Origin of the sequence: Paenibacillus sp. SC116 (genome assembly GCF_024733555.1) — a bacterium.
Taxonomy (GTDB): domain Bacteria; phylum Bacillota; class Bacilli; order Paenibacillales; family Paenibacillaceae; genus Paenibacillus_B.
The window spans coordinates 403,699-461,369 of record NZ_JANIOF010000002.1 but is presented as its reverse complement, the minus strand read 5'-3'; the positions used below and the strand labels follow the sequence as shown (position 1 = coordinate 461,369).

Annotated in this window: 55 protein-coding genes and 1 riboswitch (1 of these 56 running past the window's edge); of the genes, 3 read left to right on the top strand and 52 right to left on the bottom strand. The window is 45.2% G+C overall.

Going from position 1 to position 57,671, the window contains the following annotated elements; translation table 11 throughout:
• Positions 1-15 precede the first annotated feature (15 nt).
• From NQ117_RS13800 to NQ117_RS13665, 28 genes are all read right to left on the bottom strand, one after another.
• The gene (locus NQ117_RS13800) at positions 16-4,062 is read right to left on the bottom strand and encodes an S-layer homology domain-containing protein (RefSeq protein ID WP_258278604.1); all 4,047 of its coding nucleotides are present in this window, start codon (positions 4,060-4,062) and stop codon (positions 16-18) included.
• 157 nt (positions 4,063-4,219) lie between these two features.
• On the bottom strand, positions 4,220-5,347 hold the full coding sequence (locus NQ117_RS13795) for an MraY family glycosyltransferase (RefSeq protein ID WP_258278603.1): 1,128 nt from the start codon (positions 5,345-5,347) through the stop codon (positions 4,220-4,222).
• 117 nt (positions 5,348-5,464) lie between these two features.
• Positions 5,465-6,220 (bottom strand): WecB/TagA/CpsF family glycosyltransferase, encoded by a 756-nt coding sequence (locus tag NQ117_RS13790; RefSeq protein WP_258278602.1) that lies wholly within the window; start codon positions 6,218-6,220, stop codon positions 5,465-5,467.
• 8 nt (positions 6,221-6,228) lie between these two features.
• A complete protein-coding gene (gene csaB, locus NQ117_RS13785; protein WP_258278601.1) occupies positions 6,229-7,356 on the bottom strand; it encodes a polysaccharide pyruvyl transferase CsaB in 1,128 nt (375 codons plus the stop codon).
• The gene (locus NQ117_RS13780) at positions 7,332-9,341 is read right to left on the bottom strand and encodes a DUF5693 family protein (RefSeq protein WP_258278600.1); all 2,010 of its coding nucleotides are present in this window, start codon (positions 9,339-9,341) and stop codon (positions 7,332-7,334) included. The genes csaB and NQ117_RS13780 overlap by 25 nt, the downstream gene beginning before the upstream one ends.
• A gap of 144 nt (positions 9,342-9,485) precedes the next feature.
• The gene (fabZ, locus tag NQ117_RS13775) at positions 9,486-9,923 is read right to left on the bottom strand and encodes a 3-hydroxyacyl-ACP dehydratase FabZ (RefSeq protein ID WP_258278599.1); all 438 of its coding nucleotides are present in this window, start codon (positions 9,921-9,923) and stop codon (positions 9,486-9,488) included.
• Positions 9,924-10,119: 196 nt separating this feature from the next.
• Positions 10,120-10,644: a CDP-alcohol phosphatidyltransferase family protein gene (locus NQ117_RS13770; protein WP_258278598.1), complete on the bottom strand. Its 525-nt coding sequence runs from the start codon at positions 10,642-10,644 to the stop codon at positions 10,120-10,122.
• A gap of 153 nt (positions 10,645-10,797) precedes the next feature.
• Entirely contained in the window at positions 10,798-11,133 is a 336-nt protein-coding gene (locus tag NQ117_RS13765) for a DNA-directed RNA polymerase subunit beta (RefSeq protein WP_258278597.1), read from the bottom strand.
• A gap of 21 nt (positions 11,134-11,154) precedes the next feature.
• Positions 11,155-11,997 (bottom strand): flagellar hook-basal body protein, encoded by an 843-nt coding sequence (locus NQ117_RS13760; RefSeq protein ID WP_258278596.1) that lies wholly within the window; start codon positions 11,995-11,997, stop codon positions 11,155-11,157.
• A gap of 32 nt (positions 11,998-12,029) precedes the next feature.
• Positions 12,030-12,881, bottom strand: a complete 852-nt coding sequence (locus NQ117_RS13755) for a flagellar hook-basal body protein (protein WP_258278595.1) — start codon at positions 12,879-12,881, stop codon at positions 12,030-12,032.
• Between the two features lie 78 nt (positions 12,882-12,959).
• A complete protein-coding gene (gene mreB, locus NQ117_RS13750; protein WP_258278594.1) occupies positions 12,960-13,961 on the bottom strand; it encodes a rod shape-determining protein in 1,002 nt (333 codons plus the stop codon).
• Positions 13,962-14,146: 185 nt separating this feature from the next.
• A complete protein-coding gene (spoIIID, locus tag NQ117_RS13745) occupies positions 14,147-14,434 on the bottom strand; it encodes a sporulation transcriptional regulator SpoIIID (RefSeq protein WP_028593821.1) in 288 nt (95 codons plus the stop codon).
• 176 nt (positions 14,435-14,610) lie between these two features.
• Positions 14,611-15,312 carry a peptidoglycan DD-metalloendopeptidase family protein gene (locus tag NQ117_RS13740; protein ID WP_375163078.1) on the bottom strand — a complete coding sequence of 234 codons (702 nt, stop codon included), beginning with the start codon at positions 15,310-15,312 and terminating at the stop codon, positions 14,611-14,613.
• Between the two features lie 204 nt (positions 15,313-15,516).
• Positions 15,517-16,776 carry a stage II sporulation protein D gene (spoIID, locus tag NQ117_RS13735; protein ID WP_258278592.1) on the bottom strand — a complete coding sequence of 420 codons (1,260 nt, stop codon included), beginning with the start codon at positions 16,774-16,776 and terminating at the stop codon, positions 15,517-15,519.
• Between the two features lie 316 nt (positions 16,777-17,092).
• A complete protein-coding gene (gene murA / locus NQ117_RS13730; protein WP_258278591.1) occupies positions 17,093-18,424 on the bottom strand; it encodes a UDP-N-acetylglucosamine 1-carboxyvinyltransferase in 1,332 nt (443 codons plus the stop codon).
• Positions 18,425-18,634: 210 nt separating this feature from the next.
• The gene (locus NQ117_RS13725) at positions 18,635-18,889 is read right to left on the bottom strand and encodes a DUF1146 family protein (protein ID WP_258278590.1); all 255 of its coding nucleotides are present in this window, start codon (positions 18,887-18,889) and stop codon (positions 18,635-18,637) included.
• Between the two features lie 94 nt (positions 18,890-18,983).
• Complete coding sequence (locus tag NQ117_RS13720; RefSeq protein WP_258278589.1) at positions 18,984-21,533, bottom strand: S8 family peptidase; 2,550 nt, start codon at positions 21,531-21,533, stop codon at positions 18,984-18,986.
• A gap of 532 nt (positions 21,534-22,065) precedes the next feature.
• Complete coding sequence (locus NQ117_RS13715; RefSeq protein WP_258278588.1) at positions 22,066-23,742, bottom strand: NADH-quinone oxidoreductase subunit N; 1,677 nt, start codon at positions 23,740-23,742, stop codon at positions 22,066-22,068.
• Positions 23,743-23,746: 4 nt separating this feature from the next.
• Positions 23,747-25,360 carry a complex I subunit 4 family protein gene (locus NQ117_RS13710; protein WP_258278587.1) on the bottom strand — a complete coding sequence of 538 codons (1,614 nt, stop codon included), beginning with the start codon at positions 25,358-25,360 and terminating at the stop codon, positions 23,747-23,749.
• On the bottom strand, positions 25,361-27,337 hold the full coding sequence (gene nuoL, locus NQ117_RS13705; RefSeq protein WP_258278586.1) for an NADH-quinone oxidoreductase subunit L: 1,977 nt from the start codon (positions 27,335-27,337) through the stop codon (positions 25,361-25,363).
• A gap of 20 nt (positions 27,338-27,357) precedes the next feature.
• Complete coding sequence (gene nuoK / locus NQ117_RS13700) at positions 27,358-27,669, bottom strand: NADH-quinone oxidoreductase subunit NuoK (protein WP_258278585.1); 312 nt, start codon at positions 27,667-27,669, stop codon at positions 27,358-27,360.
• Positions 27,669-28,238 carry an NADH-quinone oxidoreductase subunit J gene (locus tag NQ117_RS13695; RefSeq protein ID WP_258278584.1) on the bottom strand — a complete coding sequence of 190 codons (570 nt, stop codon included), beginning with the start codon at positions 28,236-28,238 and terminating at the stop codon, positions 27,669-27,671. The genes nuoK and NQ117_RS13695 overlap by 1 nt, the downstream gene beginning before the upstream one ends.
• A complete protein-coding gene (nuoI, locus tag NQ117_RS13690; RefSeq protein WP_258278583.1) occupies positions 28,231-28,683 on the bottom strand; it encodes an NADH-quinone oxidoreductase subunit NuoI in 453 nt (150 codons plus the stop codon). The genes NQ117_RS13695 and nuoI overlap by 8 nt, the downstream gene beginning before the upstream one ends.
• A 70-nt stretch (positions 28,684-28,753) precedes the next feature.
• A complete protein-coding gene (gene nuoH / locus NQ117_RS13685) occupies positions 28,754-29,764 on the bottom strand; it encodes an NADH-quinone oxidoreductase subunit NuoH (RefSeq protein ID WP_258278582.1) in 1,011 nt (336 codons plus the stop codon).
• Positions 29,764-30,864, bottom strand: coding sequence for an NADH-quinone oxidoreductase subunit D (locus NQ117_RS13680; protein WP_258278581.1), 1,101 nt, complete (start codon positions 30,862-30,864; stop codon positions 29,764-29,766). The genes nuoH and NQ117_RS13680 overlap by 1 nt, the downstream gene beginning before the upstream one ends.
• Before the next feature lie 5 nt (positions 30,865-30,869).
• Positions 30,870-31,391 (bottom strand): NADH-quinone oxidoreductase subunit C, encoded by a 522-nt coding sequence (locus NQ117_RS13675; RefSeq protein WP_258278580.1) that lies wholly within the window; start codon positions 31,389-31,391, stop codon positions 30,870-30,872.
• Complete coding sequence (locus NQ117_RS13670; protein WP_258278579.1) at positions 31,388-31,906, bottom strand: NuoB/complex I 20 kDa subunit family protein; 519 nt, start codon at positions 31,904-31,906, stop codon at positions 31,388-31,390. Before NQ117_RS13670 ends, NQ117_RS13675 begins: the two co-directional genes overlap by 4 nt.
• Positions 31,891-32,259, bottom strand: coding sequence for an NADH-quinone oxidoreductase subunit A (locus NQ117_RS13665; protein ID WP_309137881.1), 369 nt, complete (start codon positions 32,257-32,259; stop codon positions 31,891-31,893). Before NQ117_RS13665 ends, NQ117_RS13670 begins: the two co-directional genes overlap by 16 nt.
• Positions 32,260-32,874: 615 nt before the next feature.
• Between NQ117_RS13665 and NQ117_RS13660 the strand changes: the two genes are divergently transcribed.
• A complete protein-coding gene (locus NQ117_RS13660) occupies positions 32,875-33,660 on the top strand; it encodes an alpha/beta fold hydrolase (protein ID WP_258278578.1) in 786 nt (261 codons plus the stop codon).
• 352 nt (positions 33,661-34,012) lie between these two features.
• Positions 34,013-35,353: an FAD-dependent oxidoreductase gene (locus NQ117_RS13655; RefSeq protein WP_258278577.1), complete on the top strand. Its 1,341-nt coding sequence runs from the start codon at positions 34,013-34,015 to the stop codon at positions 35,351-35,353.
• Between the two features lie 67 nt (positions 35,354-35,420).
• On the opposite strand, the gene NQ117_RS13650 is transcribed toward NQ117_RS13655, so the two are convergent.
• From NQ117_RS13650 to NQ117_RS13535, 24 genes are all read right to left on the bottom strand, one after another.
• A complete protein-coding gene (locus NQ117_RS13650; protein ID WP_258278576.1) occupies positions 35,421-35,834 on the bottom strand; it encodes a F0F1 ATP synthase subunit epsilon in 414 nt (137 codons plus the stop codon).
• A 68-nt stretch (positions 35,835-35,902) separates the two neighbouring features.
• On the bottom strand, positions 35,903-37,309 hold the full coding sequence (gene atpD, locus NQ117_RS13645; RefSeq protein ID WP_258278575.1) for a F0F1 ATP synthase subunit beta: 1,407 nt from the start codon (positions 37,307-37,309) through the stop codon (positions 35,903-35,905).
• Positions 37,310-37,343: 34 nt separating this feature from the next.
• Positions 37,344-38,219, bottom strand: coding sequence for an ATP synthase F1 subunit gamma (gene atpG / locus NQ117_RS13640; protein ID WP_309137878.1), 876 nt, complete (start codon positions 38,217-38,219; stop codon positions 37,344-37,346).
• Between the two features lie 109 nt (positions 38,220-38,328).
• Complete coding sequence (gene atpA, locus NQ117_RS13635; RefSeq protein ID WP_258278574.1) at positions 38,329-39,843, bottom strand: F0F1 ATP synthase subunit alpha; 1,515 nt, start codon at positions 39,841-39,843, stop codon at positions 38,329-38,331.
• A 32-nt stretch (positions 39,844-39,875) separates the two neighbouring features.
• A complete protein-coding gene (locus NQ117_RS13630) occupies positions 39,876-40,424 on the bottom strand; it encodes a F0F1 ATP synthase subunit delta (RefSeq protein WP_258278573.1) in 549 nt (182 codons plus the stop codon).
• Positions 40,421-40,906, bottom strand: coding sequence for a F0F1 ATP synthase subunit B (atpF, locus tag NQ117_RS13625; protein ID WP_258278572.1), 486 nt, complete (start codon positions 40,904-40,906; stop codon positions 40,421-40,423). Before atpF ends, NQ117_RS13630 begins: the two co-directional genes overlap by 4 nt.
• Before the next feature lie 96 nt (positions 40,907-41,002).
• A complete protein-coding gene (gene atpE, locus NQ117_RS13620) occupies positions 41,003-41,218 on the bottom strand; it encodes a F0F1 ATP synthase subunit C (protein ID WP_028593843.1) in 216 nt (71 codons plus the stop codon).
• A gap of 102 nt (positions 41,219-41,320) precedes the next feature.
• A complete protein-coding gene (gene atpB, locus NQ117_RS13615) occupies positions 41,321-42,097 on the bottom strand; it encodes a F0F1 ATP synthase subunit A (RefSeq protein ID WP_258278571.1) in 777 nt (258 codons plus the stop codon).
• 27 nt (positions 42,098-42,124) lie between these two features.
• Positions 42,125-42,499 carry an ATP synthase subunit I gene (locus tag NQ117_RS13610; protein ID WP_258278570.1) on the bottom strand — a complete coding sequence of 125 codons (375 nt, stop codon included), beginning with the start codon at positions 42,497-42,499 and terminating at the stop codon, positions 42,125-42,127.
• Positions 42,492-42,725: an AtpZ/AtpI family protein gene (locus tag NQ117_RS13605; RefSeq protein WP_258278569.1), complete on the bottom strand. Its 234-nt coding sequence runs from the start codon at positions 42,723-42,725 to the stop codon at positions 42,492-42,494. The genes NQ117_RS13610 and NQ117_RS13605 overlap by 8 nt, the downstream gene beginning before the upstream one ends.
• Before the next feature lie 177 nt (positions 42,726-42,902).
• Entirely contained in the window at positions 42,903-44,057 is a 1,155-nt protein-coding gene (wecB, locus tag NQ117_RS13600) for a non-hydrolyzing UDP-N-acetylglucosamine 2-epimerase (RefSeq protein ID WP_258278568.1), read from the bottom strand.
• A 72-nt stretch (positions 44,058-44,129) separates the two neighbouring features.
• Positions 44,130-44,759 carry a uracil phosphoribosyltransferase gene (gene upp, locus NQ117_RS13595; RefSeq protein ID WP_144992070.1) on the bottom strand — a complete coding sequence of 210 codons (630 nt, stop codon included), beginning with the start codon at positions 44,757-44,759 and terminating at the stop codon, positions 44,130-44,132.
• A 224-nt stretch (positions 44,760-44,983) separates the two neighbouring features.
• The gene (locus NQ117_RS13590; RefSeq protein ID WP_258278567.1) at positions 44,984-46,015 is read right to left on the bottom strand and encodes a glycine-rich domain-containing protein; all 1,032 of its coding nucleotides are present in this window, start codon (positions 46,013-46,015) and stop codon (positions 44,984-44,986) included.
• 229 nt (positions 46,016-46,244) lie between these two features.
• A complete protein-coding gene (gene glyA, locus NQ117_RS13585) occupies positions 46,245-47,501 on the bottom strand; it encodes a serine hydroxymethyltransferase (protein WP_258278566.1) in 1,257 nt (418 codons plus the stop codon).
• 159 nt (positions 47,502-47,660) lie between these two features.
• Positions 47,661-48,257: a TIGR01440 family protein gene (locus NQ117_RS13580; protein WP_258278565.1), complete on the bottom strand. Its 597-nt coding sequence runs from the start codon at positions 48,255-48,257 to the stop codon at positions 47,661-47,663.
• An 18-nt stretch (positions 48,258-48,275) separates the two neighbouring features.
• Positions 48,276-48,734 (bottom strand): ribose 5-phosphate isomerase B, encoded by a 459-nt coding sequence (rpiB, locus tag NQ117_RS13575; RefSeq protein WP_028593852.1) that lies wholly within the window; start codon positions 48,732-48,734, stop codon positions 48,276-48,278.
• A gap of 171 nt (positions 48,735-48,905) precedes the next feature.
• Positions 48,906-48,989: riboswitch (ZMP/ZTP riboswitch) on the bottom strand.
• Positions 48,990-49,034: 45 nt separating this feature from the next.
• Positions 49,035-49,625 carry a low molecular weight protein arginine phosphatase gene (locus NQ117_RS13570; RefSeq protein WP_258278564.1) on the bottom strand — a complete coding sequence of 197 codons (591 nt, stop codon included), beginning with the start codon at positions 49,623-49,625 and terminating at the stop codon, positions 49,035-49,037.
• 61 nt (positions 49,626-49,686) lie between these two features.
• Positions 49,687-50,244, bottom strand: coding sequence for a manganese efflux pump MntP (locus tag NQ117_RS13565; RefSeq protein ID WP_258278707.1), 558 nt, complete (start codon positions 50,242-50,244; stop codon positions 49,687-49,689).
• A 161-nt stretch (positions 50,245-50,405) separates the two neighbouring features.
• Positions 50,406-51,662, bottom strand: coding sequence for an L-threonylcarbamoyladenylate synthase (locus NQ117_RS13560; protein ID WP_258278563.1), 1,257 nt, complete (start codon positions 51,660-51,662; stop codon positions 50,406-50,408).
• A 493-nt stretch (positions 51,663-52,155) separates the two neighbouring features.
• Entirely contained in the window at positions 52,156-52,884 is a 729-nt protein-coding gene (spoIIR, locus tag NQ117_RS13555; protein WP_258278562.1) for a stage II sporulation protein R, read from the bottom strand.
• Positions 52,885-53,177: 293 nt separating this feature from the next.
• Positions 53,178-54,092, bottom strand: a complete 915-nt coding sequence (gene prmC / locus NQ117_RS13550) for a peptide chain release factor N(5)-glutamine methyltransferase (RefSeq protein ID WP_258278561.1) — start codon at positions 54,090-54,092, stop codon at positions 53,178-53,180.
• Positions 54,089-55,162, bottom strand: coding sequence for a peptide chain release factor 1 (gene prfA / locus NQ117_RS13545; RefSeq protein ID WP_258278560.1), 1,074 nt, complete (start codon positions 55,160-55,162; stop codon positions 54,089-54,091). Before prfA ends, prmC begins: the two co-directional genes overlap by 4 nt.
• 82 nt (positions 55,163-55,244) lie before the next feature.
• Positions 55,245-56,345 carry a redox-regulated ATPase YchF gene (gene ychF / locus NQ117_RS13540; protein WP_258278559.1) on the bottom strand — a complete coding sequence of 367 codons (1,101 nt, stop codon included), beginning with the start codon at positions 56,343-56,345 and terminating at the stop codon, positions 55,245-55,247.
• Between the two features lie 371 nt (positions 56,346-56,716).
• Positions 56,717-57,457, bottom strand: a complete 741-nt coding sequence (locus NQ117_RS13535) for a Calx-beta domain-containing protein (RefSeq protein ID WP_258278558.1) — start codon at positions 57,455-57,457, stop codon at positions 56,717-56,719.
• Positions 57,458-57,646: 189 nt separating this feature from the next.
• Between NQ117_RS13535 and NQ117_RS13530 the strand changes: the two genes are divergently transcribed.
• Positions 57,647-57,671: the beginning of a hypothetical protein gene (locus NQ117_RS13530; protein WP_186786116.1), read on the top strand. The gene runs 119 nt beyond the window's last position; only the first 25 of its 144 coding nucleotides appear in the window; the start codon lies at positions 57,647-57,649; its stop codon lies beyond the right edge, outside the window.

Genomic DNA, 57,671 nt, shown 5'->3' with positions numbered 1-57,671 from the left:
ACTACGATCGATCGATCAAGACATCTTAGGTAGCTTTTTCAAATCGATCATGACACGTGCAATAATTACAGCTGCATCTCCACGAAGCATGTTAGCTTCTGGATTAAACACAAAGCCCTTCTCTGGATCAGAAGGATCGATCGGCATACCTTCGATCAAGCCTTTCTTAGCAATTGCTAATACGGCCGGCTGAGCGTAATAATCAATCTTGTCTGCGTCCTTAAAGAACTTCAACAGATCTTTGCGAATTTTACTGCGATCCGTCTCCATTTTCAAGTTCATCGCTTTCGCGATCATTACCGATGCATCTTGACGAGTTAAGTTGGAATCTACACCAAATACATTTGGAGAAATACCTCGCACAATACCTTCTCGTGCTGCTGTTTCAATGTATCGGAAATCCCATAGGCCTGCTATATTAACTTGGCTCAAGTCTTGATCAGATGGCCAATCCGCATCATCGAAATGACGAGGTCCTTCATAATTAAGCGGCAAATCAAGTGCTTTAACAATCATACGTGTAAACTCAGCACGACTTACATACATGTCTGTTCCAAATGAGCTTAGAGGCTGTTCAGGATTCATAACCCCTTTACCAAGTACAGACTCGACATAGTTACGTGCATATGGATGCTGCACAACATCGTTGTAGGATGAACCTAACTTAGCTACTACATAGTAACCAAATTTGCGGAATGGCACTGTAATGGTGCGTTTTTTGTCATCCACGACACCACCGATATTTTCCCATTGCTTTAATTCTGGATCGAAACGGAATACGGTAACAAGCTTACCGCCTTCTTGTGCCATGTTTTTGTCGTAAGATAGTGTGAGCTTTCCTTCTTTAGAAGGAACAAGTTCACGATCCATTGTACGATTATAGAACATGCCCACAGGCGCATTCGGGAATTGATATGGATCATTACCAAAAGCAATCGGATCGTACTCAGCCTTCGTCATCAGATCATCAGCTAATCCTGGATCAATCCAGTAAACTGGGCTAGCTTTGATGAAGCTTTCTGGGAAGCTGCCTCGGAAAACGTTCCCTGCTTGGTTCATTTCCAAGTCAAAGTTAGCTGGAAGCTTATCTGCTTCAAAGTCATATTGATTCACACGACCATTCTCTGGGTTAGCAATCGAGAACAACATCTGATTACCAGAGTACACTTGATGTTTAAATTCTTCTGATTTATTAGCATCACGACGTATAAGTGATGTCCCCTTCGGGAAAGAAAGACGCAAGTTATTATCAAATGCTTTGTGAGAAGATTTCATTGTTTCCATGTACTGTGCACCCGGAATGGTTGTCGGTACATATTTAACATTAAAATGAGCCTTCTCTACGTCATCACCGCGTGTAATCGTAAACTCAATTTTATTTTCGCGATTTGGCTTTAATCCCGTTACAACCGTACGGAATGCATCTTCATATACGATACTACCATCATAGAAGCGGTCATACTTTTGTCTTTTTGCTTCAATTTTATTAATTACTACCTTATCAGCACCTGGAGAATGAATAACCACTTCCAAGAAGTTCTGATTGATTACACGAATTTGATCAACAGGTTGAACAACCATGTATGGCACATTAATTGGCACAACTTCCAAACGAGCAGTAGCTCGCGGACCACTCTCACCGTTATTGTAAACAGCGATATTCAATACAACAGGACTACCGTCTAGTGGAATGTCCATATTAGAAATTTTAAAAGCAAAACTTTGCAAATCAGCATTATATTGAACTGTTAGTCCGTCAACAGATGCTCCATCTGTATCTTCATACAATATTTGCCCATTCTGAACTGCCGTGAACTTGTCACTCAATGTCCAAGAGAGCTTCTTATTTAAATTCGGTGAAGTAATCACAATTTTATACTTATCAGAATTTTTTACATTTCCTGCTCCAAGAAGACGAAGATTGGAGATTGCTGATTTTATTTCTGCTTCTGTTCGGCCTAAGTCATAGAAGTCAAAAGTTCCATAAACATTCATCTTACTCTCGCGAGTGTAGTAAATGCCGCCCTTTTTCTCGAACTTGTCATTATTCGGCTTTGGTATAATCGCTCCTTGTGTAACACTATAAGGGAATACACCATCTGTATCCGGCGCTGGGATTACTGGAATGTTAAGCGGAATAATAGTAACCGTCGTTACTTTTTCGTAAATCGCTTCTTTTGTACGATATACAAATTTTATTTTGTTCTCTCCGATAAATAACGCATCTGCTGCTTTACTAATATTATCCTTGGGAGTTGCATTATCATTAGCAAGCCTAAATTTTGTTTTATCCTTACCAGGTACTTGCTCCAACTTTAATTCTGTATTATTTAAATACATATAAACATTACGTTTTGTAGCATCGGAATATTCAATTGAACTTGTATCAGCTACGTTCAACAATGTACCTTCCAAGAGCTTAAAATGTTTATTTTCAGTAATAATATCTTTTAGTTGTCCAGTAGTTGTGTCAAATTTAATTTGCATTCCATCGTAAACGGAATCAAATTTCACAAATGGTCCATACAGCAACGTTACTGTTGCAAAATATGGCGTAGTTGAACCGTTAATTTTAAACTCAATTTTCTGTTTACCGCTAATCGGCAACGCATCTAACGTATAAATAACGCGCGTCAACGTCGTAGGTACACCATTAATGTTCTCAACTACAGTTCCACCGACTATTTTATTAGTTAGTTTTGCTTTCGCAACCTGAGCAGCGTCCAGGGCCTTATCAGCGTAGTCCTTAATTCCCGTGATTTCTATTTCTTGAGTACCGTAATTAGCAACCAGGAATTCTATTGCGGTAGGTAATGAAGACATCTCCGCTTTATCAAGCTTAGTTCCTGACAGGTTTAAAATATCACTTTCCGCCATACCTGGACGGTAGTTACTAAGATAACGAATATCATGAATAATCGGCTTGTCTGCCGCTGTCAGTGTAAAGCCCATTACTGTGCTTCTATCTTTGAAGCCGGTAGAAAGGTTCGTTCCAACTAATTCTAATTGCATCAACTTATCTAGTTGTCCATTTAAGTGGTTACCTTCACGAACTTCAAAATCAACAAGGACATAGTCATCGATAATTTGTTCATTCATGTAAGTCGCCTTCATAACACTAGGCAATCCTGTTAAAGAGTATTCAATGTTAATAGCAGGATTCGTTGTTCCCTTTGCAATAGGAATAATCGCTTTACCATAGATAATCATATCGGTCGGCTTATTCAACGTAGGATTCGTCGATAGATCAACCTTGTCAGAGCCATTTTTAAAATGCACATCGTAGAACGTAACTGTGTTGTTGTAAAGTGCAACCTCACGTACTGTCTCTACCGTTTGGGTGCCATTGATCGCACGAATTTTAACTAGGTTCTTACCCTTGTTAAGTACAATTGGTGAAGCAAAGAACTCCCAATTGTTATTTTTAGAAACGTTAAATGTCCAGCTATTGTTATTAACGACAACTTGAACTTTTTCAGCATTTTTTGCTTTACCAGTAATACTTACAGAAGCTGAATCTTTATTAGTAGGCGTTGTTGATTTAACAATAGTCGTTCCGATTTCTTTCAATTCTTGACGCGCACCATTCAAAGATACTTGCAAATCAGTCAAGGTCGGTCCGTTACGATATTCAACGTAGATCGAATCGTACACTTCCGTGGAGCCCTGCAAACCCTTGAACGTAATGCGGTTCAAACCAGAGAACAATTGAAGGTTAAATACTTTCAAGTTGGTTCCGTTGATTATTATATTTGCTGTCTGCTCCTCGCGAGAAGCTACAACATGTTCTTTATCGTCAGGTGTCATCGTAATTTGTTGCACAGTATATGAGATTCCCTTTGCGCCCACACCGTTAATAGAGCCATCCAAAGTAATACGTTCATCGCTAGTAACCCTAGCACTTTTTGCGTCATATTGCTCATTTGGGAATACGAAAAATCCCCCGCCCGCAGCTTGAGCTACCGAACCAAATGGCAGTGGCACCATCGTAATGAGAAGGGCTAATGTCAGCATGATCGCTAAGCATTTCTTCAAAGCGGGTGTCTTCCTTAGTGCTATCATTATCTTCGCTCCTTACCTAATAATTTGTGTACTCATGTTATCGGTTAGAAACATGTAAATGTTTAGATTATCATGTAAATCGATTACAAAAAGCGACAGATAACACAAAAAAACCTCCCCCTAGCAGTTCGCTAGGAAAGGAGGTTGTACTTAATGTTTATGAATCTGAACGCGACTCAACTTTGACGCGAATACGATGAAGCATATCCAGCATTGGTCTTCGTTTTTTACTTACAATACCGATGACTTCAGCTCCCAATTGCAAAGCAACAAGCAGAATACAGATTACTACAAAAGTAACCCAGTTCGCATGATGCGAAGCGGCAACCGACTGCACGATAGCAAGAATACCGAAGAACGTTGCAATAGCATAAATGATGAGTACTGTCTTACGATGACTAAAGCCAAGCTCTCGCAAACAATGATGTAAGTGGCCTTTGTCAGGAGCAAAGATTGGCTTCTTTTGCAGCCAACGACGAACGATGGCAAAGAACGTATCAGATAATGGCACTCCAATAATAAGAAGCGGTGTAACGAAAGATACGATTGCAACTTGCTTGAATCCTAGCATAGATAAGACCGCGAGACTAAAACCTAAAAATAGTGAACCCGAGTCCCCCATAAATATGCGGGCCGGATGAAAATTAAAGAACAAAAATCCAATAATACTGCCTAGTAACAACGCACATAATAGAATGACTACTGGATTACCCATAAATACGGCCATCACAAGCAGCGTAGCAATAGAAATACCAGATACGCCAGCAGCAAGCCCGTCCAATCCGTCAATCAAGTTGATTGCATTCGTCACACCAACAATCCAGAAGATAGTCAGTGGAATCGCAATCCAGTCATCAATAGACAAATATTGATTGCCGAAAGGTACATTTACGAAGTTGACCGTTAGGTCGAATCCAAATACAACTACACATGCTGCAATAATTTGTCCAAGGAGCTTAACCTTAGCAGACAACTCATAAAGGTCGTCCAATGCTCCAATCAATACGATAATTGAGCCACCAGCTAAAAGTCCCCATACGAGGTTGCTGTCTCGCTCAGTAGATAACAATAGGTCAGGTGCAACAACCATTAAGCCTAACAGCGATATTACAAATGCACCAAAAATGCCGAGTCCACCCATGCGAGGCATAATCCGAGTGTGTACTTTTCGAGCATTAGGTACATCAACTGCTCCGATCTTAATAGCAAAAGCTTTAACTAACGGTGTTAAGCCAGTGGCTAAAAGCAATGCCAGCAGCCCACCAAGTACATATACGGTTACCATCGGTTATTATCAACCTCCATTTGACTCCGGATTGAATTATACTCCGTTCGAAATGGAAACACCAGCGCCCAAATCAGCAGGAAAATAGGCGATATCGTGAGCTTATAGGCGAATTCATTACTTTTTCTTCACCTTTCCTTTGTCTCGCACCACTTTCCACACAAATCTAGGAAGCGCAAGCATCCGCTTGAAGCGCCAAGGTTCTTTAATCAAGCGATAGAACCATTCTAGACGTAAAGAACGCATCCATTTCGGAGCTCGTTTCAACTTTCCAGAGATAACATCGAAGCTTCCGCCGACGCCCATCATAATCGGAACATTCAACTGTTCCCGATAGCGGGCAATCCACGGCTCCTGAGTTTCAGCTCCCCTAGCGACAAATAGCAAATCAGGCTGAGCTTGTACAATTTCGTTAATAACGGCTTCATCTTCCTTTTCAGTAAAGAATCCATCACGGCATCCAACGATCTGCACACCTGGATACAATTCCTTCAATCGATTGGCAGCTGCCTCGACAACTTCCGGAGCTGCTCCAAGCATATATACTTTCCAGCCCTCGTCATTACCCACCTTCATCAATTCATAAAGCAGATCAAATCCTGTAACCCGCTCTTGCAAAGGATCTCCGATGTAATCAGCTGCCCATACGATACCCGTTCCGTCAGCCACAATAATATCCGCTTGCTCCATAATCCGCATATGATGCTCATTTTCAATCGCATTCATCAAAATAATCGGATTCGCAGTAATGACATGAGTAGGTCTTCGATCTGCAATAGCAGAAGCCATCCAGTCGACAGTTTCCTTCATCGTCATTTTAGAAAATGGCACACCATATATTGAGACTGTTGCATAATCCCTTGTCGGGTTCATTATATCACCTAGTTCGTTTGACGCAGTAACTGTACCACTTGTTTCGCTGGTAGCTCTGCTTCTTGTATAAGTTGCTGAATAACCTCTTGATGCTGCTCACGCCATCTTTCCGTATTGCTTAAAACAGAAGACGCTTGTTCTGCCGCACGCTGAGGATGAAGCTGCTTAGTCGTTCCGATCGCCTGCTCACCTAAGCGATTGAGAAACTGATCAATCTTAGGATCATAGGATATTCCCAATACAGGAACCTGTTGGGAAGCTGCATAAATGAGAGAGTGCAACCTCATACCAACAAGTACACGACAACGACTTACTTCCTTTAGCATGTCCAAAGGATGCGGATATATGGGACTGATACTGACAGCCGAGCCATGTTTGTCTACATTGCTCAGACGATCCATAACATAACGGGATGCTGCCTCATCCGAGTGACCATGAAACGGAAGGAAACGAATATGCAATTGCTGCTGTTCCATCCATTGTTGCAGCATCTCCGCAATGCGGTCCATATCCGTACGATCCTCATTCCAAAATCGAACGGATACACCGACAATAGGTCTTCCCTCTTCATCAAATCCAGACGATTGAGGTGTACCTGATGGAAGTCGCATTCCCATAACAGGATCAGGCACGACTTCAATGGAACTCTTATTGAGACCCATCTTCTCCAACAAAGCAGCAGACTCCACATCACGCACAGATACGTATGCAGAACGTGAAAATACATTTTTGATAAATGGATAGAACAGCTTCCGCTGAACGGGTCCAATTCCTTGTGCATATATAAATGTCGGCTTGCCTAGCCACTGTGCAAGTTTAATAACTCCAAGGTAATAAGGAATCGTCTTCGCACTAGTTGCATCTTGTAGCAAGCTCCCACCCCCACTAATGAGGGCGTGACTGTTCTTTAATGCTCGCCTAACTTCGCCAATCTTCATACGATGTACAGCGCGAACGCCATACAATGCTGTCGTAGCAGCAGGATCTCCAGATAACACAACAGGTTCAATGCGAATTCCAGCTTCTCGACCTGCTCGCTCTAACGCATTCAGGATCGAGTTGAGAACTGCTTCATCTCCACTGTTATTGAAGCCGTAGTAGCCAGAAATGACTACTGTTCGAACTTCGGACGCCATGCCTCCCAACACCTTTCTATCACAGTCCAAATTACCATTGCAATGACGCCGATAATTAAGCCCAGCCCCATGCCAAGCAGCGTACGCGCCAACGAAATCATAACCGGAGTATGAATGTGGGCGAAAGTATCCACCATGGACAATTGCCCAATTACCGCAATAATAAATAAGAATGAGCCCCAACGATAACGGAGTGCGATAAACGCTCCAGCTAACAACATCGGGTGTGCCAATAAAAATTCTTTGTTACGTGGGCGAACACCAAACGTACTTTCAAGGAATGTACGGAATGCCATTTCTAGAGAGCTTACGGAACCCGCATTGCCTGTACGAGACAAATAATACAGACCAATTACACCGATTACACCTAAAGATAACACCCAAAGGACGGTAATTGGCATAGCAAGCCAACGCTTAGCTTCTTTGAATACGGACTCGCCACGATATAGGAATACATACAAAGCTGTCAATGCAATTGGTGCAAGATGCAATAAACTTACGCCACGGAATTGATTCAGCACGAGGCTGTAAGTAATATTATTCAACAATGCAATGACGAAAGGTACTGCAATTAGCGATATAAGCGAAGTTCGTACGAACAATGCAACCGCTAGGCCTAAACGGCGGCCAATTGATGTAACTCGTGGTGACATCTCGATACGTCGTATCGCCAATATCATCGCAATAGTCGGTGCACTAATTGCTGCGCCAAGAGCTAAGGCTTGTTCCAGCAACCCTGACTTCTTCAGTACAAACAAGCCAGCGGCTCCTATTAAGCCTAACACGAATGCAGGCAGCATCACAAATGGAACAAAATATGAAAGAAGCAGCGCAATTAACGCTACAGCTCCCACAACGACAAGCGCTTTTGCATATCGCTGCCAATTAGCATCTACAACTTCAAACGGAGTTGCTTGTCCAAAAGAGAATCCATCTTCTGCAATCATAGCCAAGCCTTTGCCTGGTTCTTGCATCGAACGAATCAAATTATCTGTAGAATCAACAACGATGTTCTTCTTGGCGTCACGCTTCACCATCGCGTTCAAATAGAACATACGAATGTTGCGATCCTTAACAGCAAGCGCCATACGGTCACCAAGTACTTCTGGCTCATTGAAAGACTCTGATTCTCCAATGGAATGGATTCGAACCACATTATAGTCAATCAAAAAAGCCAATCGGTTAAAGCCTTTCTGTGGAGCTTTCAAGCCCTCGATCGTTGCAATACCAATCTGATGCTTCTTCAAAAGTTCAGCAAAGTTCGCCAAACTCTTCTTTTCTTCATCATCCGTGAATCCTTTTACCGATTCACCATCGAACAAGATACGCTTCACACCTAGCTGAGCAAACTGCTCCAATTGCTTGTCTACCTGTTCCGCATCGTATGGGATAGAATCAGACAAACGAGGCACAATCGCAAATCCTTTGCTCACAAGTAATTCCAATGCCATCGGATCATGCGGCAATGCTTGTAAAGTCGCAAACTCCATTGGCGTCTCTAGCACAAGACCCACTTTACCCTCTAGTTTCCAATCGCGGACAACAACCTCAAGCTGTGTAAAGGTGCTGCGGATCATTGGAGCAAGCTGCTTCGCTTCCTCTTCGCTGTTGAATAGCACATAAGTAAAGTTTTCAGTCATAGATGGCAGCTTCCCTTGCAGCATAGCTACCTGACTTGAATTGTACAAATAAATACGTTTGGCATTCTCAAGCTCACGCAAGGAGCTTTCAAACACCGCCATGGATTGAACACCGGCTTCTTTTAGCAAATCCAATCGCTCATTCAAATACGCCGTTGGATTCACTTGATACAATGAAATATCAATCAGGTCGCGGTAGTCCATCACAACTTCAACCTGCTTCGATGATTGCTCTGTCTGTACGCGCTGTACCGTAACCGCTAACGAAGCAATCACACCGATGATGACAAGAAGCCATAACCACTTCTTCGCACCACGGTTCCACTCTTCTAATTTATTAAGCACGTATTTCCCTCCTTGAAACGTTCCACCCTGCTGCCGTGCTCGCTGCTCTCTGGCAGCTTTTCTATCCAGCTTCGCTTCTCATGTATGCTTAGACATAATATAGATTGTTCACTAATACAGAGCTGAGACGGATACAGCACTGAATTAAGCTTCGGGTTTAGAAAGAGCAAATGTAAAGTCAGCTTCTGCTACTACTTTGTCTCCCACTTTAGCAACACCTCTGCCTTTGCCAACCGTCCCTTTCATGCGTGTAATCTCTACTTCAAGTTGAAGCGTATCGCCTGGAACCACTTGTCCACGGAAACGACAATTGTCGATACCGCCGAAAAACGCAATTCGCCCCCGATTTTCTTCTTTAATAAGCATCGCAGCAGCTCCTACTTGAGCAAGTGCCTCAACAATTAGTACCCCTGGCATTACTGGGTATCCAGGGAAGTGTCCAGCAAAGAACGGCTCGTTCATGGTGACATTTTTAATACCTACCGCACGTTGGCACTCCTCGATCTCAATAATTCGATCTACGAGCAAAAATGGATAGCGGTGAGGAATAATCTCTTGAATTTGTTGAATGTTAAGCTCCATGATAATTGGCTCCTTCCTGAATAAAAAAGCTTGATTAGGCAAATACTAAGAACGTCCTTCATCGACTGCAGGCGTGAAGGTTGAGATAAGGAGCTTCTTCATGCGGTTCTGCCGTTAATAAGAAGCTCTTTTCACTGCATTTTGACAAAATGGCACTGAATTCAATCTAATTATGTAACATACTCTCAGCAACGACTTAATGAATGGTATCCTTGGTTTGACTGTTTACCCTTATAAACTGTATTACATATAAGAGCGATGTAAAGTAAGAAAATCCGATTACGATCCACAAAGCTGTTACTGCATACTGCCACTGAAAATAAATCATGACAATTGCTGCATACAGCAGCACCGTCGTCAGCTTACCCATAGTATTAGCCGCTAATGTCTTCTTACCCCTCAAATAGAACCATAACGAGCCAAGAATCATACCTCCATCTCGAACAAGCATGGCGGCCACTGCCGAAATCGGCAAATCCTCAGACCATAGTAAAGAGAACATCACTGCCAAAATCATGAGCTTATCTGCAAGCGGATCCAACATCTTTCCTACAAAGGTGATCTCATTGCGCTTACGCGCTAAATAACCATCCAGTACATCGGTTAATCCTGCAAATAACCACACGACAAAAGCAATATATCGTTCTCCAACAAAGAAGAGCATTAAGTAGACGGGGATGAGCACAAATCGAATCGTTGTCAGAAAATTCGGTACATTCACCCCAAAACCTCCAGTAACCCCCATTTTCTTCTTTCCTTCAACCTATTATACATGCCCATACTCAAAAATAAAACCGCACAAAAAACACCCTGCAACACACGGGATTAGCACCCGAAATTGTCACAAGGTGTGTATTTGTCATTCATGAAACAATTAACCAAACACAAGATTATATACATGTATGAGAGGCTTTAGCGATAGTGCCTCTGATAACTCACCATTACCGATCACAACATAGCCAATAGCTAAACCGATATATGCCATAAGCAAGCAAAGCACCGGAACAACAACAAGTCGAAACACCCATTTTAGCGCAGTGGATTTCTTTCCGACATCGTTCGAGTTGGAATGCTGCCCACTCTTATTGTCTGGCTCTGTATTGGCAGAGGAAGGAGACTTGCTTCGTTCCAATCCGCCTGCTTCTTTATAACGATTAGAGCGGCTCAACGGTTGTGAATTCGCCATTATTCGCTCTTTCCCGTTCTCCATTAACTATTCACCTGCTTCGCTTTAGCCCCTCAGGCTGTTCGCTAATCCCCACATGGCATCACCAGAGGAAAGCGCCCGAGCTGCCATCTGATAGGCGCGCTGGGCTTGAATCAGATCCGCCATCTCATCCGTTAATGAGACATTGGATTTCTCCAGCATGCCTTGTCGCACCGTCAATGGCAACATACCATCTGGTGGAATATTCGTCAAGTTCAACGTCGTTACTACCGATTCTCTTGGTGTCCCTGCCGGAATGACATACAAATTGTCATCCGCCTGCATAAGCAGTTCGGGCTTTGTAGGCTCGACAATTTTTAATACACCCACTTGAATAGGATCGCCTGCGGCAACATTGTATTCAAATACTCTTCCAAGGGAGTCAATGCGCAGTTCAAATCCATTTCGTATTCGAATAGGTTGGTCATTTGCACCCATAACAACATGACCTTGCTTCGTCGTCAATATGCCCCCGGGCGCAACACCAGCACGTGCATCAGGCATAAGCTGAAATTGACCTTCACGTACGAAAGCATTTCCTTCTGCGGTTTGAACTTCGAACAAGCCGTTCCCTTGCAGCGCTATGTCTGTATCAACACCTGTTGATACGAGTTCACCTAGTGAGAAATCACGCTGAATGCTGTTCAATCTTGAACCATATCCTGTTGTATAACCAGATGGAGTAGCACGGCCTGGTCGTTCGAAATCTTCGCCCTGCTGAAGAACATTTGTCATGACATCAGCAAAAGTAGCCGTTTTCCGCTTGTATCCATTTGTATCTACATTAGCAACGTTATCCGCGATAACATCTAATTTATTTTGAAAACCATTCATCGCAGTCGATGCAGTGATCATAGAAATGTTCATAGTAACACGCTCCTATCCCGACTTATTTGTGACTATACACGACCAATCTCGTTTACGGTCTTCTCCAACGTCTTATCATAGAATTGAATCATCTTATGATTCGCTTCATACGCACGAAAAGCAGACATCATGTCTACCATCGACTGTGACGTATCCACATTCGAACGCTCGAGATAACCCTGTTCTACACGAACAAGTGTCGGGTCCACTACAGCTGCTTGATTATTTTCAAGACGGAAATTTCCATGTCCAGCTCGGATCAAATCATTCGGATTCTCTACGCGTGATAGCAATAAGCGTTGTCCCAAATCTGCACCAGTTCGTGCATTGAACATACGCCCCTGAGGATCTACGCGCAAATCCTGAATTGGCGTATCCACCAAAATGATTGGTGCATTATTAGCGCCCAGTACAAGTGCGCCGTCAGCAGTTACCAATTCTTGATCTTCATTTATCGTGAAGTGCCCGTCTCTGGTATAAAGAACTTCTTCACCTTGTTGAACGGTAAAGAATACTTCCGGTTTGTATGTTACGTTCCCTTGTTCATCGATGGACTTACCAGACGCATCGAAGTTCATACCCGGAACTTCAATATCAGATACGAGCGCAAAGTCCCCCATCTGCTTCGTCTGCATCAAATCTCCCTGCACAAACAGCATCTGGCTTTCTTCTCCGAACACACCCGTACCTAGCTGCCCAAGCTGAGCTCCTGCTGCTTTGTCACTGCCCATAAGACGAATCATCATTTCTGGGAATGAACGCATAGAAGTATGTACCGCTTTGAAACCCGGCGTCTGTGCATTAGCAATATTATTTGTAATCGTGTCATGTCGACGCTGCTGCGTGATCATGCCCGAAGCTGCCGTATATAATCCACGTATCATGCTACATCTTCCTCCCGCAACACCTTACCCTATGAGGGTACAAGGTATCGTATATAGATATATAATCTATATATCGGATTAGAAGCGCCTTTTCTTAACGACACGATCAAGATTGTCCAACATGATGCCTGTTCCTTTGACAACACAGTGCATCGGATCTTCTGCAATAAGCACAGGTACCTTCAGTTCATCTGCCATCAGCTCGTCTAAGCCGTCTAGTAAGGCTCCACCACCAGTTAAAATAACACCACGATCAATAATATCTGCCGATAGTTCAGGCGGGGTACGTTCCAATACCGACTTGGATGCAGCAACGATAGCACAGACCGGATCCCAAAGTGCTTCACGCACTTCTGCTGACGTAATGGAGACCGTGTAAGGAAGACCTGACACCATATCACGACCACGAATGTCCATTTCCTGCTTAGTGCCTCCAGGACGAACTGAACCAATCGTAATTTTGATATCTTCCGATGTTCGCTCACCAATAAGCAGCTTATATTTATGTTTAATATAACGCATAATAGCAGAATCGAACTTATCTCCAGCCATTTTAATGGACGAAGCCGTTACAATATCACCCATAGATAGTACAGCCACATCCGTTGTACCGCCACCGATGTCCACTACCATATTGCCGCTAGGCTCAAAGATGTCCATGCCCGCACCAATAGCGGCTGCCTTTGGCTCTTCCTCTAGGAAGACTTCCTTGGCGCCGCTACGCTCAGCTGCTTCTCGAATTGCCTTCTGCTCTACAGATGTGATGTTCGTCGGCGCGCAAATTAATATACGCGGATAGGAATACCATTTGCGACCGCCGACACGTTGAATGAAATGCTTTAACATTGCTTCTGTAACTTCGAAATCTGCAATTACTCCATCCTTAAGCGGACGGATAGGTATAATATTGCCAGGTGTACGCCCCACCATTTTACGAGCTTCTTCACCGACAGCTAATACACGTTTGCTATCGCTTTCAATCGCGACTACTGACGGCTCATCCAAGACGACTCCTTTCCCTTTCACATGAATGAGAACATTCGCCGTTCCTAAGTCAATTCCGATATCCTTGCTCAACATAGATTCGAGAGCCTCCAGATTCCATATTTCTTCTAAATTACGATCATTTCCGACCATTTCCAGCAATATATTTACTCGATAAAGATATCATATATTAAGCTCTCGGTTCAATGACTAATGAGAACGTGTACTATATATTTACGGAACGGACAAAGGCGTACTGCAGTTCACATGTAGGGAGTGAGTCAAGACTTGCCGGCTGCAAGCACCTCACGCTTTTTGCCAGTTGTCTTTTTGTATTTTATCTTAGTTGCTTCTCCTCCCCGCAGGTGGCGTACAGACTTATGGTATTCGAGAATGTGCTTGACTTGGTCCGCCAAATCCGGATTTATTTCCGGCAGCCGCTCGGTCAGGTCTTTATGCACCGTACTTTTGGATACACCGAACTCCTTGGCAATGGTGCGTACCGTATGTTTCGTCTCCACGATACAGCGGCCGATCTTTATAGTCCGTTCCTTGATGTAATCGTGCACGTTCCCGCCTCCCCTACTTGACTTAGTTTGGTACATTATATGAGGGGTCTTCCCACTTATGCTTTATAACCAAGCCTGACAAGCTTAGGGACATTGTAATTTTTTTCGAAAACAAAAAAAGAGCCGCCCCACTGAGGCAGACGCTTATACGCTACACTCGGGACAGCTCTGTTTATTTATTGATTTTTGGTAAGCAAAGTTGTCGGGTTAACAGGCTTATCATTTTCATACACACTAAAGTGCACATGTACGCCTAAGCCTTTCTCCTGCTCACTCGTTCCAGCAATCGCAATGGCATCACCCTTTTTAACAGCGTCGCCTTTTTTCACTTTTACGTCCGTCACACTTTGATACAATGTCTTAAGTCCATTGCCGTGGTCTAACTCTACAACATTGCCCATGGTTGGGTGTGCTTCTGCTCGAACCACTGTACCGCTCAATGCTGCCACTACATCAAAAGGCTTTTGATCTTTCCTAGCCAAATCAATGCCTACATTCGGTGTAAACGTTTGGTTATGCTGTACAACTGCCTTTTCTTGCTCCTCTTTCGTTGCATTTGCATCATAGAAGCCCATTACAACATCAACTGCTTTTGCATCTAGTACAGGCCAGCCAAGTACTTCGTTGCCCGCCATTACTTCTACAGCCTCGCCTGCTGTTTGCTCTTTGAGGCTCTCAGTCACGGACTTACCCTCTGTTTGAACCGCTGCTGGGTTCTGCTTCAGCTGCTGATTGGATCCTTGGTAGACCCATACTAACGTTAAGATAAGGGCTGCTGCGGTGACATACAAGGCTGGAAATACCCACTTCTTAGACAACAGCTTTCTCCATCCAGTTGTTGGAACCGCTGGAGTTCCTGAAAGCTTCGAATCTTCCATAGAGGACGGTTGCGTGCTAGACGAATTCATTTTTGAACCTTTTGTATTTTGGTTCTGTTCACTCATTGGTATCACCTCAGTAACCATTGTTACCGCGGCTTTTCCTTTTATACGTATTCATTTGATATTTTCTAAGTTTTCTAAGTTTCACGCTAGTAAGATACGAAACTAGTTAGATAATTAGCTTATCCCTTGCCAGTACGTTCAAGACTGCTTCGGCCAAATATCCTCTAGCTTCTTCAACTTTGCCCCCACATAATAGTAGGTTACAATCTGCTCAGCCTTGCTACCTTTGAGCGCCATTCCTTGCGCCCCATATTGGCTCATGCCTACTCCGTGCCCATAGCCGTATGAGATCAACAACACTTTGCCATCCTCCCATTTCCACTCTACTGAACTAGACGTTAACCCGAGGCGCTCGCGCAGCTGCCGACCGGTTAACTTGGCATCGCCGATGCTTAGCTCGGCGATGCGCTGGCCCTTCGTACGGGAGAGAACCTTAATGCTCTCCCGTAATGTGCGGCTTCCTTGTTCCGAAGCCGCATCCTCGTCCGCCGCGAGCGCCTCAAAAGCGGGAACGGCGGACGGAGCGACGCCTAGTTTGCGCAGCATATCGGTGGCATCGAGCTTAACCGTGTTCGTGAAGCGCGGAGATATAGCGCGATCCCACGGACTGGGCACACTTTGCAAATATGGTATTGGCGAAGTAGCCCAGTAGTCCTCTGCATTCTCAGTATGACCATTGCTCGTAGAAAAGTATGCCGCTTGAATCGGCTTATCCTCATAAGTAAGGATAAGCCCTGCCGTTTCATTAACCGCGCGATTCAGCTTCTGCTGCATCGATTTTTCACGCTCCGCCATTTTAGCTAACGGCTTATAAGCTTGGTGAGCGACTGAACCAAGGACATCGGCTCCTTGTGGTACACCGTCACTCTTAGCTTGCATAAGCCGACGGACAATAAATGTTCGCGCAGCAATCGCCTGTGCCTTGAGCGCTTCCAGCTCAAAGCGCTCCGGCATCTCTGCTGCTACAACGCCTCGCACGTAGATTTCCAGAGGAACTCGCTCCACCGTACCCTTGTCCGCCAAATATACGCGCACATAAGGAGCTTGATCACGCGGCTCTTCGATCTTGGCAGCAGCACTGGCACGCTCTTCTGATGAAACAATCGGTGTTCCTATCAATTTCTCACGATCTTGGCTTACTATTTCCTTGCGCTTTACATCCACATGTGATTGTTCTACTTGCTTATCTACAGGCACGGTCGCTCCCGTTTTATTGCCAGCTCCATACTTACTAGGCTCGACAATACTTAATGGCAGCAGTATTAGGACAAGAATGAGTAGACAAGCTCCTGCCATTATAAAAAGGAACTTGCGTCTCTTCTTTTTCCAGTGCCACGAATAGAAATGAATAGCACCTTTCGACTTAAGAGACCTTCCAAGCTTCCAACGTCTCGACATCTACCACCTCTCCTTTTCTACTTCCTCATCACTCTCGTATCATCAATTCTATTTTCAACGATATGCAAGATTAAGAGGAGCTAGAACCAATTAGGGCTTACCCTATAAACCTAACGTTCTATTTTTTCGCAAAAAAATGGAACCAAATAGATAACTTCTGCGTCTCTATAAATAGAGAGTTGCCGACATTATTTACAACTCCCCCCACTTAAATCTAACCATACAAAAAAAGCCGTCCCCTAAGGAAACGACTTTTCCATTTAAACAGTATTCAATCATGAATATACATCATTTACGCTAACTGCGATCATGCAGCTTACGCCATTGTTGACTTCACACGCGATGCATCGCTGCGTTTGATGCTTCCTTCTTCAGCAGCAGTAGTTGGCTCTGCATGTACACGCCAAATATCTGCACCTAGAGCGGACAACTTCTCAGCCAAATGAACATATCCACGGTCGATATGGTGCGTTCCGCCGACTTCTGTCGTGCCTTCCGCTACCAAACCTACACAGATTAGTGCCGCACCTGCGCGAAGATCGGTTGCAGTAACTTTAGCTCCTGTCAACTTCAATCCACCAGTAACGACAGCTGCACGGCCATCGACTTTGATATTTGCGCTCATCAGGTTGAATTCATCAACATGCATGAAGCGGTTCTCAAATACAGTCTCGGTAACAACTGAAGTACCTTCAGCTGCCAAAAGAAGTGCCATCATTTGAGATTGCATATCTGTCGGGAATCCTGGATAAGGCAATGTCTTCACATCTACAGCCTTAAGTGGTTTATCCGCAATGACACGGATACCATTCTCGTCTGGCTGAACCGTAACACCCATCTCTTCCATTTTGGAAATAACAGGACCTAGATGATCCGCGATTGCACCTTCCACATAAACGTCTCCGCCTGTCATCGCTGCAGCAACCATGTATGTTCCAGCTTCAACACGGTCTGGAATAACAGTATGCTCTGCTCCAAGCAGACGCTCAACGCCTTCGATACGGATAACTCCTGTACCAGCACCACGAACTTTAGCACCCATCTTGTTCAAATAGTTCGCTAGATCAACGATCTCAGGTTCACGCGCTGCATTTTCAAGTACAGTAGTACCTTCAGCAAGTGTGGCTGCCATCATGATATTCTCAGTTGCGCCAACACTAGCTACATCTAGATAAATTTTTGTGCCTTTTAAACGGCCGTTAATTTTTGCTTCAATATAACCTTGTCCAAGTCCAATTTCGGCTCCCATTGCTTCGAAGCCTTTCAAATGCTGATCAATCGGTCTTGATCCGATTGCACAGCCGCCTGGCAGTGAAATGCGTGCTTTGCCAGTACGAGCTAGAAGCGGTCCCATTACTAAGAAAGAAGCGCGCATCTTGCGCATCAATTCATAAGGAGCCTCATGAGAAACTAACGTTTCTGCATTGATCCTAACGGTTTCGCCTTCATAACTTAGGCTCGCACCCAACTTTTCAAGTACTTGATGTATCGTCTTTACATCCTCAAGTGGAGGAGCATCGTGAATAACACTGATGCCTTCTTCTCCGAGCAACGAAGCCGCAAGAATGGGAAGAACTGCATTTTTCGCGCCACTAACACGCACAGTTCCTTTCAGTCGCTTGCCTCCGCGGACGATAAATTTACTCATCCTATTTCCCTCCGCGCTATTTTTCCGCCCCATCTAATCTATATATCTGTAAATAATGGTACGTGTTCTAAATGTCCACCTAACATAATAACATTCTCGTTGAAAGATGGACAAGCGTAAATTTCGACAACAACATTCCACAAGTTTCTAGCGGTTATCACCATTGTTGACAACTACACCATATGTTATTCGACATTTTTCCATTTTTGACTAGATTAAAAAGCGAAGCGCATTCGTCCATGTCAAGTAATCAATGAAAAAACTTGCTACAGCACGCCCGATAATAATCGCCAACAAAAGACGAATAACCCTGCCCTGCGGGCCTTGAGGATACCTAATAAACAAGTCCAGCTTCACATGCTGCAAGGCCCACCACGAAACGCCAATACAAAGCAGAGCAATTACCATGTTCACAATACCGCTCATCCCGGCGGCCATAGATACATCTCGCAGCGTATCCTCCATTGCCTTTCCCCCTCATGCAACCTGCCATTGCTGTTTGATCCGTAAGGAGAATCACACATTCGTATTAGCTTCGTGCACTTCCTATTCTACATAATTACCAGAGCCAGTTCAAAAATACAAACCATAATCGCAATCGATCCGCTCTGGTCATAATGGAGCTAGGAGCTTCTGCCTCGCCCGATTGCAACGTCATTTCTTGATCAGCATTAAGATGAGAAAGCTTCGAGTTCAAAGAGTTCAATGTGCCCGACTCACTCGACATCCCATCACCAACTGATGCTGTTGAGGTTGCTGTCAGCTTATCCAGTTCTAAACGCAGCTTGTAAGGCTGATGAGAGAAAGCGGCATCCGCTCGAACTTGAATGTAATACGTACCTGGCTCTAACTTCGTTCCTGTGACCAGTTTCGTTTGTCCTCGATCATTCCGAGCACCTACAAGTTTCTCTTGCTTTTTCGTCTGCAGGCTCACATCCATTTTCCGCTCTTTCGGAATTTGACTGATGCTTAAAGAAGCATTTACAGGCTGAGTAACTTTGAATTGAAACCAGTCCTCATCCTCAGGAGCATGGATAACAGCTGAATAGTCGTACTGCGGCACAATCGAAATAGCCTCGTACATTTTGTTGTTAGGTTCATTAGGATCCGAATACTGAGGAAGTATCTCTACTTCCATTTTATAAAGTCCGCTTGCAGGTTCAGAACGAGATGTAACTGCATTTTGAATTTTAATATCGTATCTTCCTGGATTTAGTCCTTCCAAGATAACCGTTTCCGTCTCACCTTCACGAGTCTCGTCAAAAAATTGGGATTCCTTCCACTCCGTACTCTTCATTGTAATAAGTGGATCGATTCGTGCTGTTGTTGTCGTCACTTTCAATTTTAATGTCGTCTTCGTATCTAACTGAATACGATACCAATCGGAATCCCGTGTATGACTGAACGTGCCGACAATTTGCTGATTGCGTGCTGGCAGCATATGTGCTTTGTATTGTTCATCATTTGGCTCGAACGGATCTTCATAAATAATAAAGCGAGACGATATCTTGTACGCAAATGGCTGTCCAACAGTTGCTTGCTCCTGACGAATTCGGATGAAATGTTTGCCCTTTTTCACAGGGAGATTTACAGTTCGGCTTATTCCGCCATAATGCCTCACCTTCTGCGCCTGCTCATGTTCATGGCGTATTTCTACCGTTCCATTCCCCACGATTCGTTCCAGCTTCAATTGCAACGTTCCATCATAAGGAACATCCACTCGATACCAGTCGGAACGGCCATTATCATCTATATACCCACTTCGGCTCGTATCAATCGGGAAAACAACGGCTTTATTTTTAGTCGTATTATCCGCTCCCGCTTCACGCTTGATTGGCTCTTGCATGGCACGTTCTGCGCGCAGCAAGCCATATCCGCTTGACGAATCCCATCCCGCATCTTCCACATCTTCAGCCGTCATCCGCAGATGATCTCTGATCTGGTAAGGCTTCAACTCAGGATGCTTACTCCACAACAAAGCTACCACCCCAGCAACTTGCGGAGCAGCCATCGAGGTCCCTTCCTGCTCACGGGTACCTCCACCAAGCGCCGTCGTGTACACATGCCACGGTGCTACGATATCTACTTCAGGTCCGCGATTGGATCGTGCCTCTACACGATTGAGCGGCGTCACCCCACCAACCGCAAGTACAGTCGGGTAAGCAGCTGGATACTTAACGGCAGCACGATCTTCAAGTTTCATCGCATCGTTTCCTGTCGCAGCAATGAGCAGTACGCCTTTTTGCTCAGCATAATCAACGATATCCTGCATGTACTTCGAGTATCTGTAAAGGCCAACCGACATGACAACGATCTTGGCACCGTTATCTACCGCGTACAAAATACCTGCACCGAGCTTGTCTTCATCTCCATACCCACGTGAATCCAAAGCTTTGATAGGCATTACCTTCGTGTTCCAGCTTACGCCGGCAATTCCTTTAAAGTTATTCCCAACTGCAGCAATAACTCCTGCTACGCCCGTACCATGTCCATTATCATCCTTCGGCAATCCATCATGAAGCAGATTAATGCCTTTTGTCAGATTGGGCTTTAGATCAGGATGTTCCAAATCTACACCCGTATCGATTAGAGCCACGGTAAGATTGGAGCTGTTCATAGCTTGATTTTGACTTTGCAGATAATTCCAGGCCTTATCAACACCAGTCTGTTTCAAATAATATTGACGGTTATAATATTGATCGTTCGGCTCCACATGCGCTGCTAACGTCTGCACTTGTTGATTCGGCTCTACATATTCCACAGCAGGTGAGGCATGCAGCAATTTCATCCACTGCTTCAGTCCCATGCCTTCTGTAGGCTTCATAACCGAAATATTCATCGTTTCCTGCACACTCAACACATTGCTGTTGCTCACGACCTCAGGGTCAGGACTGCTTCCAGTCTTCCACTTCACAATCCAACCCGCTTCCTCGTTTGTATAACCCTTACTATACGAAGTCGCTAGCTCCACATTTGAGGAACCCGCTGGATGAGCGTCATCGCCCCAACCTAACTTCGAGTTAGTTGGACCTACACTACCTAGAATTGTCGTTAACAGCAGTACAACCACCCACACAAGGAGCATACTTCTACTAGATCGTTCCCACATTGATTTCACTTCCCATGATGTTCTACCCGATATTCAATATTCCAATGATACCTATCCAATCTCATAGGTTCGGATTATAAAAATTTACTGTTTCTCAACGATTAACTTCTACTTGCTATCTAACTAGCAGCCATATGGACAATACGATTAGGTAACCATTCTTCACAACATCGCCCAATCCTGTCTACCACTACGATTTTAGTACGATAGTCCTGCTTGTAGCTTTCATCTGGCATAAATCGTTAAGAATAGGCATCATTATATCATATTGCCAAGCACTATATCTCTTCTTTCAAAATGTGGTAATCATTTATTTTTTCTTCCAAATTACCGGTTCGCAGCAAAAAGCCTGAAACACATCATAGTACGAGTTACATAAGTTAAACGAAACCATTCATGTATCCTATCTAAGGTTAGCGGCTCATTCAACAAATCTAGAAAAGGATCATCCAGCATCCTTTTAGAGGACGTACTATCCATGTGTTCAGGCTACTGCTCCAGCTACTTATCATTAACACCGCATAGAGCAAAGTCAAACCTTACTATAAGAGGCTGCATAAATATCGTTCGCAAGAGATAGAAGTGTATTCACCCAAGTCATTAACTCATTCGGAAAAATGGCCAGTAGGATGACCGCCGCAGCGCTAAGCGCAACCACTGCACCCGAAGCGACAGATACGTGAATACGTTCCAAATTTGCAGATTCAACTTGCCCTTTTGATACTTCACTTTCAGTACCATGAACCTGAACGGTTTGTGAGTATGAACCACTTTCAGAATTACGCATAAACATTTGGCGAATGAATCCAAAATACACATAAAACGAAATAACACTCGTTACCATCATCACAATGGCAAGCCACAATGTATGTGTCGCCACTGCCCCTAGCAGAATGTAGAGCTTGCCAAAAAATCCAGCTGTAATCGGAATGCCTGCCAATGAGAGCACAAATATTGTCATCGCTACAGCCAGCCATGGCGCTTTATAATACAAGCCAGCAAAACATTTCAGTTCCTCATGTCCGGCCCCTTTGCTTACGATCGCTAGAATCGCAAAAGCACCAATAGTCGTGAACACATAAGCAATCAAGTAATACCAGAAAGAAGAGAAGCTTGAGCTATACCACACAGTAGGTTGAAATATATTCAAACCTACTGGAACAAGCAAATACCCAGCATTAGCTACACCTGATAGAGCGAGAAGACGCTTCACCTTCACCTGTCGAAGCGCCATCGTTGTCCCTACAATCATAGAGAATGCAGCAATGGACAATAGAATGAGTGACATATCCTCGTTAAGGATAGCACCCGCAGACGAAGGGTCTCCAAATCCAATGACGGAATGAAAGCCAAATAAAATATGGAATACAAGTCGGAATAATAACGCAAGAACAGCTCCCTTAGATACGACAGATAAGAAGGCTGCAATCGGAGTTGGGGCTCCCTCATATACATCTGGTGACCAAGCATGAAAAGGAGCTGCCGCTATTTTGAAACCGAAACCTACAAGTAGAAGCAGCAGACTGATATATAGGAGAGGAAGAAGTTGACCCGCATTCTGGGCAAGCCTCTCCGCTATTTGGCCCAGATGAGTCGTCCCTGTCATCCCGTATAGAAAGGACATTCCATACAAAATAAATGCAGATGCCGTACTGCCTAGCACGATATACTTAAAAGCTCCTTCGGTTGATCGGCGATCCCGCTTACGTATCGCCACTAATAAGTAAGAACTAATACTTAACAATTCTAAACCAACAAACAGCGTAATCAGATCAGCGGAAGATGCCAGTATGAGCCCACCAAGCACTGCTGGCAGCAGTAAATAGTAGTATTCGCCGCGATGCTGAATTTCAGATTCACGGATATGGTCAATGCTCATCCCGATAACAAGTGCAGTTCCAATTAACAGCACAACCTTTATCAGCAGCCCGAAATCATCGATCCGATAACTGCCTCCCAATAGTTCAACCACACCAACTTTATGGCCAGCACTGGCGTCTTGATATCGATCTACTAGTGTCCATATCACAGAACCTAACGACAGCAACACCGCAGTAAGAGATATTCCACCGATCCAACTGCGATTGACACGGCGAGGAAGCAGCAAGTCCACGATAGACATGACGATAACGGCAATCACGAGCGTCAGCTCTGGTGTCATTAACAGCAGATCGCTCCCTTGCAGCGGTTGAAACAGTTGTGAACTCATGCTCTTACCTCCCCGCCCGGATAATATGAATAATATGCTCGATTCCTTGCTCAACTGGCATAGTAACAAGGGTTGGAATTACACCGATCAAAATAATAGCGAGCGACAATACAACAACTGGCACTGCTTCGACAGCTTGTGTACCTTTAAGCTGAGCAAATCGCATATCTAGTGGTCCGTACGTTATTGCCAACACTCCGCGCAAGACATATACAGCACTCAAGATGATGCCAATACCTCCTGCAATGGCTGCCCAAGGCAGTTGGCCATACAAGCCTAGAAGAGACAACAATTCCGCCATAAATCCCGACAATCCTGGAAGCCCCAGAGAAGCTAAACCTGCCAGCAGCAGCACTGCACTTAAGAATGGAAGTCGCTTCGCTAATCCACCCAACTCATCGATGCGGCTCGTTCCTGTTCGTTCCAACAAGCTGCCTACTAACAAGAAGAACAAGGCTGAAATAAAGCCATGCGAAACCATTTGTAAGACAGCCCCTTGCAAGCCAATATCGTTCATCGCGGCAATTCCAAGCAAGACAAATCCCATATGACTGATGCTGGAGTAAGCCAGCAAGAGACGCAGTTCTTTTTGCACATAAGCAAGGACAGCTCCATAAATGATGTTAACAAGGCCAACAATAGCGAGTACGGTCGACCAAGAAGCAAATGACTGTGGCAGCAAAGCTACGCCGAATTGAATAAGTCCATAGGCGCCCATCTTCAACAGCACTCCTGAATGAAGCATGACAACTGGTGTTGGAGCTTCCGTATGGACGCGCAGCATCCAAGTATGGAAAGGGAAGATCGGGAGCTTAATGCCAAAAGCTACAATGATTAAGACAAAAGCAATGGTCCGCCAAGCCTCCGACAAATAGAAAGGATTGAAGCTGCTCGCTGGCCCAGGCAGCGTATTGACGAAAGATTGCTCATTGCCTAGCTGACGAATCATGTGGTCAAGGTCACCGCTGTATACGAGATGCGGCGGCGTCTCTGTTTCTACATGCACAGCGAGACCTGCTGTTGCAGTTAGTATAAGAAAGGCTACCAACAGCAAGGCAGAGCCTAGACCATTGTAAACAAGGAAGCGATTGGCCGCTTTTTCACGTTTGGCAAAGCCCCATATTCCAATCAAGAAAAACATCGGCACTAGTGTCCATTCAAAAAATAAGAAGAACAAAAACAAATCTCGTGCCATAAACACACCCAACATACCTACTTCAAGCAGCAAAAACCATATGTAATAGCTTTTCACGCGCTGCTTAATCGTTAAAGAAGCCCATGCAGCCATCGCCGTCACAATGGTTGTCATTACCACGAGTGGAAGTGACAACCCGCCGATGCTCAAATGGTAATCAATCTCGAATGACCACGACTGAAGAAACGGCTGCATTGCCTCGATATTTAATGGTATGGAGATCCAGTTGTATCGCTCGATTAAGCTGCCCCCTTGCCCTGCCACATTCACATTTACATAGACAAAAAGAGCTAACAATAAAGGCAGCAGAGCAGTTGCAATCCCGATACAGCGAAGCAGCTTCAAACGATCACGAGGTACAAAGCTAAGCAATAATACGCCAACTAGCGGTGAAAATGTAAGCAAGGTTAACCACGGCACCATCTACCACACCCCCTTTCCGAGCAGCAGCAGCAAAAGCAATAACGCGGAGAAGCCATACAACGAAAGCAAGCCATAGGACTGCAACTGACCATTCTGCACCCGTGTAAACCATTTACCGAATTGAACCGTAAAGTTGGCCGTACACCGAACAAGTCCATCGATAATATAACGATCAAAAATGTACAGCACCTTTCCTAACCCTTTGAGAGGATAGGCAAAAAACAGTGTATACAGCTCATCCACATAATATTTGCGCTCAATAAGATGGTATAGCGGCTTTATCACGTTGCTCCACCGATCTTCCCGAACCCCCTTCGGCCCATAAACGACATATCCTAGCCCAATTCCGCTCAATGCAACAAAGGTAGAGATGATGATCACAATCAAGTTTGTATGGTCACTAGCCGCCTCTCCAGTAAGCCATGTTTCGAAACCGCTATTAAATGGCGTATAAACGAAGCCTGCCACCACTGCAAGTATAGCTAGCACGACTAGAGGAATAGTCATCACTGCTGGAGACTCGTGAATAGTAGATTCCGTTTCTTTATGTACATTGCTTGATGAGCCAGGCTTACTTCTAACACCATCCGCTGCTCCACTTGCTCCTACTGTTGTTTCCAATGTTGATGATGCGCTCGCTCCTGTGAATGCCATAAAAAACAATCGAGACATATAAAATGCCGTCAAAAATGCGGTTATCACACCAACTACAAATAACAGCTTATTGCTTTCCCAAGCGATACTCAGAATCGCATCTTTTGACCAAAAGCCAGACAATGGCGGAACTCCAGATAAGGCCAATGCACCGATGGCGAAGGTCCATGCTGTTATTTTCATACTGCGGCCACGCCCGCCGATGTGAAAAATATTTTGGGTATGTACTGCATGAATGATACTGCCTGCTCCAAGAAACAATAGCGCCTTGAAAAATGCATGAGTGAACAAATGAAATATGCCTGCTGTAACAGCGCCCAATCCTAGCGCAAGCATCATATAACCTAATTGGCTTACCGTTGAATACGCTAGTATTCGCTTAATATCCCGCTGAGCAATAGCGATTGTCGCGGCAAATATCGCCGTAAATCCCCCAACAGAAGCCACGATTAACAGTGCTGTCTGAGACACTTGAAATATATCAAATGCCCGAGCTACCAAATAGACACCCGCCGCCACCATCGTAGCTGCATGGATTAATGCCGAAATCGGTGTTGGTCCTTCCATCGCATCAGGCAGCCACGTATGAAGCGGGAACTGACCTGACTTGCCTATTGCCCCTAAAAAGATAAGCGAAGCGATCCAAGTCGCTAAACCTGCTGATATCCCGTATTGGGACATCGTTTCCGTACTAGCAAACACTTGAGCGATTGTCTGAAAATCCAGCGCATGGTTCGGCATGTGCCAGAACAAGATCAGAATAGCGATAAGCAGGCCAACATCCCCGATTCGCGTCATAATAAACGCTTTCTTTGCCGCAGCACGGGCGGCTGGCCGTTCATACCAGAATCCAATCAGGAGAAAGGAGCATACTCCCACTAGCTCCCAAAATATATACAGCTGCAGCAAGTTGGGCGATATAACTAATCCGAGCATTGAGAACGTAAACAAGCCTATATATGCAAAAAATACAGATTGCCGCTCATCATCTGCCATATACCCTTTGGCATAAAGATTGACGAGTGTGCTAACTACCGTAACGATGACAAGCATAAGCGCATTCAAGTTGGTCAGTTCATAACCGAGCTGAAAATGGACTGCACCAAAGCTCAACCAATCAAAGTTTACCGTGTACACGTCTGTATTCGCCGTCAGTCTTTCCAAAAGTATTAGAATGGACAAGACACAAGCAATCAATGAGCTGCCGACACCAATACATGCTGCTATCCCTTTAACCGCACACCTTGCCAACGTCAGCAGAAGGAACGCAAGTAATGGGAAAATGGGCACCGCCCACACATACTGCGCATAGACGCTCTCCATATCGTCACCCTCCTTTCCGGTTAGTTTCGCAGTTCATTTAACTCATCCACATTCGTCGTACCTCGATTGCGGTATAAAGCAATTAAAATTGCAATGCCAACGGCTACCTCAGCTGCAGCAATCGCGATGTTAAACAACGAAAACACTTGTCCTTTCAAGCTGGGAACGACCCCATACTTCGAGAACGCAATCAAATTCAAATTAACCGCATTAAGCATCAACTCTATCGACAGCAGTACAATGACAGCACTGCGCTTCGTCAACACCCCGTATAGCCCAATACAAAATAAAATAGCAGCCAACGTTAAGTAGGAAGCCAGCATCGAACTCATTACTCCGCCCCCTCTCTAGTTGCAGAGCCGACTACTTCGTTTTCCTCCGCATCGTCATGCTTAGCCACAACGATTGCTCCGATAAAGGCAACTGTTAGCAGTACAGACAACAGCTCGAATGGAATGACATGTGCAGTGAAAATCTGCTTGCCTAATTCCAACGTATTGTCCTCAGCAAGCGGCCCCGCTGCGGGCACCGATGGGAATGAAGTGCTGCGAATAGCAAAAAATATAGCGCCAAAAAGAGCTAAACAGCCGATCGCAGCTAATATACTTTTCCATTGAATACGAGGTGACTCTTCTAACTGGTCATGCTTGGTCATCATAATGCCGAATATCATCAAAATGGAGATGGCCCCCGCATAAACGAGAATTTGGACGGTCGCCACGAATTCCGCCTCAAGCAGCACATACACACCTGCTAGACCAATAAACGTGAAAGCCAGCGACACGACCATGTGTATAATTTTGCTGAAGTTCAACATGAATACAGCTCCTGATATGATGCATACAGCCAATATGAGAAATACTATCGAATGACCGTTCCACACAAAGCTAAGATCAAACATCCTTTTTTCCGCCTCCCTTCGGAAGCATTGAAATGTTGTCATAACGAATTAGTTGATTATTGCCATTCAGCCACTCTCTATCTTTGAACAACGTATCGCGGCTGTAAGTAGCCAACTCAAAGTTGTTCGTCATCATAATCGCCTCTGTCGGACATACTTCCGTACACAAATCACATAAAATGCATATTTCGAAATTGATATCGTACGTATCAATAACTTTCCCCTTCTTAGTAGGGTCTGGATGCGGCTTGCCAGTCAGTGTGATGCAATCCGTTGGGCAAATGCGCGCACAAGCATTACATACAATACATTTATCAGGATCAAAATGCTGGACTCCTCGGAATCGCTCAGGCATCTGCATTGGTACATCAGGATAGGCATACGTAACTTTTTTGGATGTCATGGCTTTCAGGGTGACCGCCAATCCTTTAAACAACCCTTTCACAGACTTCCCTCCATTCACCTGCTTCTTCCTTAAGCGCTTACTGTGTGTTGAAAGCTTTCATATTGTGAATCTATTTCACGACCAATTCGATGTACGCAGCTGTGACAAAAATATTGATTAGCGCAAGCGGCAGAAGCACCTTCCAGCCGAAACTCATCAATTGATCAACACGGATACGCGGCATCGTTGCACGCAGCCAAAATAAGAAAAATACAACGAACAGAAACTTCAACATGAACCATAACAAACCAGGGATGAAGTCCAGTATCGCGAGCGGTGGATGCCAGCCGCCCAGAAACAGAACAGTCGTTAAACTAGCAATCGCGAACACATACACATACTCCGCCAACATGAAGAAGGCAAACCTGAATCCGCTGTATTCCACGTGATAGCCCGCCACCAACTCCGATTCCGCTTCCGGCAAATCAAAGGGGGTTCGATTCAACTCAGACACAGCTGCGATCATAAACACTACAAAGCCAATGATTTGCGGGAGCAGGTTCCATTCCCAAAAGTTATTGCCCTGTGCTTCTACAATCTTGCGCAAGCTTAAGCCACCACTAAGCATGACGACGCCTACTACAGATATGACCAGTGGAATCTCATAACTTATCATTTGTGCTGCTGAGCGCATGCCCCCGATTAAGGAATATTTATTGTTGGAGGCCCACCCACCCAGAATAATCCCAATCGTGGACAAGCTAGAAAGAGCTGCATAATAGAGCAACCCTACATTTAGATCTGAAAAATACAAGGAAGGTGTGTACGGGATAACCGCTAAAACTGCAAAGGCAGGTACGAATGTAATAATGGGAGCTAGTATGAATAGGGTGCGGTCCGCTTTTTGCGGGATGGTATCTTCTTTGATGAGGAGCTTTAATACGTCTGCGACAGATTGGAGCAATCCTAAGGGACCGACACGAGTTGGACCATGTCTGAACTGCATCCAGCCGATTACTTTGCGCTCGAAATATATCGCATAGGTAACGAATCCTAACACGATAAATAGAAACACGATTGCCCAGCCAAGGAAAATGAGGCCGTTCTGCCAAGTTAGTGCCTGTTGAAGCAACTCAGTCACTAGCAATCCACCTCCCCAACTACGATATCGACTCCACCAAGAATCGTAATTAGATTGGTCATCGACTGACCAACGAGCAGTTCCGGCAATATTTGCAGATTCACGAAAGAAGGCCTGCGGAACTTCAAACGATACGGTTCTGCCTTGCCTTTCGAAACGATGTAGCAACCGATTTCGCCCCGAGGCGATTCAATCCGAGCATATACTTCACCAGTAGGTGGACGAATGACACGTGGTACTTTACCCATAGTCTCGCCTTCGGATGGGAACTGATCTACCGCTTGTTCCAAAATACGCAAGCTCTGTACAATTTCCTCGATTCGAAGCAAATAGCGATCATAGCAGTCTCCGTTGTAGGAAAGCGGCACATCAAAGTCAAAGCGATCATAAAGGCTGTATGGCTCCTGCTTGCGCAAATCCCAATTCACGCCTGTACAACGTAAATTAGCACCGCTCAAGCCGTAGGCAATCGCTGTCTGTGCATCGTATTTGCCTACCCCTTTAATCCGCGCGAGGAAAATCTCATTTCCACTGACCAACTTGTCGTATTCTTTCAACCGCTTGCGCATATAAGGGATAAAGTCGCGCACCTTATCGATCCAACCACTCGGGGCATCCCATTTGACGCCTCCTACACGCATATAATTGTAAGTGAGTCGCGCACCGCACAGCTCATTGAATAGATCAATAATGATTTCACGATCACGGAACGCGTACAAAAATGGGCTCATCGCCCCGATATCCAGCAAATACGTGCCCCACCAGACCAGATGACTAGCAACCCGCTGCAATTCCATAACAATTAGGCGCATGAATTCAGCCCGCTCTGGGACCTCGATGTTCATCATCTTCTCCACAGCATGAACGAGCACATAATTGTTCGTCATCGCAGAGACATAATCCATCCGATCGGTATACGGAATAATTTGCGTGTAGTTCAATTGCTCCGCCAGCTTCTCTGTGCCACGGTGCAAGTATCCCATAACAGGCGTAGCTTCTTTTATGATTTCACCATCCAGCTTCAGTACAATACGAAACACGCCGTGCGTACTTGGATGCTGAGGTCCAACGTTCAATAGCAATTCCTCCGTGCGAATCAACGCGATTACACCTCCGAATCTGAGGGATCATAATCTTTACGTAGTGGATAACCTACCCAATCGTCTGGCATCATGATGCGCCTTAAGTCTGGATGTCCGGGAAAATCAATCCCGAGCAAGTCATACACTTCACGCTCATTCCAATTCGCCGTTAGCCACAAATGAGTTACAGAAGGTATCGACGCTTGCTCCCGTTCGGTTTTCACATGAACCGCTATTTCTCGCCTTGTTTGCAGACCAATTAGATGATAAACAACCTCAAGCTCATCCCCTTGATCAACACCGGCTAAATTTCTCAAGTAATCGCATGACCAATCTTTATCTACTTGAAACCAATGAGCAACAGCAAGCCAATGCTCCCTTTTTACTGTTATCGTTGGCAATTGTCCGTTCACTTCGTTAATTACAGCTTCTTCTACAGCATCTTCCGCGATATCGTGCTTTAACTGCTCGACTAAATGATCAAGCTTGGATTGAGGAGTATCTTCAACTTCTACGTGTTCTAGTTGATCTGGCTTATCACTCATCTGCTCGTCACTCGTTTCCCCGTCTTGGCCTCATATCGTATTTTCTCTTGCAGCTTATTAATCCCATAAATTAAAGCAGCCGGGTTTGGAGGACAACCTGGAATGTACACATCTACAGGCACTACCTGATCGACACCATTTACAACCGCATAGGATTTCACATAGGGACCTCCAGCTGTTGCACATGAGCCCATCGCAATAACCCACTTTGGTTCAGGCATCTGATCGTACAAACGACGCAGCAGCGGTGCCATCTTCTTCGTTACTGTACCAGCAACAATCATCACATCCGATTGACGGGGAGACGTGCGAAATATAACCCCGAAACGGTCTAAATCATAGTGGGAAGCGCCTGTCCCCATCATCTCAATCGCGCAGCAAGCAAGTCCGAATGTCAATGGCCACAGCGAATTGCTGCGGGCCCAGGCCTTTAACTGCTCCAACGTTCCCATAAATACATTGCGCTCAAGCTCGCGACGATCATCAGCTGATATCGAATCTAACGCGAATTCCATTTCAACACCTTCTTTTTCCAGGCATATATCAATCCTACAAGCAGCATGGCTACGAATATGAGCATTTCAATTAACGCAAATAAGCCCAAGTGATTGTAAGCGACAGCCCAAGGATATAAGAAAACGGTTTCCACATCGAAAATAACAAACATCAACGCAAACAAATAATAACGAATGTTGAATCGGACTTGTCCTGCCCCCACAGGTATATTCCCACTCTCATAAGTCGTCATCTTCGTCGCCGTTGGCCTACTCGGCCGTAAATACCGTCCAAGCGTTAGTGCAGCAATAGGCAGTAGGATACCTAACGCTATAAAAATTGCTACAATGACGTAATTGTTGAAATAGGCCATAATCATCTCCTCCGTCTGGCAAATAAGTACATTCGTTACTTGCCCGTCGTTCATCCCACATAGAGATAGCCAAACAAGCCACCTATTAAGATGTATATGAAGTTCGCCCAAAATGAGAATACAATCTTCGCTTGAAAACAATGTTTGAAGGGAGCTTAGATAGTTGAATAGTTCTCGCGATAATGCTGTGGCGAAATACGGATAATGATTTATAAACAACTCGTGTTTGTGTAATAAGGAGAGGGTTAAAAGAATGAAAGGAGGTCATTTCACTTTTGGAGACAAAAAAAAAGGACCGCGGCTACCACCCGCGGTCAATGGAGGATGAGGAAACTACCTTACAACCAACCTACTGCAACGTCTGACCAAGAAGTAAGTTCTTAACTGATAAGGGGGGATAATCCGTTCTCAATTTTGTCCTTGAGAATGATTATCAATATTAACTAAACTCAGTATATGATAATCTTTCTCAATTGTCAACACATCGGATTGATCATTTTTTAATTGATTATGATGCGAGTAAATGAATGACCTTCATTAGTATTTTACCTTCTGTATTTAGTCTTTGTTTGTTTATGGTATAATTATGTAAAAACTTACATTGAGGTGAGTGAGTTGACTCTATACTATAAAGAATATGGACATAAGCACGCTCCCCTTATGGTATTTATTCATGGTGGCGGAGTGAGTGGATGGATGTGGAACAAACAAATCGAGTATTTTAAACACTTTCACTGTTTAGTTCCTGATTTGCCGGAACAAGGGCTAAGCAACGGTGACTGTCCATTCTCTATCAACACTAGTGCAGAAAAAATCATTTCGTTAATTGAAGAAAAAGGGCAAAGGAAAACGATTATAGCTATCGGCTTTTCTTTAGGAGCTCAAGTATTAATAGCTATTCTTAGCAAGAGACCAGACTTAATCCAATACGCCATGATAAATAGCGCTTTAGTAAAGCCCATCTCCTATGCAAAAATGTTTACAAAGTCTCTAGTGGTTATTTATCCCCTAACTAGGAATAAAACCTTTTCCAAAATTCAAGCCAAATCCATGTACATAGATACAGATCTTTATGAAACTTACTACAATGAGAGTGGTCGTATGAGCAAGAATACCTTCACTAGAATAATGAACGAAAACATGTCTTTTACTATCCCAAAGAGCTTTGATCGGGCTAACGGCAATATTTTAGTAACGGTTGGCGAGAAAGAAAAGAAAATGATGAAAGACTCTATGATTGAAATCATTAATAGTAACCCTAAGTGCCGAGGTTTTGTTTTTCCTAAAATGGGTCATGGCGTGTCTTTAGCAGAGCCTGAGCTTTTCAATCATGTAGTTGAAAAGTGGATTCAACAAGATGCCTTACCCCTATCGCCCACTGATTTCATTCATCCGAGTTAAACTGTCTCTTATTTCATACATACAGCTGCACGACTGATTTATAGCCATCCTATTCTCAGGATGGTTATTTTTATTCCCCCTTTGCAATATTCCATGGCTACTTCACTCCATTTCCCCTTGTTCCTTTTTTCACATAATGTTCACAAATGTTATCCAAAACCCACTTGAGAATCTTTTCACATGGTATATACTATGGATATGTAAGAGGTTGTGATTAATATCACATGAAACGCCAGACAACGTAAGTTCACACTTTTTATTTAGCTTAATTAGTGAATGTTTTCACTTTCGCTAAGGCTAGTCCAATTATTAAAAATTTAAATACCCTATTCCCTTAAGGAGGAATTCACATATGAAAGTAGCAGTTATTGGTTGTACACACGCAGGAACAGCAGCAATTGTCGAGACAGCAAAGCGTTATCCAGATGCTGAGATTACCGTTTACGAGCGCAATGATAATATTTCCTTCCTATCTTGCGGTATCGCTCTCTACGTTGGTGGTGTTGTAAAAGATGCACAAGGTCTCTTCTACTCATCGCCTGAGAAAATGAAAGAACTTGGTGTTAAGATGCATATGCTTCATGATGTAACTGACATTGATATAAAAAACCACACGTTGCACGTTCGCGACTTACAGACAAATGAGCAACGAAAAGATACATTCGACAAGCTTATTATCACGTCAGGTTCGTGGCCAATTGTACCTAAGTTCGAGGGTGTTGATTTGAACAATATTTTGCTCTGCAAAAACTACAATCATTCGAACACAATTATCGAGAAAGCGAAAGATGCTAAAAATATCGTCGTCATCGGTGCAGGCTACATTGGTATCGAACTGGTTGAAGCTTTTGAGGAATCCGGCAAGCACGTAACACTAGTGGATATGGAAGATCGCATCATGCCGAAATACCTTGATCCTGAATTCACAGCTCCTGTAGAAGCATCGTTCCAAGAACGCGGCGTGAAACTTGCACTTGGTGAAAAAGTAGAACGCTTCGAAGGTACAGATGGCAATGTGAATGCTGTAGTAACAGACAAAGGCCGTTATGAAGCAGACCTCGTTATTTTGTGCATTGGCTTCAAACCTAATACAGAATTGTTCCAAGGACAATTGGAGATGCTTGATAACGGCGCAATCAAAGTCGATGCATATATGCGCACGAGCCATCCTGACGTCATGGCTGCTGGGGACTGCTGTTCTGTACTGTATAACCCAACAGGCGAACAAGTTTATATTCCACTAGCTACGAATGCAGTACGCATGGGTACAATCGCAGCTTGTAACTTAACCGAAAATCGCATGCGCTCGCTTGGAACCCAAGGTACATCGGGTATCAAAATTTACGAGCATCATATTGCTTCGACTGGTCTAACGGAGGCAGCCGCTGAGCATCTTGGTATGAACGTAGCAACAAGCACATTGGTAGATACGTATCGTCCAACGTTCATGCCAACAGCAGAGCCATTAACACTGAAAGTCGTTTACGAAGCTGATACACGCCGTATACTAGGCGCTCAACTCGCTTCGACGATAGATTTAACACCAGCGATTAATACGATGTCGGTATGTATCCAAAATAATATGAACATGGATGAACTCGCGGTTGTCGATTTCTTCTTCCAGCCGCACTTCAATAAACCGTGGAACTACTTGAATGCTGTAGCTCTACAAACCTGGAATGAAGCTCATTAATCCATCCCCCATTTATATAGAACAAAAGAGGCTGCCTATCCTAATGGATAAGGCAGCCTCTCTATTATTATCGGTTCTCCGATACTTTAAGACGCGCAATTGCACGTTGAAGCGACAGTTCCGCACGACGGAAGTCAACATGATCTTGCTTATTGCGATCTGCCATCGATATACGCTGCTCCGCACGAGACTTAGAAGCCTTCGCACGATCCACGTCAATATTTTCAGGCAATTCTGCACTTTCTGCCAGCAAGACCACTTTATCCTTACGTACTTCCAAGAAGCCGCCATGAACAGCTACGAAATGCTCTGTGCCATTCACTTTGATCTTCATTGGAGCGATCTGAAGTGGTGTGACCATCGGAATATGCCCAGCTAAAATGCCGAGCTCCCCTTCAACGCCTTTCACGCTGATGCTGTTCACTTCCTGCGCAAATACTTTGCGCTCAGGAGTGACAATCTCCAACAAAAAGGTGTTCAAACGCGGTTCCTCCTTCCGTTCCGAACTTCGTTATATGAATATTCGGACCGTATCACATCAAGCTGCTATTATAGAGATTTCGCTTTCTCAACAGCCTCTTCGATCGTACCAACATACAAGAATGCTGCTTCTGGAAGATTGTCATGCTTACCTTCCAAAATCTCTTTGAAGGAACGTACTGTTTCTTTAACAGGTACGTACTTTCCTTTGTGGCCTGTGAATGGCTCTGCCACGTGGAATGGCTGGGACATGAAGCGCTCGATCTTACGTGCGCGCACAACAGTCAGCTTATCTTCCTCGGACAACTCATCCATCCCCAAGATTGCGATAATATCTTGCAGCTCTTTGTAGCGCTGAAGAATACGCTTAACGCCTTGAGCAACGTTGTAATGCTCTTCACCTAGAACTTCAGGTGTCAAGATACGAGAAGAAGATGCCAATGGGTCAACCGCAGGGAAGATACCCATCTCGGAAATACGGCGCTCCAAGTTCGTAGTTGCATCCAAGTGAGCAAACGTCGTTGCTGGAGCTGGATCCGTATAGTCATCCGCTGGAACGTAGATCGCTTGGATCGACGTAACGGAACCTTTTTTCGTAGAAGTAATACGCTCTTGCAATTGACCCATCTCTGTTGCCAATGTAGGCTGGTAACCTACCGCGGATGGCATACGTCCAAGCAATGCAGATACTTCAGAACCTGCTTGCGTGAAGCGGAAGATGTTATCGATGAAGAGCAATACGTCTTTACCTTCTTGATCACGGAAATATTCCGCCATCGTCAAACCTGTCAAAGCAACACGAAGACGAGCTCCAGGAGGTTCGTTCATCTGACCGAATACCATCGCCGTCTTCGCGATAACGCCGGATTCACTCATCTCATGGTACAAGTCATTACCTTCACGTGTACGCTCACCAACACCTGCGAATACGGAGATACCGCCGTGCTCTTGTGCGATGTTGTTGATAAGCTCTTGAATTGTTACCGTTTTACCTACACCCGCACCACCGAAGAGGCCGATTTTACCGCCCTTCGCATATGGAGCAAGCAAGTCGATAACTTTAATCCCTGTTTCAAGGATTTCTGCTTGTGTGGACAACTCATCGAATGTAGGTGCTTCTCTGTGAATTGGGTTTACCAAGTCACGGTTTACTTCACCTGCGTTATCGATTGGTTCACCCAATACGTTAAATACACGACCCAATGTTACACTACCAACCGGTACTGTAATCGGTGCTCCGAGGTCTACTGCTTCAATACCACGAACCAAGCCGTCTGTAGAAGACATCGCAACGCAGCGAACTACGTTATCGCCCAAGTGGACGGATGCTTCCAACGTCAAATTGATATCAGGCACGCCAGGAGCTGTCGATTTTTGTTCGATCTTGATCGCGTTCAAAATTTCCGGAAGTTGACCACGTTCGAATTCAATGTCAATAACCGGACCTGTAACGCTTAACACGCGTCCTTTGTTCATCTCGTTCCCTCCTACTGAAAAACTGCCTTATCCATTAAGCCTGAGCACTCGCTCCTGCTACGATTTCGGAAATTTCTTGCGTAATAGCCGCTTGGCGCGCACGGTTGTATGTCAGTGTCAAAGAAGAAATCATCTTCGTCGCATTCTTCGTTGCACTGCCCATCGCCGTCATTTGCGCACCGAACTCACTCGCTTTCGCGTCGAGCACAGCGCTGTAAATAAGCGTTTCTGCGTACTTCGGCAGCAAGTGAGCCAATACCGTATCCGCATCTGGCTCATACTCGTAGGTTGCCGTAGCTTGCACCGCTTTAGCGCCGCTTACAGCGTTATCTTCTAACGGAAGCAAACGCTTTTCAACCGGAGTTTGCGTAATCGCATTGATGAACTCGTTGTAGAACAGATTCAATTCGTCGTATTGACCTTCTTCAAAATATTGAACCGCTTTGTAGGCGATTGTTTTGACATCGGCAAACGTCGGTGAATCTGGCACTTCCGTAACATCCTCTACGATTGGCAATCCTCTACGGCGGAAATAGTCACGGCCTTTGCGTCCAATAACGAACAATACGTACTCATCCGTCGAACGATGGCGCTCTGCGATCGTATCCATCAGCTTACGAATGACATTGGCGTTGTAACCGCCTTTCAATCCGCGATCTGATGTAATGATGAGATAGCCCGTCTTCTTGATAGGACGCTTCACTAACATCGGATGCTGAGCACTTTGCGTACCTGCCGCGATGCTGTTTACAACTTCTTTGAGCTTATCTGCGTAAGGACGAGCTGCTTGCGCAGCCTCCTGTGCACGACGAAGCTTCGCTGCTGCAACCATTTCCATCGCTTTCGTGATTTGCTTTGTGCTCTGAACGCTCTTAATTTGGCGCTTGATCTCGAGCATACCTTTAGCCACTTACGTTTCACCTGCCTTATCAGCTCTGCATGAGGCAGAGCTTGCTTCTTCGCTTGAACGTGGTGAACCGGGACGCGACATCGCGCACCCGGTTACCCTGTATATTTCATTAAGCCGAAACGGCAAAGCTTTTCTTGAACTTTGTCACGGTTTCAACGATCAGATCTTCTGTCTCTTTGGATAGATCTTTCGTGTCACGGATCGATTGAAGGATCGCTTCTGCATTAGACTCGACATGAGCCAAGAACTCTTGCTCAAAACGACGGATATCGGACAATGGAATCTCGTCAAGATGACCACGAGTAGCGATGTAAAGACTCACTACTTGCTTCTCAACCGCAAGCGGTTGGTTAACACCTTGTTTCAAGATTTCCATCAGACGGTCACCGCGGTTAAGACGAGCCAAAGTGGATTTATCCAAGTCGGAACCGAACTGGGAGAATGCTTTCAACTCGCGGTATTGTGCGAGGTCAAGCTTCAACGTACCAGCTACCTTCTTCATCGCCTTAATCTGTGCAGCACCACCTACACGGGATACAGAGATACCAACGTTAGTCGCTGGACGCTGACCCGAGTAGAACAAGTCTGACTCTAGGAAAATCTGTCCGTCTGTAATAGAGATAACGTTAGTAGGAATATACGCAGATACGTCATTCGCTTGCGTCTCAATGAACGGCAATGCCGTCAAAGAACCGCCACCGTTCTCATCGCTCAGCTTCGCTGCGCGCTCTAGCAAACGGGAGTGCAAGTAGAATACGTCACCCGGATATGCCTCACGGCCCGGAGGACGACGGAGAAGCAACGAAAGCTCACGGTATGCAGCCGCTTGCTTGGACAAGTCATCATATACAACGAGAACATGCTCGCCTTTGTACATGAAGTACTCACCCATCGCGCAACCAGAGTAAGGCGCCAAGAAGAGAAGCGGAGCCGGCTCGGATGCGGATGCCGTTACAACGATTGTGTAGTCCAAAGCACCGTGACGACGAAGCGTCTCAACTACTTGAGCTACAGTGGATTGTTTTTGGCCGATAGCAACGTAAATACATTTTACGCCATTACCTTTTTGGTTAATGATTGTATCGATTGCAACTGTCGTTTTACCTGTTTGGCGGTCACCGATGATCAACTCACGCTGACCACGACCGATAGGAACGAGCGCATCGATAGATTTGAGTCCTGTTTGCATAGGCTCATGAACCGATTTACGGTCGATAACACCTGGTGCTGGGGACTCAACTGCGCGGAATTCTGTCGTTGCGATTGGCCCTTTGCCATCTACTGGCTGACCAAGCGAATTCACGACGCGACCAAGCAATGCTTCGCCGACTGGAACTTCCATAATGCGTCCTGTACGTTTAACTTGGTCACCTTCGCGAATGTCTTTGTAAGGTCCAAGAATAACGATACCGACGTTGTTCTCTTCCAAGTTCAGGGCCATACCCATTACGCCGTTTGAGAATTCGAGCAACTCACCGGACATACATTGTTCTAGACCGTGAACACGGGCAATACCGTCACCGACTTGAATAACGGTACCGACCTCTGCTACTTCGATTTGAGATTGATACTTCTCAATTTGACTTTTAATCAGCGTGCTGATCTCTTCAGGTCTGATGCTCACTCGCTTCACCCCATTCTTCCGTGCTTTATCTATTACCGTGCAATTGCATTTAATTGTTGTTGTACGCGTGCCAATTGACCGGACAAGCTTCCATCATAGAGACGGTCGCCGATACGGACTTGGATACCACCGATCAACGTTGGATCGACGATGTTATTCACACGAATTGTCTTGTTCTCTTTATTGCCGAACACAGCAGCGATCTGCTGTTGTTCTTCTTCACTAAGTGCAGCTGCTGAACGAACCTCAGCATTGGCCACTCCGAGTGCTTGACCTGCAATACGGACATAATAATCCAGCAGATCTCCAAGCAACAAGATGCGACCGCGTTCCACGAGCATTTGCAGCGTGTTCACCACGATCTCGGAAGCATTGCCAGCGAAAGCCGCTTTTAATACATCCGTTTTGTCCGAACTATTAATGTTCGGCGTTGTCAGAAGCAGTTCCAACTGATGGTTGTTGCGTACTGCCTCTACGACCGAGCGCAATTGCTGCTCCGTCTCAACAACGGATTGACGTTCGTTCGCCAATTCGAACAGCGCCTTGGCATAACGTTTAGCAACTACGGATTCTCGGCTCATTGTTTGCCTCCTACCTCATTCAGGTATTCGTCAACCAATTGAGCTTGGTCTTTCTCATCCACTTGCTTCTTCAACAATTTGGAAGCGATTGCGACAGACAAGCTGCCCACTTCTTGACGAAGCTCATCGACTGCTTTGTTCTTCTCATTCTCGATGTCGCGTGCCGCTTCATCCTTGAGACGAACAGATTCATGCTTAGCTTTGTCAATAATCTCGTCAGCTTGACGAACAGACGTCTGCTTCGCTTGCTCAATAATATCGTACGCTTCTTTACGAGCTGTAGAGAGCGCTTCTTTCTGCTCTTCTACAAACGCTTGAGCTTGTGTACGGCTAGTTGCTGCATCATCCATTTGCTGTTTAACCAACAGACGACGCTTTTCCATTACTTCTAGCAATGGCTTAAACGCATATTTCTGGAGTAGCACATAAAGAATAAGGAAACCCAGAATTGCAAATACGAAATTCTCCCAAATAAACGCCACTACAGTCACTCCTTTCCGGTAACCTCACTTACAGGTCCTAACAAAACGAAGGCGTGGATGGCATCGGCCTTCCCCGCCAAACCGTCTGACTATGAATTAAGCTCCGAAGAAAATCAAGAAAGCGATAAGAGTAGCTGCAAGAGGGATAACCTCGACTACACCGACACCGATGAACATTGTCGTTTGCAATTGACCACGTGCCTCTGGTTGACGAGCGATAGACTCAACTGTGCGGGATACGATCATACCGTTACCAATACCTGCGCCCAATGCGCCCAAACCTACTGCTAATGCTGCTGCCAAAAATTCCATTTGTTACATCCTCCTTAGAACTGGTTAATAGTTTTGAATTGATAAATACTGGAACATCACTTACCTTCGTTATTCTCGATGCGAGTCATAACAGCTAGTCCATTAATGTTCTTCATGAATCGAAGCTTGAGCGATGTAGACCATCGTCAGCATCGTGAAGATAAATGCTTGTAATCCACCGACAAACAAACTGAATCCTTGCCATGCTGCAGTGAAAGGAAGACCAAGGACACCCGCTTTGATAAGCGTCGATAGAATAACTTCCCCTGCAAAGATGTTCGCGAACAAACGAATACCAAGCGCTACTGGCTTCGCCAAGTTCTCCACGATATTAAGTGGTAGGAAGATTGGGAATGGCTCTAAGTAGTGCTTCAGATAATGCTTGCGGTTGTGCTTCAAGCCTAGATAGTTTACTAGGATGAAAATCACGGTCGCTAGTCCCATGGTCACCGCGATGTCTGCCGTTGGAGATTTCCACCAGAGCAGTTGAATATGCTCACCTTCGCCAAGTGCGTCAAACGCTGCTTGGTTCGTAGCCAAAATCTCGTAACCAAATATCGATGTTGGTCCATGTGGTTCTGTAATAATGGCAAATGGCAATCCTAGTATGTTGGAAACGAAGATAAATAGCATAAGGGTCATACATAAAGATATGTATCCCAGACCTTTCTTCAAATCCATTGTACTGCCGATAATGCCTTGTACGAATTCGACAAGCCATTCCATGAAGTTCTGCATACGAGTAGGGTTGTCAACCGACAAGTTTCGGACACCCAAGCGTGCTAGGACAAACACGATGATACCGGAAATGAGGAGCATACCTATGGTTGATAGGTCAAAGTTTATTCCCCAAATCTGAATTATTGGAGCAAAATGCATGTAATGTGTTCACCCCTTTCCATAGCTTTATTTATTTTTAGATGCTACTGAAATAGCGACAACCAAGATTATGAGCTGCGATAAAAACAACCCGATAATTGTCGACATAAGGGATATCTGTTCAAACTTCACTGCGATCATAACGACCAACAGCGAGATGCACATTCTTGTGAGCAGGCCGAAATTAACTCGTCCCTTCTCTTGATTGGCCGCCATTTCCGACAGGCGCATAACCTTCATAGCTAAATTGCGCACTGTAAGCAAACCTGCGACCAAGCCTAGTGCTAAACCAGCCACTAACGGCCGATGTTCGGGTAAGAACGCCCATGCGAACAGCGCTGCTGACATCAGTAGAAACACTGTTCTAGTAGCTGCGTTCACTATGGAAGATAATTCATTCATTTTGTTCCCCCATGAACTTTGTCACATAGTAGATGATATGAATCACCCCAGCCACGAATCCGATAATGACACCTAAGCCAATCCAGATTCTAGGACCATCCCATTGCTGCTTCAGCCAGCTCCCTATTAGATATCCAATAATAATATACAAAATAAGGGTAACGCCTGCGCCGCCGATAGCAAGGGCAGTTCGCCATGTGCTCTCGTTTTGATTACTAGGTTTCATAGGCTATAATTCCCATTCATTTTACTTAAAACTATAAGAACTTGTCAACGAATGCTAGCCAGATTTTGCCACGTTTTGTAGATGTATGTCCAATCTGTACGGCTTGTACCATTTTAACACAAAACCGTACAGTACTACTGTATGCTGAACCGTTTTTAAAGAGAAGAGCCTATTTTATTAAATTGTGAACTTTGTGTGAAATGGTTCAGGTCTTTCTTCGTTTACACCAAAGCTGTGAAGAATCGCACTGACAATTCTCGCAGAAGCCTTGCCATCACCGTATGGATTTGCTGCTTGGCTCATGCGCTCATAAGTAGCAGAATCTTCAAGCAATGCCTTCGTGCGCGCATACACTTGCTCTTCCTCCGTACCTACTAGCTCTAATGTGCCAGCTTCGATTCCTTCAGGGCGCTCTGTCGTATCTCGCAGCACGAGAACAGGAACACCGAACGATGGTGCTTCTTCCTGCATGCCTCCAGAGTCTGTCAGGATCAAATGCGTATGCGGATAAATGTTATGGAAGTCCACCACATCTAACGGCTCAATAAGCTTAATGCGCGGATGATCCCCCAACATTTCGTGAGCTGGCTCACGTACAGCTGGGCTTGGATGCACCGGATAAACGATAGCAATATCTTCGAATTCATCTGCAATACGACGTACAGCACGGAAAATATTACGGTGCGGCTCACCTTGCGACTCGCGGCGATGAGCAGTCATGAGAACAAGACGCTTACCCTTCGCCCAATCTAGCACTTCATGCTCATAATCATCCCGTACTGTATATTGAAACACATCTGTTGCCGTGTTGCCTGTGACATAAATCGATGATTCTGATTTGTTTTCTTTGCGCAGGTTGCCAGCAGACCAATCTGTTGGGGCAAAATGCAAGTCGGCCATAACGCCAGTTAACTGACGGTTCATCTCCTCAGGATAAGGAGACATTTTATTCCAAGTGCGCAATCCAGCTTCAACATGACCAATTTTGATCTGCTGCATGAAAGATGCATAGCTTGCTAGGAATGTTGTCAACGTATCTCCATGAACGAGTACAATATCCGGCTTCGCTTCACGAAGTACTGGCTCAAGTCCTTGAAGAACTCGAATGGAGATGTCGTTCAAAGATTGCTGCTTCTGCATAATATCTAGATCATAATCTGGCTTGATCTTAAATACTTCAAGTACTTGATCAAGCATTTGACGATGCTGAGCCGTCACGCACACGATGGACTCAATATGCTCTGGGTGCTTTTGCAATTCCAAAATCAATGGGGCCATCTTAATTGCTTCTGGTCGAACGCCGAATACCGTCATGACTTTGATTTTGCTCATAGGTCAATCCTCCGATATATCATCATGAATGTAAGCGGCAGCCTAATAGGCATGCCGCTTTGTTAACATTTATTACTTTGTGCCAAACAAGCGATCGCCTGCGTCACCAAGACCAGGTACAATGTAGCCATGATCATCAAGCTTCTCATCAAGAGCCGCCAAGTAGATATCTACATCAGGATGCGCTTCTTGAACAGCTTGTACACCTTCAGGAGCCGCAATCAAGCACATAAGCTTAATTTGCGTGCAGTCGCGCTTCTTCAAAGAGTCGATAGCTGCAATAGCAGATCCACCTGTTGCTAACATCGGATCGATAACGATCAATTGACGCTCCTGTACATCTGTAGGCAGCTTCGTGTAATACTCAACTGGCTGCATCGTTTCAGGGTCGCGGAATAGACCTACGTGGCCAATTTTCGCTCCTGGAATCAACTTAACGACACCTTCTACCATGCCAAGGCCAGCACGCAAAATCGGTATCAAGCCAAGCATTCTACCCGCTACAATTTTAGCTTCTGTTTTCGCTACTGGTGTCTCAACAATTGTTGTCTGCAACGGAAGATTACGCGTAATCTCATATGCCATCAATGTTGCAACTTCATCAACCAGTTCACGGAAATCTTTTGTTGATGTTTTTTTGTCACGAATCAATGTTACTTTGTGTTGAATTAATGGATGATCACAAATGACCAGTTTGCTCATATAAATAATTCCCTCCGCAATTTACTCTCATCGTTGAATGCAAACAGCAACACTCGTCCGTCTTCAAACAGCCTTTATTATAACATTTTTACCTATTGACTGCACGTGAAAGAGCCTCCCATTTCTTAGTCCGCTCACATTTTCATAGGATGCTCAATTAGAGCTTACCCTATTTGCCAAAGAATCGTCGGTGACAGATTGCATATCATTAGGATACGGAACAATCATGAGCTCCCGCATCCCGAGCCACATGAACTGCCACAGCTAGAACCGGAGCCTGCATCACTGCTGCCTCCACCGTCATTTCCACTATAATCTCCGCTAGATGAGCCGCAGGCACTTGCTCCTGAACAGCTGCTCTTATCGTTTTCCGACATTTCGTCTTCATAGTCGACATGATCCGTCGTTGATGCAATAAACATAACGGATGCCGCCAATCCCCACTGAAGATAACTTTGATCTTGGTTCGATTGGTTGCGCGAGACAAGATGACCTTGTCGATCCTCCAGTCGTAACCGTAGATCTCGCACGCTTTTCATATCTCGACACTCGTCTGCTTGCTGCATTTGCAAACGGGCTTGTTGGATTAAATACGTTGCCGCCTCTCTTGCCTCAGGAACCTTACGCCAACAACCGCTGCGGAACAAACGTCGCTCTAGCTCCTCCCAATCCGAATGAACGAATTCCTGCTGAAAAACAGGATCGAGTGGATAACGGAAAAACTTGCCCCACAACTGTTCTGTATACTCGGTTGGTGTGAACAATTGACTATATACCCAATCAAACCATGCTCGCAAATGAGGAGTTGGACTTGCCGTCACCGCAGGTTCGTGATGAATTTTTTCTCCCATATAACGAGTTGACCACTGGTCATAATGGTTCGTGAACATAAGCATTTCGTGCCAAACCGCATCAATCTTACCGCTGAACATAGGTACTTCTTTAAAAATCGCACATATGACAAAATAGCGATCCAATTCTAGCTTGCGCCAACTGTATTCTGAGTCTGTCATTCCAGAAAACTCTTCTAGCATTCGCAGCTTTAGACGCTCCTCATACTCTGAGGTCCAGCTATGTAAATAGTGTTTAACAAGCGGGTACACAGGATGGCTGTGATCTACACCAAGATAGGCTGGGGCAGTCCCTACATAGGGTTTTTCCTTGTTCAATCGTCTATTTCTTGCTTTGGGAGACGAAAGCGCAATAACAAGTAATAAAGCGAAAATAATAGCAAAGACGATTAATATTGTCTTCATCTGTTACCCCTCCTCTTTAACCATTACTATATTATACGCTGACAATCAAAAAACGGATCAATATTTCATTTTATAAAATCTTCATAAAAAAACCGTTCGCTGCTTCTAGGGGCAACGAACGGTGGTCAAGTCTATGCATAAACATGTCATAGTATATAGACTTTGCTTATGTTATGCGATACAAGTATCGATACTATTATTTACTTTGCAAGTTCAAATATGATTGCGCTTATGCGTCGTAGGACAATTTTGTATACAGCGGATACTGATCCGTCAATGCACGTACTTTGCCGCGAGCTTGCTCCAACGTTGCTTCATCCGTAGGATTTTTCAACGTCATCGCAATTACTTCTGCAATTACACGCATTGCTTCTCCATTCATGCCGCGCGCTGTTGCCGCAGGCGTACCAACGCGAATACCACTCGTAATGAACGGGCTCGTTGGGTCAAATGGGATGGCATTTTTGTTACAAGTAATGCCGACAGAATCAAGTACTTTCTCAGCATCTTTACCTGTGATGTTGACGCTGCGCGTATCGATAAGCATCAAGTGGTTGTCCGTACCGCCAGACACCAAGTTCAAGCCGCGAGCTTGCAGCTCTTCAGCCAACACTTGAGCGTTGCTGACAACATTTTGTGCATATGCTTTGAATTCTGGTTGCAAAGCTTCGCCCAATGCAACTGCTTTTGCAGCAATCACATGCATAAGTGGTCCGCCTTGCGTACCTGGAAATACAGACTTATCGATTGCAGCAGCCCATGGCTTACGGCATAGAATCAAGCCACCGCGAGGACCGCGAAGCGTTTTGTGCGTTGTTGTTGTTACGAAATGAGCGTGTGGAACTGGGTTAGGATGCAAACCTGCTGCAACAAGACCCGCGATATGAGCCATATCGACCATAAATAGCGCACCTACATCATTAGCGATTGCAGCAAGTGCTTCAAAGTCGATAATACGTGGGTATGCACTCGCACCAGCAACGATCATTTTCGGACGGTGCTTGAATGCTACTTTGCGTACTTCTTCATAATCGATGCGGAATGTCTCTTGATCCACACCATATTCCACGAAGTTGTAAAGCACACCTGAAGCATTAACTGGACTTCCGTGCGTCAAGTGACCGCCATGCGCCAAGTTCATACCTAGAACTGTATCTCCAGGTTTCAATGCTGCCAAATAGACAGCCATATTTGCTTGCGCGCCAGAATGCGGCTGCACATTTGCATGTTCAGCTCCGAACAATTCTTTCGCACGGTCACGTGCAAGATCTTCTACGATGTCGACGTGCTCGCAACCACCATAGTAACGACGGCCAGGATAGCCTTCCGCATATTTGTTCGTCAATACTGTTCCCATTGCTTCCATAACTGCTTCGCTCACAATGTTCTCAGATGCGATAAGCTCGATGTTGTGACGCTGACGCTGCAGCTCCAAATCCATTGCCTTCAATACCTCTGGGTCTTGCTTTCTCAAGAAATCTACCATCGACGTATCCCTCCCACAATTCATCCATACTTCAATTATGCTCAACACTTTTATATAAATTGACCGAAACGACTATGTCATTCAGTTATCGTTCCGTGAGCAAATCAATTCCTCTACTGCGTTGTTCCAAGTTCGAACAACAAGGGATTCACGCAACCGTTACGTACAGTCACCCAATGTATCACTGTCGCCATTTTGCTGGAGCCTATATATGGCTCGCTCGCCTCCGATTAGCTTAGGACGACTTGTTGCCATTGTCACTCGGGCAGCTCCAATCGTACGGACAGAGGTTCGTAACGGCACCGCCACATGACGTAAATGCATACCAATTAGTGTTTCCCCGATATCCATGCCCGCATGTGCAGACAGATGTTCTACCACACACGGCTCACTCATGTTGCGATAAGCGATGGTAGGCATTGAACCTCCTGCACGAGGCACTGGAATTGCACTGACTTCTTCTAAACGCATGGTTTCGCATAGTGACCGCTCTATAACCAATGCCCGATTCAAATGCTCGCAGCATTGAAATGCCAGTTGTAATTGATATCGAGATTGAAGGACTTGCAATCCTTCATAGAGCGCATTTGCTACATCCAATGTTCCAGATGTGCCAATGCGTTGTCCAATCACTTCACTTGTGCTGCAACCGATGACCACGATTTGACCTGGTCGCAACTCAGCAGCCTCTACGAGAGCATTTGCCGCCAGCTCCGCTTCAGTACGAATGGACTCAAGTTCATTTGGATGCTGCATGATGAGTCTCCCTTCCACTTAAGGAGCTGCGTGATATTTGCGCTCGATCTCCGCTACTTTGTTCAAGCGGCCTGTATGGCGCTCTCCTTGGCTAAACTCCGTAGACAGCCATACTTTCACAATTTCTTGTGCGACACCTGGGCCTGTTACACGCTCTCCTAGAGCCAAGACATTCGTATCGTTATGCTCACGCGTCGCTTGAGCGGAGAAAAGATCGGTAACAAGCGCACAGCGAATGCCTGTCACTTTGTTAGCCGCGATGGACATGCCAATACCTGTTCCACAAATGAGGATACCACGGTCTGCTTCTTTATTAACAACTGCCTCTGCTACTGGCAGTGCATAATCTGGATAGTCGACAGATTGGTTGCAATCGCAGCCGTAGTCCTGTACTTCATGTCCCATTTGTTGAATGACTTCAATAATATCTTGTTTCAAACGCACACCTGCGTGGTCTGCTCCGATTGCAATTTTCATAGCAAGAATCCCTCCTACGGTTTATGCCACTATTATAACGAATTTTGTAGAAAAAGACGCATTTCTCGCAAATTCGTCACAAGGGATTAACATCCAAATGCGTAAATTTCTTGACGGAGAGGTATGCAGATAACAAAAAAAGAGCTAAGCATACGCATATGCGTACACTTGCTCTTCTGCCCAGGCGACCGGCCGTATTATTCGATGCTCCATCGTGGTATTTCCCCACTCTTGTCGCCAGTCACATCGAACCTCGCGTTTAATAATTGAATCATATCGCAAACCGATAACAAATTCAATTCATTTTTGTTCGAGCTTGTCCAAAACAAGTTCTAAAGCGGTTCGAATCTCTTCCGCTGTCTCTCGATATTGGTCGAGGTGTCCACCGTATGGATCTTGGATGTCCAAACTAGGCATACGTGCTTGCAGTTGATAGACTCTTGCAATTTCCAATTCTGATGGTTGCTCTCCCATCGACAGTTTCAATTGCAATTCTGCCATCAGCGAATGCAGCTCCTGATGGATCTGCTCATTCTGATGGGACGCGTCGTGCTCCTCCACATATTCTTTCAACGTAAATACTTTATCCGCTGCACCCTCGAATTGTTGGATCAGATGCTGTTTGTGACTTGAAGTTAGGGTTAATATAATATCCGCCCAATCGATACTTCCCTTCTCCAAGGAACGGGAGGAAAAAGATGCATTCGTCATATTTCGTTCATGCAGTACCGTCTGTGCGTGCCTAGACATCGGCATTCCATCCATTGCTGCTACTCCTGCCGAGCGTGCTTCAACCGCGATGCCGCGATCAGACGCCATATGACGCAGCAGAGATTCTGCCATTGGACTGCGGCATGTGTTGCCAGTGCATACAAATAAGATGCGTGTCATCGTTGTCCCTCCACGGTACAATTTCATGCGCCTTGCGCCTTTATATCTATTGTACCCGATTCTACGAAGGAATCAAAAATAGAATACCAAAAATGAGTAGTACCACTCCTCCTATTGCCTCACCATACTCACCTATACGCTGCCCAACAAGATGCCCAAGCTTTAACCCCAATATAGCCATCATTCCGCCAAATAGCCCAAACAACACGACGGTAAGCAGCAGGTTCCAATGGAACATACCAAGCGATACACCAACCGAGAACGAATCAACGCTGACACTCAACGCAAATACTAATGTCCCCCACCATGTGCTTGTCTGAAATAAGCCAGTGGAATCGCCCTGCAGCGTACTATATATCATATGCGTTCCCAACAAGAGCAAAAGCGCCCCAGCCGCATAACTTGTCACTTGTCCAAGCACCACGCTCATATAGGCCCCTGTTAAGAGGCCAAGCAATGGCATGGCTATATGAAAAAGAGCAATGCTAATGCTAATGCGCATCATATCAAGCGCCCGCATCCCCTTCATCCCAATACCTAAACAGAGGGAAAACGCATCGCAACCGAGCGCTAACGCCATAATCATGATTGTCATCAGCTGGCCGAATGGAACAGCCATTATGTCTCCCAAGCACTTTCCCCTCCTTGTCCGATATCTAATTCAGCCTATGCGGACAAGGAGGGAATCATGACAGAGGAGGCCAGCAATCTAAGGCGCTGGCCTCCTCTGTGTGGGACGCCCTCGTTCCATTGGAACGAATGGCGTGTATGACGCGTGCTTTATGGCACGCGGACGAGACGGTGTCCAGCAGCTTTTACGAGGCGGTTCATCACCGCCAGACCGATTCCTTCCGCTGGACATGTCTCGGCAGCAATGTACGTTGCGCCCGCTTCATCGAAGCGGCGGAGCGCGTCGTACAGCAACTGAGCAGCTTGCTCCAGCTGCTGCAAGCTGCCCAGCTCCACAACGACGTCGGCGCGGTAGCGGTCCGCATGCTCACGGAAGGTGAGCACGCCTGTTTTCTCACCGCGCTGCTTCGCGTCGTCGAGGTCGGCCTGAATGTAGGCCGACACCGCTTGATCATCAGCGCCTTGCACGAGATACATCGTGCCTTGCGGCGCATAATGCGCGTACTTCATGCCTGGGGAGCGCGGGACAACTCCTCCAAGTGCTACCACAGCAACCTGATCAGCTTTCGCTAAGTCTGCAGCCATCTGTTTTTGCTGTAGATTTATATCTACATCTACACCTGAGATATTTGCTCCATGGTGCTCAGTACCTGCTGCTTTCTTTTCAGCCGACAACACCGTCGGATCAACTGCACGGTCAACCGTAACAGGGACACCAAGCTCTGCTAACATATCAAGCGTTACACCGCCTGGACGCAGTACGTGGATACGGTCGCCGTCAAGTTCCACAACTGTTGACTCTACGCCAACTCCTGTTGAACCACCATCTACAACACCTGCGATTCGTCCCGCTAAGTCCGTCACCACATGCTCAGCACGTGTCGGGCTTGGTCGACCTGATCGATTGGCACTTGGAGCCGCAATCGGCTTGCCTGACGCAGCAATAAGTCGAAGCGCAACTTCATGATCCGGCATGCGCACCGCTACCGTTAATAGACCTGCAGTCACTCGCGGAGAGACCGCTCCAGAACGAGCAGGTAGAACCAATGTTAATGGACCCGGCCAGAAACGCTCCATGAGACGAAGAGCAAGTTCATTATACGGCTGTACGAGATCATCAAGCTGTTCTCGATGCGCAATATGTACAATAAGTGGATTGTCAGACGGTCTGCCTTTGGCTGTGAAAATGGACTCGACAGCTTCCGTAGATGTAGCGTCTGCACCCAAGCCATACACTGTCTCTGTCGGAAAAGCAATCGTCTTCCCTTCCGCCAAGCACAATGCTGCTTCATGAATCCACTGTTCTGCTTCCGCTGGTTCTGTTCCTTGCAGCTGCCATACTTTTGTTCGCTCTTTCGGCAGCGATCCAGATCCAATGTATTGTGGATCCTGATTATTTACTGTCATGATGCCTATTACCTCCTGTCACTGTACAATATCTAAATACTCTATTTATCATCAGACACTGCCACACTCATGTATTTTTACTGCTAAATCGCTATATTCATCATCAAAAGAATCATAACCGTAAGAAAGAAGATGCCGGGATCAGCGGCATCTTCCTGTCAATTCTCTCGAATCTTCTCCTAAGTGCAAATCATCATCTATCATTTCCAATAACATTTCCGACAACGCTTTGATGATTTCATTTACTTATCGTTCGAAATTTCTATGTTATTGAAGATTTAATAATAGCCGTTTATAGCCATTCTTTTTCGATTTATTTCTCTCATTCGTTTCAACCTGACTTCAACCTGAACTAGATTTATTATAATGAAATGATAGCCATGAAACAATGTAAATCCATCCGACCCTTAGTACACTTAGCAACTGGTAACCAAATGCATTCTCTTGATAAACGCATGTCGCTATATCCATAATACGTATCACATCAGAAATATTAAAATAAAGACTGAACTACGTCACCGATCCATTCGAAAATCGATACAAGCACATCCCATAAGAAAAAACGTACTTCCCGATCCGCTGTGCCCGCTTCTTCTCCAGCACCTGCATGCTCTTCCGATTGCACAGATGATGACTTTCCTGATTCTATCGTTTCTCCCGCTCCAGCTTCTTCCGCCTTGTCAATCTCAGCTGCAACAGCTGTTCCTTGTGTACCATCTACAAAGCATAATGGCGGAAACAATACACACCACCAGTTCTGACCTTCACCGCTACCTAACGTAATCCGTAAAGCCTCATAGTTGCCAGCCGGATAAGCTTGACCACCGTACAACTTCGCCGGGAACGGAACAACCTTCAGCTCTGCCTTTGCTCCATAAGCATATCCCGCTTGTGCAACCACTTCATTCGCAATTTCCCGAATTTGTTCCAGATGTGATTCAATCCAATTCCTTGCCTCTTCACGTGAACGCGGCGTGCTGCCTTCTTCAAGCCAACCATTCATCGCCTCGACAACAGCATCACGTACCTGTCTCTTTACAGCCTGATCCGCTTCATTATCTGAGTGAGCTAGTATGCGAAGTCTGATAGCATCTTCAGGTATAGCTTCTTGCTGCAATGCAGAATTAGCTTGTGCAGTCGTTCCATTTCCATCCCAACTCATCACGATACCAACAGCCAAAGCTGCAAGCATCAGCATGTTCAGCCAAGTGCGACGTTTCATAACGGTTATGCTCCTTGTGAGGTTGGGCGCGCCTCTTAGCCATCATTATGTCCCCAACCTTTCAGAGCTAAACCTATGAAACTATTAAAAATAATTTTCTACTTCGGCACCCAGAAGTCAAACTCTAGCATAATGAGTTTAAATCCATATAGTCATCGTTTCCGCAAAAATAAAAAATAGGCGAGCATCGCCCGCCTATCTAAGCACTTAAAAGTATAGCTCCTAACTCATGCAGCATCTGCGCAAGTAAGTAAAAGTGTGTTGAGCATTATTAGTCTTATAGCTAACAATTCCTAATCTAGAATACCTAACACATGCCGCTCTATCCCTGCAAGATCATTAACGATACGGATTTGCGGATAACCAGCTTCTCGCACGAGTGCGGCAACATCCTGCGCCTGACCACGACCAAGTTCAAAGGCAACAATGCTCGGTAAGGACGTTAGTCGGGGCAGCATTGCCATCATACGACGATACGGGTCCAGACCATCCTCCCCGCCGAATAAAGCTGTGTGCGGCTCATAGTCACGAACTTCGCGCATCAAACCCTCTCTATCCTCATCCGGGATATACGGGGGATTAGACACAAGCACATCCAGCTCAAGACCCTCAAGAGGAAGCAGCAAATCGCCTTCCAGCCACTCCAATCGCTCTGACACGCCCAGTTGCTGCGCATTGGAGCGCGCCACGCTCAGAGCCGCTGTCGATATATCAAGTGCCCTGACACGCCAAGAAGGGCGCTCAAATGCTAATGCACAAGCGATAGCGCCACTTCCCGTACCTACATCCGCAGCACAGATGGGAGCCGTTGGCCCCCATAGACGATCCGCCTCTTCCAGTACGGCTTCAACGAGCAGTTCCGTTTCCGGACGAGGAATCAGAACGTCTGGCGTCACTCGGAAGCTTAGTCCATAAAAGTATGCCTCACCAATAATGTATTGAGTCGGCTCACCGCTACCTCGGCGTTGAATCATCTCACGATAGGATTCATGGCTCTCAGCAGGGAACTCCTCTTGCATCCGCATCAAATACGTAACGCGCTCCCAAGAGAGCGCATGTCGCAGCAGCAGCTCCGCATGATGTCCAGCGTCTTCAACACCAGAAGCAGATAAATAAGAAGAAGCCTGAACCCAGGCTTCTCTTATCGTAAGTGGAGGAATAAGAGAGAACGGTTGTAACGGTCCGTCAATCAAGTTCCGCTCACTCATCCTTGGTTCTCTCTCTCCATAATTTCAGCTTGCTCTGTCACAGTCAGCGCTTGAACAATCTCTTCCATATCGCCATTCATAATTTGCTCAAGCTTATGCAGCGTGAGGCCGATACGGTGATCGGTTACGCGGCTTTGCGGGAAGTTGTACGTACGGATACGCTCACTGCGATCACCTGTACCTACTTTACTCTTACGCTCACCCGCATACTTCGCTTCTTCTTCTTGACGCTTAATATCGTAAATACGCGCGCGTAGAACTTGAAGCGCCTTGTCTTTATTCTCGTGCTGTGACTTACCGTCCTGACACGTTGCTACAATGCCTGTTGGAACGTGTGTTACACGTACCGCAGACTTCGTCGTATTAACAGACTGACCGCCTGCACCAGAGGAACAGAACGTATCAACACGAATATCTTTATCGTGAATCTCGATCTCGAAATCATCAATTTCAGGCATTACCGCCACTGTAGAAGTCGATGTATGAATACGTCCACCAGATTCCGTTACTGGAATACGTTGAACACGGTGCGCACCGCTCTCGTATTTCATTTTGCTGTAAGCACCTTTACCCGCAATCATAAAGATAACCTCTTTGAAACCGCCCAAGCCGTTCACGTTCGCTTCCATAAGCTCTGTACGCCAGCCTTGAGAATCTGCAAAACGAGTATACATGCGATAAAGTTCAGCTGCGAACAACGCCGCTTCGTCACCGCCTGCTGCACCGCGAATCTCAACGATTACGTTCTTATCATCATTCGGGTCCTTAGGCAAGAGCAAGATGAAAATGCGTTCTTCTAGCTCTTTTTGACGAGCTGAAAGCTCCTCAATCTCCATTTTTACCATTTCGCGCATTTCATCATCGAGCTTCTCTTGCATCATCGCTTTAGCCGCTTCTAATTCCGTCATAACGGACTTATATTCCGTATATGCTTCATAGGTTGGCTGAAGATCAGATTGCTCCTTCGAATATTCGCGAAGTTTCTTAGAGTCATTAGCTACATCCGGGTCACATAGTAGCTCGCTTAGCTTATCATAACGATCAGCCAACGATTGCAAACGATCTATCATGAAACGTTCACCCTCTCCTCACCATTATTGTGTACATATCGATATCATCTATTTAGACTGCGCCGTCTAAGACGACTATTTATTAAACGTTGAAGCGGAAGTGCATAACATCGCCATCTTTAACCACATACTCTTTACCTTCAAGACGCAATTTGCCCTGCTCCTTCACCACATTCATCGAACCACCAGCAACCAAGTCATCATAAGCTACAACTTCCGCACGAATGAAGCCACGCTCGAAGTCAGTATGAATAACACCAGCTGCTTGAGGTGCTTTCATGCCTTTACGAATCGTCCAAGCACGGACTTCCTGTACACCAGCAGTGAAGTACGTGTACAAGTTCAGCAAGCGATAAGCTGCTTTAATAAGACGGTTCAATCCGGACTCTTCCAAGCCAAGCTCTTCAAGGAACATGTCACGATCTTCGCCTTCCAGCTCAGCAATCTCTGCCTCTACCTTCGCACTAATCGGCACAACCTCTGCATTTTCCGCTGCTGCAAATTCACGAACTTTTGCAACGTATTTATTGTCTTCCGCAGATGCCACTTCATCTTCACTTACGTTCGCCGCATACAACACAGGCTTAATCGTCAACAAATGAAGCTCACGGATAGCGACCTTCTCGTCTTCAGTCAACTCGATACCGCGCACAGGCGTGTCGTTGTAGAGTGCTTCCTTCACCTTCTCCAACACTTCAACTTCAAACGCGATTTTCTTGTCTCCGCTCTTCAAGTTTTTCTTAGATCGATCAAGGCGCTTCTCTACAGACTCCAAGTCAGCGAGAATAAGCTCAAGGTTAATCGTTTGAATATCGCTGATCGGATCAACTTTGCCATCAACGTGTGTAATGTTCTCGTCCTCGAAGCAACGAACAACGTGAACAATCGCATCAACTTCACGAATATGTGCCAAGAATTTGTTGCCCAAACCTTCACCTTTGCTCGCACCGCGTACGATACCAGCGATATCAACGAATTCAAAAGCAGTTGGAACCGTACGGTTAGGCGTAACAAGCTCTGTTAATTTAACCAAACGCTCATCCGGAACTTCTACAACCCCTACATTCGGATCAATCGTACAGAACGGGTAGTTTGCAGATTCTGCCCCCGCTTGTGTAATCGCATTAAACAGTGTTGATTTACCTACGTTCGGAAGTCCGACAATACCTGCCTTAAGTGCCATATCAAATATCTCTCCTTCTCATCATCATGTCATGTATCCAATCAATCCGTGCACACTTATGCCAGCATGAAAGACATAAGCTCACTAGAACAACATGTTCCCTTAACAACGTATCCAGACGTGTCTTACCACGTCCTGCAAAAATTCCTTAACCATTATAACCAACAACGCAAAAAAAACCTAGTCATCGACTAGATTTTTTCCGTATTTTCCACATATTCTGCTAAATAAGGGAGGTCGTGTGCCATTTTTAAAAACGACCATGCTTACCAGCAGGTTATTTTTCACTTTTCAACAGCCCTTTTTGCTGCTTACTATTGCTTTTCAATAGCCAAGCTCGAGCATTCTCTATCTACTTCCAAATTTACAAATTAATCATTATCGGAAATAAATAAAATCATGGAACGTCTGAATCCTAATATCTCGTTATCTCCTTGCAGCAGCCCTGTGAAGTTCTCTCGCTCTTCTGCCTGATTATCCTCGACAAGAGGCAGTTCATACACCTTGCTAGTCTCTCCATCTTTAAAGGAAACGTTGATGATTGCATCTACAAAATCTTTTCCTGCTTTCGCAGAACCACTGCAGAAGCATATCGTCGCTTCAATAGTACCTTTCTTCCCGCCAACCCGCTCTACTGCAATTTTAATTGTGTCTCCCTCAACAGCAGACGTATTTGGCTTGCTGAACTGAATCTTGCCGCGTTGTTCCGCCTCTCCGCAAGCTTTTCGATCTGTAACCGCAGTAGTCAATGTCTTGCTGTAGATCTCATCTTTAATGGTAAGTGTTACTTTATCGTCTCGCTTTTCACTTTTCACCGAAAACACATCATTGGATTTGCCAGCCTGCAAGACTTCATAGCCACTATCTTCAAATCCAGGCATACCTTTTGTAAACCAATTCACTTTAACTACAGATGAGCCATGATTCGTTACACGCCATTTGTCAAAACCTTTATTGTCAGAACATACATAAACTGCTTTAACATTTGCTTGCTCAGGAGCTTTATTTGCATAAGCCTGAGACGGTGCAACGACCCCCATAAATAAAAGAACAGGTACAAATAAGGAAACTAATAATCGCCTGTTGACATCGTATAAAACAGAACTAGACATTGCACTACTCCTCCTCACTTTATCGAATTGATACAATATGTAACGAGACTATAGTACGATACCAATTGTATCATTGTCAACATAAATGAATAGTTTTTTTATCCTAGTTGCATCTTACTACTGCGACAATATGCGACTATGGAAACATAACCAATGAACTATACAAAATGTATCGAAAGGATGACATGAATGGAAAATAAGACTCATCAAGGCA

Bases quoted from the DNA above. Each gene is read 5' to 3' on its own strand.
- NQ117_RS13695 (WP_258278584.1), bottom strand. From the start codon at position 28,238: ATGTTTGATCTTAGCTTTGTGTGGAACGGTCATTCGATAGTATTTCTC.
- atpB (WP_258278571.1), bottom strand. From the start codon at position 42,097: ATGCATTTTGCTCCAATAATTCAGATTTGGGGAATAAACTTTGACCTA.
- prfA (WP_258278560.1), bottom strand. From the start codon at position 55,162: ATGATAGATCGTTTGCAATCGTTGGCTGATCGTTATGATAAGCTAAGC.
- NQ117_RS13800 (WP_258278604.1), bottom strand. From the start codon at position 4,062: ATGATAGCACTAAGGAAGACACCCGCTTTGAAGAAATGCTTAGCGATC.
- NQ117_RS13630 (WP_258278573.1), bottom strand. From the start codon at position 40,424: ATGAGCCGAGAATCCGTAGTTGCTAAACGTTATGCCAAGGCGCTGTTC.
- NQ117_RS13610 (WP_258278570.1), bottom strand. From the start codon at position 42,499: ATGAATGAATTATCTTCCATAGTGAACGCAGCTACTAGAACAGTGTTT.
- NQ117_RS13765 (WP_258278597.1), bottom strand. From the start codon at position 11,133: ATGGAGAACGGGAAAGAGCGAATAATGGCGAATTCACAACCGTTGAGC.
- NQ117_RS13725 (WP_258278590.1), bottom strand. From the start codon at position 18,889: ATGGAGGATACGCTGCGAGATGTATCTATGGCCGCCGGGATGAGCGGT.
- NQ117_RS13720 (WP_258278589.1), bottom strand. From the start codon at position 21,533: ATGTGGGAACGATCTAGTAGAAGTATGCTCCTTGTGTGGGTGGTTGTA.
- atpE (WP_028593843.1), bottom strand. From the start codon at position 41,218: ATGGAATTTTTGGCAGCAGCATTAGCAGTAGGTTTGGGCGCATTGGGC.
- NQ117_RS13665 (WP_309137881.1), bottom strand. From the start codon at position 32,259: ATGGCCTATTTCAACAATTACGTCATTGTAGCAATTTTTATAGCGTTA.
- NQ117_RS13740 (WP_375163078.1), bottom strand. From the start codon at position 15,312: ATGGAAGATTCGAAGCTTTCAGGAACTCCAGCGGTTCCAACAACTGGA.
- NQ117_RS13535 (WP_258278558.1), bottom strand. From the start codon at position 57,457: ATGTCTAGTTCTGTTTTATACGATGTCAACAGGCGATTATTAGTTTCC.
- ychF (WP_258278559.1), bottom strand. From the start codon at position 56,345: ATGGCACTTAAGGCAGGTATTGTCGGACTTCCGAACGTAGGTAAATCA.
- NQ117_RS13590 (WP_258278567.1), bottom strand. From the start codon at position 46,015: ATGAAGACAATATTAATCGTCTTTGCTATTATTTTCGCTTTATTACTT.
- prmC (WP_258278561.1), bottom strand. From the start codon at position 54,092: ATGAGTGAGCGGAACTTGATTGACGGACCGTTACAACCGTTCTCTCTT.
- spoIID (WP_258278592.1), bottom strand. From the start codon at position 16,776: ATGTCGAGACGTTGGAAGCTTGGAAGGTCTCTTAAGTCGAAAGGTGCT.
- NQ117_RS13565 (WP_258278707.1), bottom strand. From the start codon at position 50,244: ATGGCTGTTCCATTCGGCCAGCTGATGACAATCATGATTATGGCGTTA.
- NQ117_RS13760 (WP_258278596.1), bottom strand. From the start codon at position 11,997: ATGAACATTTCTATGATCACTGCATCGACTGCGATGAATGGTTTTCAA.
- nuoL (WP_258278586.1), bottom strand. From the start codon at position 27,337: ATGGAGAGCGTCTATGCGCAGTATGTGTGGGCGGTGCCCATTTTCCCA.
- mreB (WP_258278594.1), bottom strand. From the start codon at position 13,961: ATGTTGAGCAAGGATATCGGAATTGACTTAGGAACGGCGAATGTTCTC.
- murA (WP_258278591.1), bottom strand. From the start codon at position 18,424: ATGAGTAAATTTATCGTCCGCGGAGGCAAGCGACTGAAAGGAACTGTG.
- NQ117_RS13605 (WP_258278569.1), bottom strand. From the start codon at position 42,725: ATGAAACCTAGTAATCAAAACGAGAGCACATGGCGAACTGCCCTTGCT.
- wecB (WP_258278568.1), bottom strand. From the start codon at position 44,057: ATGAGCAAAATCAAAGTCATGACGGTATTCGGCGTTCGACCAGAAGCA.
- NQ117_RS13795 (WP_258278603.1), bottom strand. From the start codon at position 5,347: ATGGTAACCGTATATGTACTTGGTGGGCTGCTGGCATTGCTTTTAGCC.
- NQ117_RS13570 (WP_258278564.1), bottom strand. From the start codon at position 49,625: ATGACACGCATCTTATTTGTATGCACTGGCAACACATGCCGCAGTCCA.
- spoIIR (WP_258278562.1), bottom strand. From the start codon at position 52,884: ATGAAACGTCGCACTTGGCTGAACATGCTGATGCTTGCAGCTTTGGCT.
- NQ117_RS13715 (WP_258278588.1), bottom strand. From the start codon at position 23,742: ATGAGTTCACAACTGTTTCAACCGCTGCAAGGGAGCGATCTGCTGTTA.
- atpD (WP_258278575.1), bottom strand. From the start codon at position 37,309: ATGAACAAAGGACGCGTGTTAAGCGTTACAGGTCCGGTTATTGACATT.
- NQ117_RS13580 (WP_258278565.1), bottom strand. From the start codon at position 48,257: ATGCAGCATCCAAATGAACTTGAGTCCATTCGTACTGAAGCGGAGCTG.
- NQ117_RS13710 (WP_258278587.1), bottom strand. From the start codon at position 25,360: ATGGTGCCGTGGTTAACCTTGCTTACATTTTCACCGCTAGTTGGCGTA.
- rpiB (WP_028593852.1), bottom strand. From the start codon at position 48,734: ATGAAAATTGCAATCGGAGCAGACCACGCAGGTGTGCGTTTGAAACAA.
- NQ117_RS13560 (WP_258278563.1), bottom strand. From the start codon at position 51,662: ATGACAGTAAATAATCAGGATCCACAATACATTGGATCTGGATCGCTG.
- upp (WP_144992070.1), bottom strand. From the start codon at position 44,759: ATGAGCAAACTGGTCATTTGTGATCATCCATTAATTCAACACAAAGTA.
- NQ117_RS13790 (WP_258278602.1), bottom strand. From the start codon at position 6,220: ATGAACCCGACAAGGGATTATGCAACAGTCTCAATATATGGTGTGCCA.
- NQ117_RS13655 (WP_258278577.1), top strand. From the start codon at position 34,013: ATGAAAGTAGCAGTTATTGGTTGTACACACGCAGGAACAGCAGCAATT.
- nuoK (WP_258278585.1), bottom strand. From the start codon at position 27,669: ATGAGTTCGATGCTGGCTTCCTACTTAACGTTGGCTGCTATTTTATTT.
- NQ117_RS13670 (WP_258278579.1), bottom strand. From the start codon at position 31,906: ATGGAATTCGCGTTAGATTCGATATCAGCTGATGATCGTCGCGAGCTT.
- NQ117_RS13755 (WP_258278595.1), bottom strand. From the start codon at position 12,881: ATGATACGTGGATTATATACGGCAGCTTCGGGCATGATCACGCAGCAG.
- csaB (WP_258278601.1), bottom strand. From the start codon at position 7,356: ATGGCGTCCGAAGTTCGAACAGTAGTCATTTCTGGCTACTACGGCTTC.
- glyA (WP_258278566.1), bottom strand. From the start codon at position 47,501: ATGGTAGATTTCTTGAGAAAGCAAGACCCAGAGGTATTGAAGGCAATG.
- fabZ (WP_258278599.1), bottom strand. From the start codon at position 9,923: ATGGAGCTTAACATTCAACAAATTCAAGAGATTATTCCTCACCGCTAT.
- NQ117_RS13675 (WP_258278580.1), bottom strand. From the start codon at position 31,391: ATGAGTGATAAGCCAGATCAACTAGAACACGTAGAAGTTGAAGATACT.